Source organism: Methermicoccus shengliensis DSM 18856 (assembly GCF_000711905.1).
In the GTDB taxonomy this organism is placed as follows: Archaea; Halobacteriota; Methanosarcinia; order DSM-18856; family Methermicoccaceae; genus Methermicoccus; species Methermicoccus shengliensis.
In genome coordinates, this window is sequence record NZ_JONQ01000007.1 from 53,825 (window position 1) to 108,443 (window position 54,619).

Annotated in this window: 61 protein-coding genes and 2 tRNA genes; 34 read left to right on the forward strand and 29 right to left on the reverse strand. The window is 55.0% G+C overall.

All coding sequences use genetic code 11. The annotated features are described in order from the left end of the window. Positions 1–83: 83 nt before the first annotated feature. Genes pfkC through BP07_RS00630 form a run of 3 tightly spaced genes read right to left on the reverse strand, consistent with a single transcriptional unit; the run spans position 84 to position 2,370 of the window. Positions 84–1,559: an ADP-specific phosphofructokinase gene (gene pfkC / locus BP07_RS00620; protein ID WP_042684351.1), complete on the reverse strand. Its 1,476-nt coding sequence runs from the start codon at positions 1,557–1,559 to the stop codon at positions 84–86. After that, positions 1,556–2,023 carry a (Fe-S)-binding protein gene (locus BP07_RS00625; RefSeq protein ID WP_042684914.1) on the reverse strand — a complete coding sequence of 156 codons (468 nt, stop codon included), beginning with the start codon at positions 2,021–2,023 and terminating at the stop codon, positions 1,556–1,558. The genes pfkC and BP07_RS00625 overlap by 4 nt, the downstream gene beginning before the upstream one ends. A gap of 5 nt (positions 2,024–2,028) precedes the next feature. Next, positions 2,029–2,370 carry a ferredoxin-thioredoxin reductase catalytic domain-containing protein gene (locus tag BP07_RS00630; RefSeq protein ID WP_245597006.1) on the reverse strand — a complete coding sequence of 114 codons (342 nt, stop codon included), beginning with the start codon at positions 2,368–2,370 and terminating at the stop codon, positions 2,029–2,031. A 146-nt stretch (positions 2,371–2,516) separates the two neighbouring features. On the opposite strand from BP07_RS00630, the gene BP07_RS00635 reads away from it, so the two are divergent. Both BP07_RS00635 and BP07_RS00640 read left to right on the forward strand, forming a co-directional pair. Next, on the forward strand, positions 2,517–3,725 hold the full coding sequence (locus BP07_RS00635; RefSeq protein WP_042684353.1) for a TIGR00375 family protein: 1,209 nt from the start codon (positions 2,517–2,519) through the stop codon (positions 3,723–3,725). Between the two features lie 46 nt (positions 3,726–3,771). Beyond that, positions 3,772–4,893 (forward strand): pyridoxal phosphate-dependent aminotransferase, encoded by a 1,122-nt coding sequence (locus tag BP07_RS00640; RefSeq protein ID WP_042684355.1) that lies wholly within the window; start codon positions 3,772–3,774, stop codon positions 4,891–4,893. 239 nt (positions 4,894–5,132) lie between these two features. On the opposite strand, the gene BP07_RS00645 is transcribed toward BP07_RS00640, so the two are convergent. The 5 genes from BP07_RS00645 to BP07_RS00665 form a co-directional block, all read right to left on the reverse strand. Then, the gene (locus tag BP07_RS00645; RefSeq protein WP_042684356.1) at positions 5,133–6,536 is read right to left on the reverse strand and encodes a replication factor C large subunit; all 1,404 of its coding nucleotides are present in this window, start codon (positions 6,534–6,536) and stop codon (positions 5,133–5,135) included. Positions 6,537–6,566: 30 nt separating this feature from the next. Then, positions 6,567–7,733 carry an MFS transporter gene (locus BP07_RS00650; RefSeq protein WP_042684358.1) on the reverse strand — a complete coding sequence of 389 codons (1,167 nt, stop codon included), beginning with the start codon at positions 7,731–7,733 and terminating at the stop codon, positions 6,567–6,569. A 90-nt stretch (positions 7,734–7,823) separates the two neighbouring features. Then, positions 7,824–7,897: transfer RNA gene (locus tag BP07_RS00655), tRNA-Val, on the reverse strand. Between the two features lie 177 nt (positions 7,898–8,074). Beyond that, on the reverse strand, positions 8,075–8,416 hold the full coding sequence (locus tag BP07_RS00660; RefSeq protein ID WP_276623953.1) for a P-II family nitrogen regulator: 342 nt from the start codon (positions 8,414–8,416) through the stop codon (positions 8,075–8,077). Beyond that, the gene (locus BP07_RS00665) at positions 8,416–9,609 is read right to left on the reverse strand and encodes an ammonium transporter (RefSeq protein WP_338045879.1); all 1,194 of its coding nucleotides are present in this window, start codon (positions 9,607–9,609) and stop codon (positions 8,416–8,418) included. Before BP07_RS00665 ends, BP07_RS00660 begins: the two co-directional genes overlap by 1 nt. Before the next feature lie 292 nt (positions 9,610–9,901). Between BP07_RS00665 and BP07_RS00675 the strand changes: the two genes are divergently transcribed. Further along, positions 9,902–10,405, forward strand: coding sequence for an amino acid-binding protein (locus BP07_RS00675; protein ID WP_042684365.1), 504 nt, complete (start codon positions 9,902–9,904; stop codon positions 10,403–10,405). A gap of 18 nt (positions 10,406–10,423) precedes the next feature. Then, on the forward strand, positions 10,424–11,779 hold the full coding sequence (locus tag BP07_RS09195; RefSeq protein WP_084174051.1) for a prephenate dehydrogenase: 1,356 nt from the start codon (positions 10,424–10,426) through the stop codon (positions 11,777–11,779). On the opposite strand, the gene BP07_RS00690 is transcribed toward BP07_RS09195, so the two are convergent. The 4 genes from BP07_RS00690 to BP07_RS08705 all read right to left on the reverse strand — a co-directional run bounded on the left by BP07_RS00690 (position 11,741) and on the right by BP07_RS08705 (position 12,886). After that, positions 11,741–11,814, reverse strand: a tRNA-Lys gene (locus BP07_RS00690). The genes BP07_RS09195 and BP07_RS00690 overlap by 39 nt on opposite strands. Positions 11,815–11,904: 90 nt before the next feature. Then, positions 11,905–12,186 (reverse strand): hypothetical protein, encoded by a 282-nt coding sequence (locus tag BP07_RS00695; RefSeq protein ID WP_042684375.1) that lies wholly within the window; start codon positions 12,184–12,186, stop codon positions 11,905–11,907. An 8-nt stretch (positions 12,187–12,194) separates the two neighbouring features. Continuing rightward, positions 12,195–12,599 (reverse strand): pyridoxamine 5'-phosphate oxidase family protein, encoded by a 405-nt coding sequence (locus BP07_RS00700; protein ID WP_042684378.1) that lies wholly within the window; start codon positions 12,597–12,599, stop codon positions 12,195–12,197. Positions 12,600–12,745: 146 nt separating this feature from the next. Next, positions 12,746–12,886: a hypothetical protein gene (locus BP07_RS08705; protein ID WP_157203012.1), complete on the reverse strand. Its 141-nt coding sequence runs from the start codon at positions 12,884–12,886 to the stop codon at positions 12,746–12,748. A 141-nt stretch (positions 12,887–13,027) separates the two neighbouring features. On the opposite strand from BP07_RS08705, the gene BP07_RS00705 reads away from it, so the two are divergent. From BP07_RS00705 to hdrA2, 8 genes are all read left to right on the forward strand, one after another. Then, a complete protein-coding gene (locus BP07_RS00705; RefSeq protein WP_042684381.1) occupies positions 13,028–14,188 on the forward strand; it encodes an aconitase X in 1,161 nt (386 codons plus the stop codon). Position 14,189: 1 nt separating this feature from the next. After that, positions 14,190–14,600, forward strand: a complete 411-nt coding sequence (locus BP07_RS00710) for an aconitase X swivel domain-containing protein (protein ID WP_042684383.1) — start codon at positions 14,190–14,192, stop codon at positions 14,598–14,600. Next, positions 14,593–14,979, forward strand: a complete 387-nt coding sequence (locus tag BP07_RS00715) for a hypothetical protein (protein ID WP_042684385.1) — start codon at positions 14,593–14,595, stop codon at positions 14,977–14,979. The genes BP07_RS00710 and BP07_RS00715 overlap by 8 nt, the downstream gene beginning before the upstream one ends. A 3-nt stretch (positions 14,980–14,982) precedes the next feature. Next, a complete protein-coding gene (locus tag BP07_RS00720) occupies positions 14,983–15,819 on the forward strand; it encodes an SDH family Clp fold serine proteinase (protein ID WP_042684388.1) in 837 nt (278 codons plus the stop codon). A gap of 4 nt (positions 15,820–15,823) precedes the next feature. After that, positions 15,824–16,300: an acyltransferase gene (locus BP07_RS00725; RefSeq protein WP_042684390.1), complete on the forward strand. Its 477-nt coding sequence runs from the start codon at positions 15,824–15,826 to the stop codon at positions 16,298–16,300. Then, positions 16,266–16,904, forward strand: coding sequence for a DUF1405 domain-containing protein (locus tag BP07_RS08250; protein ID WP_052353052.1), 639 nt, complete (start codon positions 16,266–16,268; stop codon positions 16,902–16,904). The genes BP07_RS00725 and BP07_RS08250 overlap by 35 nt, the downstream gene beginning before the upstream one ends. Continuing rightward, on the forward strand, positions 16,888–17,577 hold the full coding sequence (locus tag BP07_RS00735) for a DUF1614 domain-containing protein (protein WP_052353053.1): 690 nt from the start codon (positions 16,888–16,890) through the stop codon (positions 17,575–17,577). Before BP07_RS08250 ends, BP07_RS00735 begins: the two co-directional genes overlap by 17 nt. A gap of 100 nt (positions 17,578–17,677) precedes the next feature. Then, complete coding sequence (hdrA2, locus tag BP07_RS00740; protein WP_042684393.1) at positions 17,678–20,059, forward strand: CoB-CoM heterodisulfide reductase HdrA2; 2,382 nt, start codon at positions 17,678–17,680, stop codon at positions 20,057–20,059. Between the two features lie 141 nt (positions 20,060–20,200). On the opposite strand, the gene nadC is transcribed toward hdrA2, so the two are convergent. The 9 genes from nadC to BP07_RS08930 form a co-directional block, all read right to left on the reverse strand. Continuing rightward, complete coding sequence (nadC, locus tag BP07_RS00745) at positions 20,201–21,022, reverse strand: carboxylating nicotinate-nucleotide diphosphorylase (RefSeq protein WP_042684395.1); 822 nt, start codon at positions 21,020–21,022, stop codon at positions 20,201–20,203. A 14-nt stretch (positions 21,023–21,036) separates the two neighbouring features. After that, positions 21,037–22,530, reverse strand: a complete 1,494-nt coding sequence (locus tag BP07_RS00750; protein ID WP_042684398.1) for a thiamine pyrophosphate-binding protein — start codon at positions 22,528–22,530, stop codon at positions 21,037–21,039. Between the two features lie 185 nt (positions 22,531–22,715). Then, entirely contained in the window at positions 22,716–23,135 is a 420-nt protein-coding gene (locus BP07_RS00755) for a ferritin-like domain-containing protein (protein WP_042684400.1), read from the reverse strand. A 33-nt stretch (positions 23,136–23,168) separates the two neighbouring features. Further along, the gene (locus BP07_RS00760) at positions 23,169–24,164 is read right to left on the reverse strand and encodes an ATP-grasp domain-containing protein (RefSeq protein ID WP_042684403.1); all 996 of its coding nucleotides are present in this window, start codon (positions 24,162–24,164) and stop codon (positions 23,169–23,171) included. Beyond that, positions 24,161–24,463 (reverse strand): MTH1187 family thiamine-binding protein, encoded by a 303-nt coding sequence (locus BP07_RS00765; protein WP_042684405.1) that lies wholly within the window; start codon positions 24,461–24,463, stop codon positions 24,161–24,163. Before BP07_RS00765 ends, BP07_RS00760 begins: the two co-directional genes overlap by 4 nt. Before the next feature lie 4 nt (positions 24,464–24,467). After that, positions 24,468–24,749: an acylphosphatase gene (locus BP07_RS00770; protein WP_084174019.1), complete on the reverse strand. Its 282-nt coding sequence runs from the start codon at positions 24,747–24,749 to the stop codon at positions 24,468–24,470. A gap of 2 nt (positions 24,750–24,751) precedes the next feature. Further along, entirely contained in the window at positions 24,752–27,211 is a 2,460-nt protein-coding gene (gene gyrA / locus BP07_RS00775; protein ID WP_042684408.1) for a DNA gyrase subunit A, read from the reverse strand. Position 27,212: 1 nt separating this feature from the next. Beyond that, the gene (locus BP07_RS00780) at positions 27,213–28,037 is read right to left on the reverse strand and encodes a CBS pair associated ParBc domain-containing protein (protein WP_211247028.1); all 825 of its coding nucleotides are present in this window, start codon (positions 28,035–28,037) and stop codon (positions 27,213–27,215) included. Between the two features lie 168 nt (positions 28,038–28,205). After that, on the reverse strand, positions 28,206–28,367 hold the full coding sequence (locus tag BP07_RS08930) for a hypothetical protein (protein WP_169736223.1): 162 nt from the start codon (positions 28,365–28,367) through the stop codon (positions 28,206–28,208). 164 nt (positions 28,368–28,531) lie between these two features. Between BP07_RS08930 and BP07_RS00785 the strand changes: the two genes are divergently transcribed. From BP07_RS00785 to BP07_RS00825, 9 genes are read left to right on the forward strand one after another with little or no spacing between them, the layout of a single operon-like run. Beyond that, positions 28,532–30,355 (forward strand): methyl-accepting chemotaxis protein, encoded by a 1,824-nt coding sequence (locus tag BP07_RS00785; RefSeq protein ID WP_052353055.1) that lies wholly within the window; start codon positions 28,532–28,534, stop codon positions 30,353–30,355. Between the two features lie 40 nt (positions 30,356–30,395). After that, the gene (locus tag BP07_RS00790; RefSeq protein ID WP_042684410.1) at positions 30,396–30,860 is read left to right on the forward strand and encodes a chemotaxis protein CheW; all 465 of its coding nucleotides are present in this window, start codon (positions 30,396–30,398) and stop codon (positions 30,858–30,860) included. A gap of 2 nt (positions 30,861–30,862) precedes the next feature. Then, positions 30,863–31,669, forward strand: coding sequence for a CheF family chemotaxis protein (locus tag BP07_RS00795; protein WP_042684414.1), 807 nt, complete (start codon positions 30,863–30,865; stop codon positions 31,667–31,669). A 4-nt stretch (positions 31,670–31,673) separates the two neighbouring features. Continuing rightward, positions 31,674–32,039 (forward strand): response regulator, encoded by a 366-nt coding sequence (locus BP07_RS00800; RefSeq protein ID WP_042684416.1) that lies wholly within the window; start codon positions 31,674–31,676, stop codon positions 32,037–32,039. A 1-nt stretch (position 32,040) separates the two neighbouring features. After that, positions 32,041–33,087, forward strand: a complete 1,047-nt coding sequence (locus BP07_RS00805) for a protein-glutamate methylesterase/protein-glutamine glutaminase (RefSeq protein WP_042684418.1) — start codon at positions 32,041–32,043, stop codon at positions 33,085–33,087. Further along, positions 33,080–35,047, forward strand: a complete 1,968-nt coding sequence (locus BP07_RS00810; RefSeq protein WP_042684420.1) for a chemotaxis protein CheA — start codon at positions 33,080–33,082, stop codon at positions 35,045–35,047. Before BP07_RS00805 ends, BP07_RS00810 begins: the two co-directional genes overlap by 8 nt. Next, complete coding sequence (locus BP07_RS00815) at positions 35,040–35,648, forward strand: chemotaxis protein CheC (RefSeq protein ID WP_245597008.1); 609 nt, start codon at positions 35,040–35,042, stop codon at positions 35,646–35,648. Before BP07_RS00810 ends, BP07_RS00815 begins: the two co-directional genes overlap by 8 nt. Next, the gene (locus BP07_RS00820) at positions 35,648–36,115 is read left to right on the forward strand and encodes a chemotaxis protein CheD (RefSeq protein WP_042684426.1); all 468 of its coding nucleotides are present in this window, start codon (positions 35,648–35,650) and stop codon (positions 36,113–36,115) included. The genes BP07_RS00815 and BP07_RS00820 overlap by 1 nt, the downstream gene beginning before the upstream one ends. Further along, positions 36,106–36,936 (forward strand): CheR family methyltransferase, encoded by an 831-nt coding sequence (locus BP07_RS00825; RefSeq protein WP_042684429.1) that lies wholly within the window; start codon positions 36,106–36,108, stop codon positions 36,934–36,936. The genes BP07_RS00820 and BP07_RS00825 overlap by 10 nt, the downstream gene beginning before the upstream one ends. A gap of 297 nt (positions 36,937–37,233) precedes the next feature. Here BP07_RS00825 and BP07_RS00835 read toward each other — a convergent pair whose 3' ends face one another. Further along, complete coding sequence (locus BP07_RS00835) at positions 37,234–38,889, reverse strand: PGF-CTERM sorting domain-containing protein (protein WP_157203013.1); 1,656 nt, start codon at positions 38,887–38,889, stop codon at positions 37,234–37,236. A 425-nt stretch (positions 38,890–39,314) separates the two neighbouring features. Between BP07_RS00835 and mptA the strand changes: the two genes are divergently transcribed. From mptA to BP07_RS00860, 5 genes are read left to right on the forward strand one after another with little or no spacing between them, the layout of a single operon-like run. Further along, positions 39,315–40,274 (forward strand): GTP cyclohydrolase MptA, encoded by a 960-nt coding sequence (gene mptA / locus BP07_RS00840; RefSeq protein WP_042684437.1) that lies wholly within the window; start codon positions 39,315–39,317, stop codon positions 40,272–40,274. A gap of 37 nt (positions 40,275–40,311) precedes the next feature. Further along, positions 40,312–40,497, forward strand: coding sequence for a methytransferase partner Trm112 (locus BP07_RS00845; protein ID WP_042684935.1), 186 nt, complete (start codon positions 40,312–40,314; stop codon positions 40,495–40,497). Between the two features lie 2 nt (positions 40,498–40,499). Beyond that, positions 40,500–42,086, forward strand: coding sequence for a glutamine hydrolyzing CTP synthase (gene pyrG / locus BP07_RS00850; RefSeq protein ID WP_042684938.1), 1,587 nt, complete (start codon positions 40,500–40,502; stop codon positions 42,084–42,086). Continuing rightward, positions 42,086–43,225: a CBS domain-containing protein gene (locus tag BP07_RS00855; protein WP_042684439.1), complete on the forward strand. Its 1,140-nt coding sequence runs from the start codon at positions 42,086–42,088 to the stop codon at positions 43,223–43,225. The genes pyrG and BP07_RS00855 overlap by 1 nt, the downstream gene beginning before the upstream one ends. A 1-nt stretch (position 43,226) precedes the next feature. Next, positions 43,227–43,793, forward strand: a complete 567-nt coding sequence (locus tag BP07_RS00860) for a FumA C-terminus/TtdB family hydratase beta subunit (protein ID WP_042684441.1) — start codon at positions 43,227–43,229, stop codon at positions 43,791–43,793. Here BP07_RS00860 and cofG read toward each other — a convergent pair. Next, positions 43,780–44,760 (reverse strand): 7,8-didemethyl-8-hydroxy-5-deazariboflavin synthase subunit CofG, encoded by a 981-nt coding sequence (gene cofG, locus BP07_RS00865; RefSeq protein WP_157203016.1) that lies wholly within the window; start codon positions 44,758–44,760, stop codon positions 43,780–43,782. The genes BP07_RS00860 and cofG overlap by 14 nt on opposite strands. A gap of 53 nt (positions 44,761–44,813) precedes the next feature. Between cofG and purB the strand changes: the two genes are divergently transcribed. The 3 genes from purB (at position 44,814) to pyrF (ending at position 48,065) form a co-directional block, all read left to right on the forward strand. After that, entirely contained in the window at positions 44,814–46,154 is a 1,341-nt protein-coding gene (gene purB / locus BP07_RS00870; protein WP_042684443.1) for an adenylosuccinate lyase, read from the forward strand. A gap of 61 nt (positions 46,155–46,215) precedes the next feature. Beyond that, positions 46,216–47,385 (forward strand): radical SAM/SPASM domain-containing protein, encoded by a 1,170-nt coding sequence (locus BP07_RS00875; protein ID WP_042684446.1) that lies wholly within the window; start codon positions 46,216–46,218, stop codon positions 47,383–47,385. Further along, positions 47,382–48,065: an orotidine-5'-phosphate decarboxylase gene (pyrF, locus tag BP07_RS00880; RefSeq protein WP_052353056.1), complete on the forward strand. Its 684-nt coding sequence runs from the start codon at positions 47,382–47,384 to the stop codon at positions 48,063–48,065. Before BP07_RS00875 ends, pyrF begins: the two co-directional genes overlap by 4 nt. On the opposite strand, the gene BP07_RS00885 is transcribed toward pyrF, so the two are convergent. Genes BP07_RS00885 through BP07_RS00900 form a run of 4 tightly spaced genes read right to left on the reverse strand, consistent with a single transcriptional unit; the run spans position 48,041 to position 51,681 of the window. Continuing rightward, a complete protein-coding gene (locus tag BP07_RS00885) occupies positions 48,041–49,084 on the reverse strand; it encodes an archaeosine biosynthesis radical SAM protein RaSEA (protein ID WP_052353057.1) in 1,044 nt (347 codons plus the stop codon). The genes pyrF and BP07_RS00885 overlap by 25 nt on opposite strands. Position 49,085: 1 nt before the next feature. Beyond that, complete coding sequence (gene aroD / locus BP07_RS00890) at positions 49,086–49,778, reverse strand: type I 3-dehydroquinate dehydratase (protein ID WP_042684448.1); 693 nt, start codon at positions 49,776–49,778, stop codon at positions 49,086–49,088. 12 nt (positions 49,779–49,790) lie between these two features. After that, positions 49,791–50,177, reverse strand: coding sequence for a 4Fe-4S binding protein (locus BP07_RS00895; protein WP_042684451.1), 387 nt, complete (start codon positions 50,175–50,177; stop codon positions 49,791–49,793). 4 nt (positions 50,178–50,181) lie between these two features. Continuing rightward, entirely contained in the window at positions 50,182–51,681 is a 1,500-nt protein-coding gene (locus tag BP07_RS00900; protein ID WP_042684453.1) for a homocysteine biosynthesis protein, read from the reverse strand. A 218-nt stretch (positions 51,682–51,899) separates the two neighbouring features. Here BP07_RS00900 and BP07_RS00905 point away from each other — a divergent pair, with 218 nt between their 5' ends. From BP07_RS00905 to BP07_RS00925, 5 genes are read left to right on the forward strand one after another with little or no spacing between them, the layout of a single operon-like run. After that, entirely contained in the window at positions 51,900–52,187 is a 288-nt protein-coding gene (locus BP07_RS00905) for a 50S ribosomal protein L37ae (RefSeq protein WP_042684455.1), read from the forward strand. Beyond that, a complete protein-coding gene (rpoP, locus tag BP07_RS00910) occupies positions 52,184–52,318 on the forward strand; it encodes an Rpo12/RPC10 RNA polymerase subunit family protein (RefSeq protein ID WP_245597009.1) in 135 nt (44 codons plus the stop codon). Before BP07_RS00905 ends, rpoP begins: the two co-directional genes overlap by 4 nt. 2 nt (positions 52,319–52,320) lie before the next feature. Continuing rightward, positions 52,321–52,836: a Brix domain-containing protein gene (locus BP07_RS08255; protein ID WP_052353058.1), complete on the forward strand. Its 516-nt coding sequence runs from the start codon at positions 52,321–52,323 to the stop codon at positions 52,834–52,836. Then, positions 52,820–53,068, forward strand: coding sequence for a KEOPS complex subunit Pcc1 (locus BP07_RS00920; protein WP_042684459.1), 249 nt, complete (start codon positions 52,820–52,822; stop codon positions 53,066–53,068). Before BP07_RS08255 ends, BP07_RS00920 begins: the two co-directional genes overlap by 17 nt. 46 nt (positions 53,069–53,114) lie before the next feature. Continuing rightward, positions 53,115–53,477: a prefoldin subunit beta gene (locus BP07_RS00925; RefSeq protein ID WP_042684463.1), complete on the forward strand. Its 363-nt coding sequence runs from the start codon at positions 53,115–53,117 to the stop codon at positions 53,475–53,477. Here the strand turns inward: BP07_RS00925 and paaI are convergent, their stop codons facing one another. Continuing rightward, a complete protein-coding gene (gene paaI, locus BP07_RS00930; protein WP_042684465.1) occupies positions 53,478–53,846 on the reverse strand; it encodes a hydroxyphenylacetyl-CoA thioesterase PaaI in 369 nt (122 codons plus the stop codon). Between the two features lie 73 nt (positions 53,847–53,919). Next, positions 53,920–54,546, reverse strand: coding sequence for an endonuclease III domain-containing protein (locus BP07_RS00935; RefSeq protein ID WP_042684467.1), 627 nt, complete (start codon positions 54,544–54,546; stop codon positions 53,920–53,922). Positions 54,547–54,619 lie beyond the last annotated feature (73 nt).

Genomic DNA, 54,619 nt, shown 5'->3' on the forward strand with positions numbered 1-54,619 from the left:
CTGTCGGTGCCTGTCGGTGCCTGTCGGTGCCTGTCGGTGCCTGTCGGTGCCGCCAAATGGAGTGCTCTCCTCCCTGACGGAACTCACTCCAGCCTGCAGAAGGGTGCCTTCCTGTGCTCGCCTGCGATGGATACCGCAAACGCTGCGGCAGAGATTGTGTCGCCCAGTCCCACTGTTGCCACGGGGACGTCCACCACCTTGGTGGGGATGCACACGCACGAAAACTCATCCCCCACTGCCAGCCCCTCGGTATGAAGCTCGCCACACGAGGTGCACCTCTTTAGATATGTGGACAGCCTTCTGACTTCTTTAAGCCCATGGCTCGAGATGGGCACCTTCAGACCCTCGTAGGCATCCTCCCTTGTATCTATCCTGCCCTTCATCGCCCTTGAGGCTGCAAGCGCCGAGGCGAACAGCAGGGCGGTGCGCTCCAGCTCGAGCCGTTGCCTCTCTGAGGTCTTGAGCACACATATGTACAGCCCGAGGGCGTGCACGTGTATTCTCTCGAGGTCGAGCTCGCTCTGCAGTATTCGTGCTCCCTCGAACAGGTGCTCTATGGACTCCCTCCGAAGCACGCTTGCGGCAAGCTCCTCATGGCCCAGCACGTTGAGGGCATTGGCAACCTCCACGGAGTCCAGCCCGAGGCTGTGCACATTTGCCTTTATGATGCGCCTCAGCAGGGTCTCCCTGACGTTCCTGTCCTGTATTGACGTGAACTCCACGTGCACCCTGAGCTGGGGCGATATGCGCTTTAGCTTCTCTATCACCTTCACGGACTGCTCCACATACTTCTCGTGGGTGGTGCCGTCCTCATACGTGCTCATCATCACCTGATACCCGGAGAGCAGCGCACCATCGATGTGGGCACACAGGTCCTCCAGCTTTGCGAACAGCTCCTCATCCATGTGGATGCGTATCCATGAGGGTCTAAACGACAGGATGAGCCTGTTGTCCCTCGGACACACGATTCTTCTTTTTCCGACATCGAGCGTGAGTCCCTTCTTGAACTCCAGTATCCAGTTGGTCTTGCCCACCTCATGCGTTGCCGCCTCGATGGGGGGCACGAGGGCTATCTTACCCTCCCTGAGCACGGGACACAGGATGTTCTGGTTGTCGTTTTCGAACAGCTCTGCCTCGCCTCTGGAGAGCCATGGCACATAGGTGATTACACTCGGTATGTTCAGCTTTGCGAGCACGTTGGTGATTATTCCCGCCTGCCCACCAATGCGCCGCTCATCTGCCCCGAGCTTTTCCTCGAGCCACTGCTGCATCTGCATGTTGTACACGGGCACCTCGGCAGCCTTGCCCTTCTCTATCGATATCAGCAGCCTTGCCACAAGGTCCATTGGCGTATCTGCAGCCCTCGGATACTCGTTCATCCTTCTCACAAGGGCACTGGGCTCGAACTCTGTGAGCATTCTCTCGATGTCCCTCTCGTCCAGAAACTTGATGGCATCCACGTTGGCATTGTATGCCACGAACACACCATACAGGCGGTCGAGTCTCGCACACGCCTCGTGCACCGCCTCCTCATACAGCCTCTCCCATTCCCCTGTCATATTCCCACGAACTCTATCGCCTTGTATGCACAGGTGTCTATGCACGCACTGCACAGTATCCTCTCGGGCCCAAACCGCCTGCACCGCCTGATATCCACGTCCACCACCACGCCATCCACCACCCTTATGATGGTGCGCTCATTCTTAGGTGCCCTGCCCCTCGCCGTGCCCTCTGGGTCCTCTGCCACGTTCACGGGACACGCCACCACACAGTTTCCACACCCAGAGCAGCGCTCCTTGTGAATCACAAATCCCGTCTCGAGCACGCCCTCCACGGGCGCTATCAGTGCGCGCAGCTTCTCGATGCTCTTGGCGTACCTGCTGTCCTCGAGGAGGGGAGGACACTCCTCGATTGTGTGCTTTCTTGCGAGCAGAGCGGTGGCGAACGCCATGCACGTGGGCTCGCCACAGCGCTTGCAGTTGGTCTTGGGAAGCAGCGCATACACCTCAAGCACGCTGACCACTCGCCTCACCCCTTCAGGTACAGCATGCAGTGGCACTGACCATCCCGCTCTATCTCCTCCTCATGATACACGCAGGGGCACACTATCTTCCTGTCCTCCTCCTCGTTGCCAGTCCTGAGCCTGCAGGGACAGTAGGGCTTTCCAAACCTCAGCCTGTTCTCCGTCATACCCTTTATCACAGTGCGCAGCACCTCTAAGTCGGGCTGGAGCAAAAATCCCCTCTTGTTGGCATACGCCCTCACGAAGCGGAGGGTCTTTTTCTCCTCATTGGTGAGGGTCTTTTCAAGCTCCAAGAGAGCATCGTCCTCCTCCATGCACGAGCACCTTGTGGCTATGTGCAAGTCCATGCGTAAAAAGCCTTTCATACATTTGATTGCAGAGTAATCAACCAACAGAAAACAGCTATAAGCAATGATATGCGACTTGTGGGCATGGGTGCCTGTGGGCTGGATGGCACATCTGGCACGCAAGCACCATGCAAAGGAGATATCCTATGCACATCAACTCTGACCTTCACATACACTCCAAGTACTCTGCAGCCACCTCAAGGCACATGGAGCTGAAAGCAATTGCCTCAGAGGCGAAGAAGAAGGGGATACAGCTCGTGGGCACGGGAGACTGCCTTCATCCCCGCTGGCTCGAGGAGGCAAAAGCCCATGGGGCATCGGATGGTGTGTTCGAGGTCGAGGGCACACACTTCGTGCTCACCGTGGAGGTGGAGGACAGGCACAGGGTGCACCACCTCATCATACTGCCAGATGCCGCCAAGGCAGAGGAGCTTCACGACCGATTACACCACTTCTCCCGGGACATCGATGCAGACGGAAGACCAAGGCTGCAGCTCAGTGGGGACGAGGTGGTTGAGCACGCCATCGAGGTAGATGGGCTCGTGGGCCCATGCCATGCGTTCACCCCATGGACGGCACTGTATGCCTACTTCGACTCCCTGAGGGAGTGCTACAAGGACATGGCAAAGCACGTTGCGTTTTTAGAGCTTGGCTTGAGCGCAGACTCTGACTATGCAGATACGATATCCGAGCTCTCAGAGCTAACGTTTCTGTCCAACTCCGATGCCCACTCCCCATGGCTCAACAAGTTCGCCCGCGAGTTCAACCGCTTTGAGGTCAGGGACATCACGTTCGACGAGCTCAAAAAGGCGATTCTGAGAAGGGGGGGCAGAAAGCCAGTGCTCAACGTGGGGTTCTTTCCAGAGGAGGGAAAATACAACCGCACGGCGTGCACAAGGTGCTACCGCCAGTATGCCCTCGATGAGGCGATTGGAAGGGGATGGAGGTGCGAGTGTGGAGGGCTCATAAAGAAGGGCGTTAGAGACAGGGTGAGGGAGCTTGCCACATACGATGTGCCCCATCACCCACCCCACAGACCTCCATACGTGCACACCATTCCGCTCGCAGAAGTTGTAAAGCTTGCCATTGGCAAGGGTGTGAACACTGCATCGGTGAGAGAGATTTGGCTCTCGCTGATAGAGCAGGCTGGCTCGGAGATTGCAGCCCTGATAGACGTGCCGCTCGACAGTCTCGAGGGGGTGGACGAGCGGGTGATAAGGGCGATTGGCCACTTTCGAGAGGGCAAGCTCATCATAGAGCCGGGAGGTGGGGGAAGGTATGGCGTGGTCTCCCTTCCAGAAGAGGATGGCTTCAATTCCGAAAGCACACCACAGCGAACGCTGCTCGACTTTTGAGTGCGCTGCTCAGAGGTGAGCACATGAAGAGCTCAGAGGTGAGCACATGAAGAGATATGCAAAACGCGTGATGGACACAGACATATCCGGGATACGGAGGATGTTCGAGGCTGCGGGCACGGATGCGATAAACCTCGGGCTGGGACAGCCAGACTTCGACACCCCACAGCACATCAAAAACGCCGCCATCGAGGCTCTGCGAGATGGACACACGGGCTACACCCATGGGCTTGGAATACCAGAGCTGAGAGATGCCGTGGCAAAAAAGCTCAGGGAGGACAACGGCATAGCAGCCAAGGCAGACGAGGTGATAATCACCAGCGGAGCAAGCGAGGCGCTGTGCCTTGCCATGCTGGCTCTGCTGGAGGAGGGGGACGAGGTGCTCGTGCCAGACCCGGGGTTCGTGTCCTACAGGGCGCTTGCCACATTTGCGGGAGCCGTGCCCGTGGGCGTGCCCCTGAGAGAGCTCAAGATGGACGCATCGGTGGTGGAGGAGCACATAACCGAAAGGACGAGGATGCTGGTGCTCAACTCCCCATCCAACCCCACGGGAAGGGTGCTCAAAAGAGGCGAGGTCAAAGCGCTGTGCGAGGTTGCGGAGGAGCACGACATCACGATACTCTCGGACGAGGTGTACGAGCACTTCCTCTACGAGGGTGAGCACATCTCTCCAGCAACGCTGTACGACAATGTGATTACCGTGAACGCCACCTCCAAGACATACGCGATGACTGGATGGCGCATAGGATATGCCCATGCCCCCAGTGAGACAATAGAGCAGATGCTCAAGCTTCACCAGTACATGCAGGCGTGCGCCCCTTCGATATCCCAGTGGGCAGCACTCGCAGCGCTCACTGGACCGCAGGAGTGCGTGGAACGCATGAGGGCGGAGTATGCGAGACGAAGGGAGGTGGTGCTCGAGGCACTCAAGAGAATGGGGCTGCGGTGCTTGCCCCCAGAGGGCGCCTTCTATGCGTTTCCCGACATGACCTCCCTTGGAATGGATGGCAATGAGGCTGCTGCGAAGCTGCTCGATGCCAAAGTGATCACCGTTCCCGGCTCTGCGTTCGGAAAATACGGCACCCCATACCTCAGGATATCGTATGCCACCTCCATCGACAGGCTGGAGAGGGGGCTGCACATAATGGAGAATGTACTCGCCACATAACTCAACAGCTTAACGAAGCTGGCACGTGAGTGGATTAATGGGCTACTTAGCAGTAGCCCTTAATGCGCTGTATGCCAGCTGGACGGCAGCTGCAGCTTAACGAAGCTGGCACGTGAGTGGATTAATGGGGGATGGCTGTGCCATCCCCCTTAATGCGCTGTTTTGCCGGCTTTTGTAAAAAGCCGCTTAATGCGCTGTTTTGCTGGCTTTTGTAAAAAGCCAAGCTGGACGACAGCTGCTTAGAACTCAAACAGCGACTTTTGCCCCTTGGGCTCATCGTCCCGCGAGAGCTTTCGCTCTGCCTTGGACACGGGTGTTTCCCCCTCCGGGGCGTGCTCTGCTGGCGCCATTCCCGCAAAGTACTCTATCACCTCCTCGGTGCGCTGCCTTCTTCTTCTCGTGGCCTCGGTGTACACCCGCTCTGCCCTCGATGCATCCCCATCTAGCAGATAGGTGGTCTCATCGAGTGTGAGCTCGAGCTGCTCGCACATCATCACAGCCATCCCATCGCTGGCGCACAGCAGCCTGAAAAACGGCAAAAGCTCACGCTTCACATAGCTGCCCGAGGTGTGGGTGTACCTTCCAATCTTGTGGGCAAGCCTGTCCCTCATCTCTCGCATCCTCTTCAGCCGTCCCAGCAATCTCCAGTAGGTGGGAGAGCGATACCGCTTGGGATGCGGGGGGCTCCGCTTTGCCACCATTACTCCGCCGAGCATGTCCACCGAGGCATAGCGCCACATCCCATAGTCCTGCCTTCTTCTGACCCTTCCGAGAAACACGTCCGCCCTCGAAAGCCAGCGATACGCCCTCGCAATTTCGTCTGGATGGGCATATGCATCTGGAAGGTTCTCGTCTATCCAGTGGATGAGGTCATCTGGGGACTGGTCAATCGTGAAGGCGGCATCCTGTGCAGCCCTCAGGTCACTGCCCTTGAACACGAGGTTGAGCACCTTGAACACATCGCTCTTTACGTCCCTCGTGCCCATGTGGAGGTCATCCAGCGTGATGGACTTCCTCCCCTCTGTCAATGCCTGAAGGTCGTTTATCGCACCCCTTATGTCGCCGTCTGCCGCCTCTGCAATCCTCTTTAGCACTTCCACGTCTGCCCGAATGCCCTCTGCGGCACACACCCTCCTCAGCACCTCGAGGACGGCTTTGGTGCTCGGCTTTTTGAACTGAATCCTGAGACACTGGCTCGATATCGAGGTGGGGACAGCCTGACAGTCGTTGGCAATCAGCGCTACGGGCTGAGCCGTCTCCCTTATGGCGCGGGCTATCGCACCAGCACCGCCAGCATCTGCCCTTCCATGCACGTTGTCTGCCTCATCGAGCACTATCAGCCTTCGCCCAAGCTTGGGGTCGAGGGTGGCGGTTCTGGATGCCAGCCCCACCACCCGCCTGATGACCTCTGCAGTGCGCTGGTCGCTGGCATTCAGCTCCACCACCTCCCAGCCCATCTCCGAAGCGAGGGAGAGGACGGCAGAGGTCTTGCCCACACCCGCCCTGCCACAGCACAGCACAGCCCTCGAGAGGGGTCTGCCCTGCTCCCACGACATTGCCCACTCGAGCAGATGCTTCTTTGCCGTTGGATTTCCAGCGACACTGGAGAGCGTGGTGGGGCGGTACTTCTCTGCCCAGTTCATGGTAAAGACTTGGCAGGGAGGTAGAAAAGCCTACTGCCCGCCACCATCCCTCACGAGCAACACGAGCGCGCATATCGCCGTGAAGGATGCGCACGCACCCCAGAGAAAGGTGGCGCTGTACGAGACGGCGTCCCACAGGAAGCCCGCCATCAGGCTCGCGGGCAGGGTGGCGAGCCCCACCGATGCGTGGAAGGTGCCAAGTGCGGTGCCCCTGAGCTCACTTCTGGCAAGGTCGGACACGTACGCCCTCTCTATTGGCTCTATGAACCCATACGAGAGCCCATAGAGCATGAAGAGAGGGACGAGCATCCATGCGCTGCTGAAAAGAGCAAAGCCCACGCACGTGAAGAAGAACAGTCCATATCCCACGAGCAGTCCCCGCTTTCTGCCTATCCTGTCCGAGAGAGAGCCCGCTGGGATGGTGCTCAGGGCATACACGATGTTGAACACGATGTAAAGGGCAATGGGCACGGCTATCGCCAGCCTCTCTGAGAACAGTGTGGATGCCCTGAGCACGAAGAACATGTAGGAGAAGTTTCCAAGCGCAAAGAGTGTGGTGGCGAGTATGAGCCTCTTGAGCTGAGGGGAAAGTCCCGCGAGGGCAAGCCTCGATGAGCCAGAGAGAGGGCTGGTCTTCACATCCTCCACAAAGTACAGGGGGAGGAGGGCAAAAAACCCGATGATGGCAGCCATGAGCAGTATCGTCCTCATGCTGAAGCCAAAAACCCAGATGAGCAACAGGGCGAGCACCGAGCCGAGCACTGCGCCCGTGGTGTCCATCGCCCGATGAATGCCAAAGCCCTTTCCCCGCGTGCTCTCGGTGCTGTACGCCGCCACCAGCGCGTCTCTCGGAGCGGTTCTAATCCCCTTGCCCATCCTCTCAAAAAAGCGAATTGCCACCACATCATATCCGCTCTGAGCAAGGGGAAACAACAGCTTGGCAACGGAGGACGAGAGGTATCCCAGCAACACGAGCAGCTTTCTTCTGCCAATCACGTCAGATATCCTGCCAGAGACCACCTTGAGCAGGCTGGAAAGGCTATCCCCAAGACCACCGGCAAGCCCGACCACCACACCTCCCCCACCCAGCGAGGCAATGAAGAGGGGAAGCAGGGGCATAATCATATCACTGGACAAGTCCGTGATGAGGCTGGTAGCCCCAAGAAGGAGTATATTGGTCATGCCTCTCCGAGCCATTCAGAGTTCTCTTTGAGAGGTATGTTAAAAGGCTTTTCCACCCCGGAGCATCACCGTCTGATGGCACAGAGCGGCCACCTGTTAAAATAATGGGCTCGTCCGGATTCGAACCGGAGACCTCTGCCGTGTGAGGGCAGTGTCATGACCAGCTAGACCACGAGCCCCTTTTCCAAAAACACATCACTCCGGTCTATCTGCCATTCTCTTATGTTATTTAGGGTTTTCGTATGGAGCCCGATGTGAGCGTCGAGCGTGGGGTGTGGGGATTGTTGATTACTCCGTAATCAGCAGTAAGCAACAGCACCATATGGATGCAAAAAAAGAGAGTGGGCAAAAATGCCCTACTCCTCCTTTTCGTCTCTCACCTTTACCGACCTCTCTACAGGGCTCACGAAGATTCTCCCATCTCCTGCCTTTCCTGTGTGCGCAGACCTCCTGATTGTATCTACCAGCGCATCCACGCTCTCATCGTCCACGAAGAGCTCTATCTTCACCTTGGGAAGAAGGTCAACCTCTATCGCCTTTCCCCTGTATTCCAGCACTATACCCCTCTGCTCACCTCTGCCCCTCACATCGATGACGGTCATGCCAGCACACCCCACCTCATCGAGGGCACTCTTCACCTCATCGAGCTTCTCTGGGCGTATGTATGCCTCTATCTTCTTCATTCCATCACCTTCCATCAGACCTTCTCACCATGCTGGGAGATGTCCAGACCGACGTACTCCTCGACCTCCGACACCCTAAGGCCAATGGTGACATCGAGCACCTTTGCGATGACGTACGTGGCTCCAAAGGCGTACACAAGTGCCGCTCCAGCACCCAGTGCCTGAGCGATGAACTGACTCACGTTGCCATATATCAGCCCATCGTACCCACCAATGGCAGGCACGGCGAATATGCCCGTTGCGAGCGCCCCCCACAGGCCACCCACACCGTGCACAGCCCACGCATCGAGGCTCTCGTCGAGCCCCTTGCTGATTCTGAACAGCATGGCTCTGTAGCATATCAGCCCAGCGACCGCCCCTATCACAATCGAGGACAAAACGTCCACAAAGCCCGCCGCTGGGGTTATTGCCACGAGGCCAGCTATTGCGCCGCTCACAAACCCAACGGAGCTTGGTCTTCCAGAGACCCAGCTTGCAAACATCCATGCAAGGGCGCCTGCGGCAGCGGCGGTGTTGGTCACCACGAAGGCGTTGGCTGCAAGCCCGTTGGCAGCGAGTGCGCTGCCAGCGTTGAACCCGAACCAGCCGAACCACAGCAGTGCTGCACCCAGCAGCGTCATGGGTATGTTGTTTGGCTCGATGATGTGGCTGCCAAACCCTATTCTCCTGCCGACCACCAGCGCAAGGGCGAGCGCCGAGAAGCCAGAGCTGATGTGCACAACCGTTCCGCCCGCAAAGTCCAGTGTGCCCAGTGCCGCCGTCCAGCCACCGCCCCATACCCAGTGTGCCAGCGGGTCGTACACGATGGTGGTCCAGAGCACACCGAATATTATGAACGAGCTGACCTTCACTCTCTCAGCCACCGCAGACGTGAGGATTGCCAGCGTTATTGCAGCAAATACCAGCTGAAATACCATGAACAGCAGGGATGGTATCGTTCCACTCCCAGCATCCATGCCCACGCCGCTGAGCCCTAAAAACTCCAGACCTCCCACAAACCCCGCAATGTCGGGGCCGAAGGACAGGGTGTATCCGAGGAGCACCCACTGAATGCTCACCAGCGCAAAGGCTATGAACGACAGGGCTATCATCGAGATTACGTTCTTTCTCCTGACCAATCCGCCATAGAACAGCCCAACGCCAGGCGTCATCAGCATCACAAGGGCCGTGGCGGCCAGTATCCATGCCGTATCTCCACTATCCAACACTATACCTCACCTCTCATGCTCCATATCATGCTCAATCCTCCAACCCTCATGTCCCACGATGGGGACTGCCAGTGTATGCCTCTGTATGGCATGGAAGCTTACTTCCATGTTGTTATATTTATAGTTTATGGAAATGAACTTCTTATATGTCATATTTATAGATTGCCGATAGCCCCATATTTTCAGGTAATGCCACACACCTGAGGGTGCTACCCAAAACCAGCGGCCAACACCACAGGGCTGCCCATCCTTTTAATACCCGTTGCGAGAAACATACTCACGGGATAGGGACATGTGGAGACGCATACTCGAGAAGTTCAGCCGCTTTCCAGCCCAAGAGCGGGTTGTGATGCTGCTGCTGGAGCGGGGCTTTCAGGTGAGCCCTCATGGAAAGGTGGTCTCCGGCGGCATCGAGATTCCCCACACCCACATCGCCCGGGAGGTGGGAGTGGACCGCCGGGTGGTGGATGCCGCAGCCAGCACGATTGCCAGAGACGATGAGCTAAGGCAGATATTTCAGAACCTTCAGTCCATACTGTTCTTAAAAAGTGTGGCACCTCTGCTGGGGCTTGGCGTGGTCATCATCACCCCAACCGATGCTTCCAAGGTGGGCATCGTGAAGGATGTTACCGGGGTGATTGCAGCCCATGGCATAAGCATAAGGCAGGTGGTCACCGACGACCCAGAGTTCACGGAGTCCCCCAAGCTCACAGTAATCACCGAGTGCAAGCTCCCCGGGGATGCGGTGGACGAGCTGCTTGAGCTCGAGAGCGTGAAAGAAGTCACCGTGTACTGAGGTGAGACGTTGAGCAGGATGAGAATACTCATCGTGGGCGGCACTGGAAAGTTCGGTGCATGGTTCGTGCCCTTCTTCAAAAGGCACGGTTTTGAGGTACTCGTGAGCGGCAAGAGTGGAAAGGTGGACGTGGCACGGCAGCTGGGCTGTGAGTACGTGTTTCTGGAGCGCCTGCCCAGTGTGGTGCCCACGTGCGACTGGGTGATGCTCTCGGTGCCCATCGATGCGATTGAGAGAGTTGCCTCGCAGGTGGCTCCCCACATGAAGGAGGGTTCGATGCTCTTCGATGTGTGTTCCCTAAAGCAAGGGCCCCTCGATGCAATGCTCAAGGTGGCTCCAGAGGGCGTCGAGGTGGTGGGAACGCACCCCATGTTCGGACCCACCATCCCACATCTGGAAGGTCAGACGGTGATAATGGTGAGCACCTCCCGCTCTGGCTCTGGCTTTGAGAGACTAAGGCAGATGCTCGAGGAAGAGGGGGCACACGTGCAGCAGATGAGTGCTCGGGAGCATGACATGGCGATGGCAGTGGTGCAGGGGCTCACCCACTTTGCCTACATCACCATAGGCAGCACCCTTCGAAGGCTGGAGTTCGATGTGGGCGCCTCCAGGACATACATGAGTCCCGTATACGAGGTGATGGTGGACTTTGTGGGCAGGATTCTCGCCCAAAACCCATACCTGTACGCTCTGATTCAGACAAACCCCGCTGCCTCAGAGGTGCGAAGGGCATTCGTGGAGGAGGCAAAAAGGCTCGCCTCACTCATAGATGGCGGTGATGTGGAGGGGTTCGTTGCCAGCATGAGGGCAGCGGCAAGCCACTTTGGCAACACCGAGGCAGCGCTCAGGCGCTCGGACAAGCTGATAAACTGGTCTATAGCCGAGCTCGAGCGCCTGCAGTCCATGGTGGGAAAGGAGGTGGTGCTCGAGCACCTCTACACCTCCAAATACCACAGGGGGGTTCTGAAGAGCGCAGATAAGCAGGAGGTGGTGCTCGGCACTGGAAAAAGGCAGGTGAAGCTGAAGCTGGAGAACGTCAGGATGCTCGAGGGCGAGGAGCTTTCCGCATGGAGGGCGGAGCACGTACCCACCAGAAGGAGGGACATATCGGTGCTGCTGTGCGAGGGTGCAAGGGAGGACGTGCTCGTCCATCTCCTCTCATCGCTCGAGCACGTGGCAAGGGCAGAGGTGATAGACGTGTACGAGCTCAAAGGAAAGAGGAGTGCCACGTTCAGGCTGCACATCTTCTCCGATGCACATATCTCACAGGTGGAGAAGAGGGCAGTGGAGATGCTCGTGGGTCTGGGATGCACACCACGTGGCAGCGATAAAAAGCGGGCTGAGAGGGATTTGAACCCCCGGCCTGCTGGTTAAGAGCCAGCCGCTCTGCCTGGCTAAGCTATCAGCCCGCAGCGCACCCATTCGCATCCCCCATATTTAAGGTTTTAGGCACGCCGCTGCTGGGCCAGCCCACAAAAAAGGGCAGGCTCTGGAGCATGTTATTCGCTCTGCTCAGAGACGTACTTCTCGAGCTGCTCCCTGACGAAGGGAGCAACCCGCTCCAGCAGCTCGCGGCTTCCCCTGAACGCAAGAAGCCTCTCGACCTCCCTGCCAGAGCTGTCCACGGGCACATCCCTCTCCACGAGCTCGAGCCCCTCGAACCGCCTTGCAGCCTCCACTATGATGCTCTGGGGAAGCCCAGGTGGAAGCACGAGGTCAAACTTGGGCTCCTCCTCACCATGGTACAGCTTTCTTCCAAACACGTCATCGAGCGTCTTCATGTCGCCTCTCACGCTATGCGCTCGCCCGCGTGCTCTCCATACATCGAGTTATACACTTCGATGGGCTTTAGCACCAGCATGGAGTGCACGGGGAACTTGGGATGCTTCTCCTTAATCTCGGCCCTGAACTGCTCGAATAGCTCGCCGCTGTCCACGACCTCGACCGCAAACTTCACCTGATAGGACTCGCCACTCTTGGGGTCCCACACCACGACGGCTGCCACGGGATTCTGCTCGATGTTGGCGATGGTCTTTTTCATGAAGTTGTTGGCCACGAGCAGCGTCTCATCATCCAGTAGCTTGAGAGCACCAACGTACGCCACGTTGGGCACACCCTCCTTGCTGCACGTGGCAAGGGGAAACGGCTTGCACCTGCTCAGGGCATCCATCACATTCTGTGGCAATCTCACCATGCGCACACCCCTCGTATTTTCTCTAACCACTATGATAAGAAGTTTGTTGTCCTCGTGAGTGAGAGGAGTTTGAGCGCCTCGAGCGCCTCGAGCGCCTCGAGCCTTTCAGTGAAGTCTTCGGCAGAATCACCCGCCAAGGTGTATCCTCAGCAGCCCCCTCCCCAGCCCACCTCCTCCATCCTGTCATTGCAGTATGGGCACTCCTCTGGAGTACCCTCGTGCTCGTGGGTCTCAACCTCGTGTCCACAGCCCACACATTTCCACTTGCGCTTTTTTCCCTCCTCCATGTACTCACCTTTCAGTTTTGTTTTTGTTCGTACTCCTATAAAGTATTTTACAATACCCCACCAATCCCTCACATAATACCACTTAGGCACCAGATATTGAGCCATGGAAAGTGTTTTCTATGTGCCCTCCAACCTCTCTACATGCACCTCACACCCCAAGAGCAGGCCATGCTGGATGGCGAGGAGGGGGGGAGTGTTCAGGAGTGCATGGAAATACTGGTGGCGCTTGGCAAGGTATTTGGAGCAGAGAGGCTCGTGAGGGTAAGGAGTGCTCAAATTGCGGGCGTGTCGTATGCCACCATTGGTGAGGGCGGGCTGCACTGGCTCGAGCACCTCGACGCCAAGGTCAGAATTCCCGCATGGATGAATCCAGCGGGCATGGACATCAAAAGATGGCGCGACATGGGCATAGACGAGCAGTTTGCGCAAAGGCAGATGAGGGTGATGAGCGCCTACATGCGGCTTGGGGTGGAGCCAGCATGCACGTGCACTCCCTACTACGTGCATCCCCCCAAGATGGGGGAGCATGTGGCATGGAGCGAGTCCTCTGCAGTGGTGTTTGCCAACTCGGTGTGCGGAGCGCGCACCAACCGCGAGGGAGGACCCAGCGCGCTGTGTGCTGCCATCACCGGGAGAACACCCTGCTATGGGATGCACCTCGAGCACGAGAGGGCACCTCGCGTGCACGTGGTGGTGGAGGACGTGCTAAAGGGCCATGAGTACGGCGCTCTGGGGCTCCTGATGGGAGAGCGGCTTGGCTCCACAATACCGCTGTTTACGATGCGCTCTGTGCCCACCCGCGACGAGCTGAAGGCACTTGGAGCGGCAATGGCAGCCTCTGGCTCAGTGCCCATGTTCCACGTGGCAAACATCACTCCAGAGGCGCAAAAGTACATGCAAATGCTACCCGAGCTCGAGCGCATCACCATCGGCAGGGAAGAGCTGCTGGATACAGTCCAGATGGAGCCAGAGGCGGTGGCGCTGGGCTGCCCCCACTGCTCTGCTGCCGAGCTAAAAACAGTCGAGCAGATGCTTAGGGGAAAGAGTGTGAGGCGACCCCTGTGGGTGTTCACATCGAGGGCGGTGGCGGACGCCAACGCCTCAATCGTGCGCAGCATCGAGAGGGCTGGGGCAAAGGTGCTGTGTGATACGTGCATGGTGGTCTCTCCAGCCACCCGCCAGTTTTCGTGCGTGATGGTGAACTCTGGCAAGGCTTACAGATACCTAAGAACACTTCAGGGCATACAGGCTGTGCTCGCATCCACACGTCAATGCATCGAGTGGGCATGTGGGGGTCGATGAGATGAGGATTGGGGTGCGCTCAATTTCACGCGGATGTGCGCATGGTCATGCAGTAAAGAGCCAAAAGCCCATCTCATTTCTCGGAGATGTTGACCCCACGACAGGAAGAATCTCGGACCCGAACAATGCGCTGTTTGGCACCAGCATCGCTGGAAGGGTGTTCGTGTTTCCAGAGGCGCGTGGCTCCACCGTGGGCTCATACGTGCTGTACGACATGGCGCGGCGTGGCACCGCCCCGGCAGCTCTCGTTGCCCATCGTGCAGAGACCATCGTGGCGGTGGGCGCCATAATCTCCAAAATCCCACTGGTGGATGGGGTGAGTCTATCAGAGATGGAGAGAATCCATGACGGAGATTTTATAACGGTGAACGCAGATGAGGAATACATCGAGGTGAGGTGTGTGCATGAGTGAACTCCTCAGGGCGCTTGTGCTCCTGCTGGTGGGGTGTGCGACGCTGAGCACGGGGTGTGTGCAGCCTCAGGAGCCCACCTACCTGAACGAGAGCCTACGCATCGCCGAGCAGTTCATACGCACCGCCCCCACCTTTGCATACGATGGTGACGAGAGCACGCTTACGCTGGTGGACTCAAACCAGCTTTCTCCATCCTCGTGGGAGTTCACGTTCACCTTCCAAAGCCGCACGGCGGGCTATGGCAACCGCGCTGGAATGATGGTGGCACAGGTACTCACGAACCACACCGCCGTCATCAGGGTGGAGGATGGCGATGTGGTGTATGCGGTGTACGATGGCGTGTGGGACGAGCTAAACCAGAGGATGATAGAGGAATGAGAGATGTACGACCCCACATCGCTCCTGTGGTTGGTGCTGCTGTTCTACCTCATCCTCTCCCCCCAGCTAAGGTTTCGGCAGCTTCAGGCAGCGCGCTCGAGCCTCATGAAGTCCATCGCCAAGAAGAGGGGTAGCGCTGTCATAACCCTCATCCACAGGCAGGAGAGCCTCGGGCTGTTCGGCATTCCCTTCTACAGGTTCATCGACATCGAGGACTCTGAGGAGGTGTTGAGGGCAATCAGGACGGTGCCCAGCAACAAGCCCATCGACCTCATAGTGCACACACCTGGGGGGCTCGTGCTCGCAGCCACCCAGATTGCCAAGGCGCTAAAGGAGCACGAGGGCGAGGTCAGGGTAATCGTTCCCCACTATGCGATGAGCGGGGGAACACTGATTGCGCTGGCGGCAGACACCATAATCATGAGCCCCAATGCAGTGCTCGGACCTGTTGACCCTCAAATCAAGAGCTACCCTGCCCCCAGCATACTGAACGCCGTGGAGAAGAAGGATAACAACGAACTGGATGACGAGACGCTGATACTGGCAGACGTGGCAGAAAAGTCCATCAGGCAGGTAAGGGCGTTCGTGTACTCTCTGCTCAGGGATACGCACGGAGAGGAGCGGGCACGGGAGCTATCCGAGGTGCTCACCGAGGGCAGGTGGACACATGACTTCCCCATCACTGTGGAGGTTGCCCGCTCCCTTGGGCTGAACGTGAGCACCGATGTCCCAGAGGAGGTGTATCACCTCATGGAGCACTACCCCCAGCCATTGAGGCAGCGAATATCGAGCGTGGAGTTCATACCCGCACCCCCCTCACGGGAGGGAAAGCCAAAGTGATAGGATGAGGAGGCTGAGCACGTATCCTGTGAGGGGCGAGCACAACAGCCTGTGGTACTGGAGCAGGGTGCGCTCCCCCCTGCGAGTGGCGCTGAACTACTTACTGATGAGGCTTGCGAGCGTGTGCCCCTCGCTTCGGCTCAAGGCATGGATATACCGCAGAATGGGCATGAGGGTAGGAAGCCACGTCTCGGTGGCATTCGGGGTGGTGGTAGACATCTTCTTTCCAGAGCTCATAGAGATAGACGATGAGGCAATCGTGGGGTATGGGACGACCATCCTCGCCCACGAGTTCCTACAGCACGAGCTGAGATGCGGCAGGGTGAGGATTGGCAAGAGGGCGCTCATAGGGGCAAACTGCACGATACTCGCTGGGGTGGAGGTGGCAGATGGATGTGTGGTCTCGGCATGCTCCCTCGTGAACAGGGATGTGGAGGGGTTCGTTGGTGGCGTTCCAGCAGCACCCATCGAGCACGATTGAGTGGTTTTCCAGTTTCAGGAGGAGGGCAGCGAGAAGAAGGCTTCTCGTGGGTGCGTGCTGTATGGGGGCTCTGTATGGGTACTGGTACTATGTCCCTCAGCTTCTCATAACGCCCATCCACCTGTGGCTCCTCGTTCCAGACTGCCCCCTGTTCGTGAGCCTCTTCGTGGTCGTGCTCCTGCTGTGCGAGCTGGATGTGAGGGTGGAAGTGCTGGATGGGTTCGTGCTGTTTGGACTCGTCAAGTATGGCGCATGGACACTGTTTGTGATGCTGCTGTACTTCGATGTGTACCTCTCTGCACTCTCCTCAACCAAGCTCTTTCTGTTTGCTGGGCACATAGGGATGGTGCTCTGTGCCCTCACCCTCGTGAAGGGGCTTCGAGAGGGGCTTGCCCAATGGCATCCCCTTGTGTTCACGCTGGGCTTTCTCGTGCTGGACGTGATGGACTACTTGGTGGGCACCCATCCCCTGATACCCCTACAGCACATCCAGCTCGTGGCACTGTTCTCGGTGTGCACCACCCTCGCCATCGGTGCCATACTGTATGCTTTTATACGTGGTGATAGCACTGCCATTAGGGTTGACGATGTCGAGGGAGGATGACCGAATACTGATATACACACCCCTCTCCCTGCTCCTTCTGGGTGTGCTACTGCTGCTGCTGTTGCCACTGCTGGCATTGCTGTTCGTGGGTGCGGTGGGAAGCTCCTTTGTGAGGCTTGGCTTCTCTCCAATGCAGGCATTTGGCGTGCTCATTGCCTCTCTTCTCGGGAGCTTTGTCAACATCCCCCTGCTCAGAAGAGAGGTGGTGGTGAGAGAGCTGCCAGCGGGCGGGTTCTTCAGGCTCTTTGGAATCTTCGAGTACCCAAGGCTGGTGGTAAAAAAGCAGGTGCTGTGCATCAACCTCGGGGGTGCACTCATACCTCTGCTCGTGGCTGCCTATCTGCTTCCAAGGCTGCCCCTATATCCGGTGGTGCTCACATTCCTGCTGGTGTGCATCGTGTGCTATGTGCTCGCAAGGCCCGTGGAGGGCGTGGGCATCGTGCTTCCTGCATTCGTTCCACCCATCATCTCGGCGCTCTTGGCTCTCACGCTGTACCCAGAGGGGGCGGCTGGGGTGGCATTCTGTGCAGGGGTGCTCGGAACGCTCGTTGGAGCCGACGTGCTGCACCTGCCAAGGCTGCTGCGCATGGGCGCTGGGGTGATGAGCATTGGCGGAGCTGGTGTGTTCGACGGGATATTCCTCACTGGGGTGCTCGCAGCGATGCTGTCTTAGACATGTTGATTACCGTAATCAACAGTTGCTTACTTTGTAAGCAACTCAATCAAACCCTTTAAATTATAGCTGTAAACGGTGTACTCCCGGAAGGTGTAGCATGAGAATAGGAGTGTTCGTGTGCCACTGCGGACAGAACATCGCTGGAGCGCTCGACACCTCAAGGGTGCTGGAGTGTGCCCTCTCAGAGGAGGGGGTGGCGCACGCAGAGGAGCTTCAGTTTGCATGCTCACAGGAGGGACAGAGGGCAATCCAGAGCGCCATCGTGGAGCACAAGCTCGACAGGATAGTGGTGGCTGCATGCTCCCCCCACCTTCACGAGCCCACGTTTCGAAGGGCTGTCGAGGGACTCATAAACCCTTACCTCGTGGAGTGCACCAACATCCGAGAGCAGTGCTCATGGGTGCACACCGACCGTGCGAGGGCAACCCGCAAGGCGTGCGACCTCGTGAGGATGGGGATAGCGAGGGCGAGGCATCTCGAGCCCCTAAAGCCAAGGCGGATAGTGGTAAACAGGGACGTGCTCGTGATAGGGGGAGGGGTGGCGGGCATCACCGCAGCCCTCGAGCTTGCCAATGCGGACTTCCACGTGCATCTCGTGGAGCGCAACTCAAGCCTTGGGGGCAAGATGGCGCTGCTGGACAAGGTGTTCCCCACTGGCGACTGCTCGATATGCGTGTTTGCCCCCAAGATGAGCGAGGCGTATGCTCATCCCAACATCACGGTGCACACATACACAGAGGTGGAGGACATCTCTGGGCACGTGGGAAGCTTTCGGATTAAGCTCAGACACAAGCCCAGATACATAAACGAGTACTGCAAGGGATGCATAGAGCTGTGCTCCTCCGTGTGCCCGGTGGAGGTGCCCAACGAGTTCGACTTTCACCTCTCCAAGCGCAAGGCGATATACAAGCCCTTTGCTCAGGCGGTGCCAGAGTATGCGGTGATAGACCCAGAGGCGTGTGTGGGATGTGGGCTGTGCAGGCTGGCATGCCCCCTCGATGCCGTGGACTATGAGCAAAAGGAGAGCACAGAGGAGGTGGAGGTGGGCGCCATCATCGTTGCCACAGGCTACTCCACCTTCGACCCAGCACGAAAGCCCCACTACCACTTTTCGGAAGGGAAGGATGTTATTACCTCTGCCCAGCTCGAGCGCATGCTCAGCGCCTCTGGTCCCACGGGTGGAACGCTCGTTCAGCCCTCCTCGATGAGCGTGCCCAAGAGCGTGGCATTCGTCCAGTGCGTGGGCTCGAGGGACGAGCAGGTGGGCAACGCCTACTGCTCCAGAGTGTGCTGCATGTCGGCGATAAAGAACGCCCTTCAGATAAAAGAGCGCCACCCAGAGGTGGAGGTGAGCGTGCACTACCTCGACGTCAGGGCATGCGGCGAGGGCTATGAGGAGATGTACCTCAGGGCACAGAAGGCGGGTGTGAGGTTCATACGGGGGCTTCCCGGGGAGATAATACCCGCCGAGCTCGAGGGGCGTGATGGGGGTGCGGACGTGCTCTACGAGGACACGCTGGCGGGCAGGCTGATGCGCACCCACTACGACCTCGTGGTGCTCTCTGTGGGCATGGAGAGTCCAGAGGAAGCAGAGCCAATCGCGAGGATGCTGAACCTCCGCAGGAGGGACGACCGCTTTTTGGCAGTGGCACACCCCAAGATGAGACCAGCAGAGAGCGTGTACAGGGGGATTTTTCTTGCTGGCTGCGCCACGGGTCCCAAGGAGATACAGCTCTCCATAACGCAGGCTGGAGAGGCGGCCTCGAGGGCAATGTCGCTGCTGTCCAAGGGCGTGATAGAGGCGGATGCGTACACTGCTGTGGTGGATGCCGAGAAGTGCATAGGGTGCGGGATATGCGAGAGCGTGTGCCCCTCGGCGAGCATACAGCTCGGCGGAAACCCCAAGAGGGCACGTGTGGATGGAAGCACGTGCATCGCGTGCGGCACGTGCATTGCCTCGTGTCCAGCAGACGCCATAGACCAGAAAAACTTCACAGACAGCCAGATTCTCTCGCAGATACGCGCCATTGACCCTGAGAGCGAGTATCCTCTGATAGTGGCTTTCCTGTGCAACTGGTGTGCCTACGGGGCTGCAGACCTTGCGGGAATATCCAAGCTCAAGTACCCACCCAACGTGCGAATAATCAGGGTGATGTGCTCTGGAAGGGTGGACCCGCAGATGGTGCTCGAGGCGTTGAAGTGCGGAGCAGATGGCGTGCTCATTGGAGGATGCCGCATGGGCGAGTGCCACTATCAGACTGGAAACTGCCACTGTGAGGCGAGGATGGAGGCGCTAAGGGAGATGCTCGCCGAGCAGGGCATATCGCCAGACAGGATAGCCACAGTATGGGTGTCTGCCAACGAAAGCCAGACGCTCATTGAGGCGCTGGAGACACTCATCGAGAGGGTGGAGCAGCTGGGGCCAGTGGGGAAGGAGATGGATGGTGGATGGGAGATGGATGGGAGAGTGCCTAAGTGAGTGGCAGTGTGCACAGCTGCCGTCCAGCTTGGCTTTTTACAAAAGCCAGCAAAACAGCGCATTAAGGGGTGTGGCTAAGCCACACCCCATTAATCCACTCACGTGCCAGCTTCGTTAAGCTGTGGCGGGGCGCTGTGAGGGCTATACTACCTCGAGCCTGACGTCAAAGAAGGGCGCAGAGTGCACGATTTGTCCCACCGACACGAAGTCCAGCCCTATGTGAGCATAACTCGTGATGTTCTCGCATGTGATGCCGCCCGATGCTTCGAGCAGCACGCCGTCCCTCAGCCCCAGCCTCTGCAGCGTGTGCACCCCCTTCTGTATCTGCTCTGGGCTCATGTTGTCGAACATGATAACATCGGCTCCAGCCCTCGCAGCCCTTACGGCATCCTCTATACTCTCCACCTCCACCTCCACCTTTCGCATCACTCCCGCAAGAGCCCTTGCCCTTCTCACCCCCTCTTCGATTGTTATCAGCTTGAGGTGGTTGTCCTTTAGCATGATGGCATCCGAGAGGTCGAACCTGTGGGCATCGCCCCCACCGAGCACCACCGCCCGCTTCTCAAATTTCCTAAAGCCGGGAGTGGTCTTTCTGGTGCATGCCACCCGCACACGAGAGCCTGCCTGCCTTAGGGCATCCACACACCTGCGGGTCATGGTGGCAATGCCCGACATCCTGCCAATGAAGTTGAGGGCGAGCCGCTCTGCCCTGAGAAGGCTGCTCGCACTGCCCCTCACACGCATGAGTGCATCCCCCTCCCTCACTGAGCTTCCATCCACCACCAGCAGCTCCACATCCAGCCCAAAGTACTCGAACACCTCATGTGCCTCCTCAAGGCCCGCCACCACACCCTCCTGCCCAGCATACACCACGCCAATGCACTCCCCATCCACTATGTCGAATAGCTCACCTGCCCAGCCAACGTCCTCCTCTATGAACCTCTCGAGCTCGCATCTCAGCATGCGCACACCCCCATTTAGCCCTCTGGGCACACGCCCTCTGCAATCACCATCCTTAAGCCATGGCCCTCCAAGAGCGTAGAGAGAAGCTCGTGCCACCCATCCCTATCGAGCGCACTGCAGCTTACCACCCTCACCTCCGGACAGATGCCCCTCACCACATCATCGAGAAGCTCCAGCTCTGGCAACCACTGACCCCCCGTGATGGCGGCCACGGAGTTTTTAAGCACCACCACGAGAACGTCGATGCTCCATGCACGTGCGTGCACCAGCGATGGCAGTGCTGAGTGCAGCAGCGCAAAGTCCCCAATCACCGCTATGCCCCCCTCTGGAAAGCCGCTTGCCACCCCCACGGCAGAGCCCAGAGCCAGTGCCACATCCACCGCAGCCATGGGCTCTGGAGCACTCCTGATGACACAGCCCACATCGCCTGCCACTGGCACATCCAGCTCTGAGAGCGCCTCGAGAAGCGGAAGGAACGGACAGTTATCGCATATGTAGTGCCTGTAGCCCCGCATGTCGAGGCTCTGGGGAACGTACTCTGGCTCGAGCTTTTCTGTATCGAGCCTTTCAAGCGCCCACAGCACGTCCTCCTCCCCTATCCCAGTGCTCGTGATGTGCCCGGTGGTCCTCCCCCTGACGTGCTCATGGGTGGCGATGTGGTGCTCTATGAAGGGATACGGCTCCTCCACCACGAGCACCCTTCTGTATGAGAGAGCCCTCGAGAGCAGCGAGAGAGGGAGGGGGTTCACGAGGGAGAGCGAGAGATGGCTCACATCGAGTCCCCCAGCCTCAAGTGCCCGCTCCACCACGTATGAGGCATATCCAGAGGATATCACCACATCCTCGCCCCTGTGCACGAGCCTGTTTAGAGAGGTGTGCTCTGCCTCCTGCCTCATCAGGGGATGGGCGTCCCTGTAAAAGCGCTGGTGCTTTCCATGAAGCGTGAGGCTCCACACACCATGGTCATAGCTGGAGAGCGGCTCCCTCGGGATAGAGAGGGACTCCAGTGCGCACTCTGCTTCAAGCAACCTCGATGTCAGCCTGATGATGGCTGGCGCCCGCGTGCGCTCTGAGAGCATGTATGCGCTGGCAACGCAGCCCATGAGATTGTGCGGGTTGGGGTCAAACACTGGCACCTCGGCGAGCAGCCCGTAGTACCTCGAGTCCTGCTCGTTCTGGGAGCCCAATGCCAGAGGGTCATCTCCCGTGATGACCACCAGCCCTGCCCCAATGGTGTGGGTGGCGCTGGTGATGAGGGGGTCTGAGAGCACGTTGAGCCCCACGTGCTTTGTGATTACACACGTCCTCCTGCCACTCACGGAGCCCCCGAACGCCATCTCGAACGCGCTCTTTTCGCTTATCACCCACCTCGCACGGGGGCGCATGTGCTCGATTACGTGCTCAGCCAGCTCGGTGATGGGGTAGCCCGGCACCGCATACACACTCTGCACGCCAGCAGCACGCAGGGCACACACCAGCGCCTCTATCCCGTTCATCACACTATTCACTTAGTAGCCCCACATATACCACTTTCGAATTCGAGAATGAGTTAATTGGCTTCATGACGACCATGACAAGCTCGTTTTTTGTCCTCATGAAAGCCCCATATCGGTTTGTTGTCGTTCTTGTCACCCTGTGGGAAGTATGAGTGCAAGGGGACAACGGGAGCAATCACTATATAAAAAAGAGGGGCTCACTTTGAGCCGAGAACAGTCCTGAACTGGTCGGCGTGCATCTCCTCATCTGCAAGGATTTCCTCGAGCATCCTGCGGGTGGTGGTGTCTCCCTCCTGGTCAGCGAGCTTTATGTGCTTCCTGTAGTTCTCTATCGCCCTGCTCTCTGCTGCAAGGTCATCCTCCATCATCTTCCTGAGGTCCCCACCCCTGTGAATCTCAGAGGGCGTCTGGGTGGGAGTGCCCCCCAGCATCACGATGCGCTCAGCGAGCATCTCAGCATGTCTCATCTCGTCGATGGCTATCTGCCTCACCATGTCCATGATGGGAAGGGCCTCCATACCCTCTGCCTCGTAGTGATGTCCCATGTACTGGATTATAGCCGCCAGCTCGTCCGCCCTATCGCTGTTGAGCGCATCTATCAGCTCCTGCCTGCTCAATCCGATGCCTCCTTTCTCTATATGGGCTTTCTTCTATTTAAAATTATATGTGAAGCCCAATCTCTGCAATAGCAGCGGAATATCCTCCTTGGAAAACGCCATCTGCCCATTCACATCCACACGCTCTGGAAGCTCTCCAAAACACTCTGGAAGCTTCGCGCTCAGTATTAACCGTCCGACCGAGGGCGTGCACACGACATCAAGCCCGAGGATAGAGGTGGTGGGCCTTGGGTTAACATCCACGATGTATGGCTCGTCTGCGAGCACCACGTCCATGCCCACGTAGCCCTCGCAGCCCAGTATCCCGTATGCCTCTCGCACTACCTGAGCCACATCTTCCTCCATCGGTGAGGGATGGGGCACCACATTGCCCCCGTACTCTATCCTGACCACATTTCCCCTCTCGGCATGCTCGAGGGCGGCATCGATGTCAGAGAGACCCAGCCCATCACACACGTAGTGAATCCTCTGAAGGGTGAGAGGGAGAGTGAGCACCCCGTGCCGTGAGCCCACCACCCCCATGCTCACGCTCTTTCCCCTGAGGGGCTTCCACCTCTCCCCACGTACCCGTCTTCCTCCCAGCACCACATCCTCTGAGGCGCATCCGAACCTTGGCTTGCTCACCCATGGGCCTTCGCCCTCCCATGGCTCACAGGTGGGCACCCTTCCCTTAAGTGCCTCGAACACCTCGAGCTTATCGGCGCACGTGCCAACACACGCCGAGGGACACCCGAGATTCAAACACTCCTCCTCCACCACCCGTGTGAGGGGAGCCAGCAGCTCATCTGGAGCTATCACGAGTGCGGCATCCACCTCTCTGCACCGCTCCCTCAGCATCTGCTCGAAGCGCCCATCATCGCACCGGATGGGGGTGCCCCAGCGAAGCGTTGTGCCCCGAGTGAGGTAGCTCACCTCACACCCGCTCTCCACAAATCCCCTCACGAGCACGCTCAGCATGGCGAGCCCCTCGTACCGTATCGGGGGCTCAAGCCCACTCGCCACCGCGTACTCGGCCACCAGCACCTTCATGGCTCGAGCTTGCTCTTGACCGAGTTCACCTTCTCACGCATGCCCCTCTGCACATCCCTGCGGTCGTCTATCCTTATGGTGCTCACCACCCTTTGAGCGCCCATGAGGAACGGTACCTCGTGCACTCGTTTTAGCAGCTCGAGCACCTGCCCCAGCTCCCCCTCCACAACAGTGCCCATGGGTGTGAGCTCGTATGCCAGCCCGCTCTGCTCGATGAGCTTGACCGCCTCTGCCACGTATTTAGACACGCTTGGGCTATTCGTGCCCAAGGGCACTATCGAAATCTCGGCTATTACCATATCATCATCTCCTTATCACGAACCCATGGAACCTCCCGGTGGGAGGATTGTACCTCACCTCCACGGAAACCACTTTGGCAAGCGGTGGTCCTTCCCAGAGGGCTGCCTCGAGCTGCTCGAGCTGCTGGAACGGTCCTTCTGCCACCACCTCCACCCTGCCATCTGGAAGATTGCGCACAAACCCCGTGAGCCTGAGCTCCAACGCCCTCTGCTGCACAAAGCTTCTGAACCACACCCCCTGCACTTTTCCAGACACGAAGGCATGCATGCACACCCTATCTTCCATGCTCACCTCCTCTCGGTCTCGGCATCCTTGGGCACGATGGAAAAGCTCACAACCCTATCATTCTCGCTCACGTCCATCACCCTGACCCCACGGGCAGACCTGCCATACTGCGCAATCTGGGAGGTGCCCATTCTTATCACCGCTCCATTCTCAGTGCTCAGCACGACCTCATCCTCAGGATGCACCTCTCTCACGCCCATGAGGTATCCAGTCTGTGACGTGATTTTCGTGGTGATTACGCCCTTTGCGCCCCGTCGCATTCCCCTCTTTATGCTCCTGAGCTCCTCGGGACTCATGCGCTTACCATACCCTCTCTCGGTGATGGAGAGCAGCTGCACGCCCTCTGTGAGCACAGCGAGGCTCACCACCTCATCTCCCTCCCTCAGAGTGATGCCCCTAACACCTCTCGCAGTCCTGCCCATCTGTCTCACCTCATCCTCGGAAAACACCAGAGAGTAGCCAAGCTTTGTGCTGAGCACCACATCGCTGTGCCCATCGGTGAGCCGCACTCCCACGAGCTCATCGCCCTCGACCAGCCCAATCGCCCTAACACCCCTCCTTCCAGCATGGGCAAGCTCGTTTAGCGAGAGCCGCTTCACGAACCCTTTTCTCGTCGCCATGGTGAGGTAGCGTCCCTCGCTCACATCCCTCACGGGAATCATTGCAGTTATGCGCTCACCCTTGGTGAGGGAAAGGAAGTTCACCACGGGCTTGCCCATGGCATGCCTTTCCCCCTCTGGGAGCTCGTACACCCTCAGCCTGTACGCCACCCCCCTGTTGGTGAAGAAGAGCATGTGGTCGTGGGTCGAAGCGATGTGAAAGTTCTCCACATGATCGCTATCCTTGGTGTCCATGCCCTTCACGCCCTTGCCCCCACGCCTCTGGGTGCGATACGCCCTTAGGGGTGTGCGTTTCAGATAACCCCCATGGGTAAGGCTCACCACCACTTCCTCGTCTGCTATGAGATCCTCGGCATCCATCTCCACGATGTCGCCCTCTATGCGAGTGCGCCGCTCATCCCCATACATCTCTCGAAGCTCCATGACCTCTCTCTTTATCTCAGCCATGATGAGGGAGTCATCGGCAAGAAGCGCCCTCAGGTGCTCTGCCCTCTTCTTGAGCTGTGCATGCTCCTCGTCCAGCTTTTCTCTCTCGAGGGCGGTGAGCCTTCTCAGCGGCATCTCCAGTATCTTCTGAGCCTGCAGCTCACTCATCTTAAATCGAGCGATGAGCTCCTGCTGCGCATCCCTCGGGGTCTTGGCAGCCCTTATGAGTGGCACCACCTCGTCGAGGTTGTCGAGGGCAAGCTTGAGACCTTCGAGCACGTGTATCCTCTGCTCTGCCTGATGGAGCTCGAAGCTTGAGCGTCTGCGGATTACGTCTCTTCGATGCTCCACAAAGAGCCAGAGCATCTGCTTTAGGGACAGCTCTCTGGGCTCGCCATCCACGAGCGCGAGGTTGATGATGCCAAACGAGAGCTCGCACTTGGTGTGCCTGTACAGCCTGTTGAGCACCACACTGGAGTTTGTACCCCGCTTGAGCTCGATGACCACCCTGATGCCCTCCTTGTCAGACTCGTCCCGTATGTTGGAGATGCCCGATAGCACCCCCTCTCTCACGAGCCTTGCAATGTGCTCTATGAGCTGTGCCTTGTTCACCTGATAGGGCAGCTCGGTGATCACGATTGCCTCTCTGCCACCCCTCAGTGGCTCGATGCTGGCAACCGCCCTGATTTTGATTGTGCCCCTGCCACTCTCATATGCACTGCGTATGCCGTCCACGCCAAAGATTACCGCGCCCGTGGGAAAGTCTGGTCCCTTTATGTGGCGCATCAACCCATCCACATCGATGTCAGGGTCATCTATCAGCGCAACGATGGCATCGCACACCTCCGAGAGGTTGTGGGGGGGGATGTTGGTGGCCATGCCCACCGCTATGCCAGACGAGCCGTTCACCAGAAGGTTGGGCAGCCTCGATGGGAGCACAACGGGCTCCTTGAGGGAGGAATCGTAGTTGGGCACAAAGTCCACGGTGTCCTTCTCGATATCGGCGAGCATCTCCTCGGCGATTTTCTCAAGCCTCACCTCGGTGTATCGCATCGCAGCAGCCTCATCCCCATCGATGGAGCCAAAGTTGCCCTGCCCATCTATGAGGGGATAGCGAAGGGAGAAGTCCTGTGCCATGCGCACCAAAGCGTCGTACACGGCAGCATCCCCATGGGGATGATACTTACCCAGCACATCGCCCACCACACGGGCAGACTTCTTGTATGGTCTGTCATGGGTGAGCTTTGACTCCCACATCGAGTACAGAATCCTGCGATGCACGGGCTTGAGCCCATCTCTGACATCGGGAAGCGCCCTCCCCACAATCACGCTCATCGCATAGTCGATGTAGGAGCGCTTCATCTCTTCCTCGATGAGCACTGGAACTACCCTCTCACCGCCGTGTGCAACCTCCATACTATCCCCACACATACCTGCTGTTCTTGTCGCTTACCACCTTCTGCGTGATTTCGCTCAGGGGATGCTTCACGTAATCCATCACCTTGATGTCGTCCAGACTCTTCAACCCAGCATGCTCTGCAGTGCGCTCCATGCCCAGCGGCACGTCCTCGTCCACCACGAGTATGTATGCATCGAGCCTTTCGATGCCCATGCTTTTCGCTGCCATCACCCTGTGATGCCCGTCGGCGAGTATCAGCTTATCGCCCTTCTCTATCACGATGATGGGTTCTGTGAGCCCGAGCTTGAGCTCGTACATCCTTCCCTGAAGCTCGTCCGCGTATATCTTTGGCTGGGTGGGTATGAGCCTGTCGATGCTGATACAACCCCTCTTCACCCTGACCTTGGTGTCATGCACCACCTCGAGCGTTCTCTTGAGCTTCCATACCTTCTTGGGTGTGGTGCGCTCTATGTGGGAGCGGATGATGTCGGTGTTGGTGAGGATACCCACGAGACGGTTTTTTTCATCCACTACCGGAAGCTTGCTCTTTCCAGTCCTGAACATCACTCTTGCCGCATCAGAGATGTTCATATCCTCACAGGCGCTCACCACGTCCCTGTTCATCGCCTCCCTCACGTGCGCATTTTTGGGAAAGAACAGCATGTCCTTGGACGATATGTAGCCGATGACCTTGCCATTTTCCACCACCGGGAATCCATCGTGTCCAGTCTGCTCTATGAGGGCGATGACGTCCTCTATGGTGTCCTCTGGGTGGGCGACCGCCACGTTGGTGGTCATGTACTCCCTCACCCTCACCTGCTCGACATCACTCATCTCTCCCATGCGGGGCTCCCCTTCTCTTTCTTCTCACCGCTCCTATAAATCTGTCGCTAAGAGGACAACCGTTGAGGGTGTGGTAAACTCAGGGGAGTGGGTGGGTATTCTCAGTGTATACCCACACCCAACCCCCAGAGGGGTGGAAGCTCCCTGCGTGAGCAGGGAAGGGGGTCACTACTGTTTCCTTAATATTAAAGTCACTATAGCGAAAACAAACATTCCAGCGTAAAAAATCACAGTATAATCAACGTTGTTGTATACCGAGAGCCACTCATAGGTAAGCATAACTGCTGAAAATACTGCAAGAACAGCAAACCCAATATCTATAGATTTCATGGAATTAATCTTTCCAAAAAGAATTAAAAAAGTTTTTTCCTTCTATTTTTATAATTTAAGTATTGTAATTTCACTTTTGAATTTACTCAGCTGTGATTTTTTCCTAATGAAAAATTTTTATATCATAAGTGGGGGCTTTAATATAACGAGAAGGGGGTAGGTATATGTACATACCAGATGGGCTTCTTTCCACCCCAGTGTGGGTGGCTATGTTGCTTATCGCGCTCGTGGTATTTGAACAAACTCTGAAGCGGGGTAAGGTTATGGCTGCTACTGAACTTAAAAATGGGGGAGAAACGGTGGCTAATCCTGAGTTAAATGAACTCCTTTCTACCTTAGAGGAAAAAGAAGCGGAAGTGGGAAGGCTGAAAGCTTTGCTGGATATAGCAGAGAAAAAAGGTGGAGAAGTTGACAAATTGGAGAAAGAAGTTGAAGAGCTAAGACAAAAGCTCGTAGAAAAGGAAAAAGAGTTTGAAAGAGCCAAAAAGTTTGTCAGAGAACTTGTAAGGCGGATTCCTAAACCAGTATTTATTCTTTTTGTAAACAAAGACGGAGTAGTGGAGTACATAAACGAGTATGCTGCTAAGGTATTTGGTGCTGATAGCATTGATGATGCAATAGGAAAAAGGCCCTCTGAACTTGCTACAAATGTTGCAGCAGGAGGGAGGACTTTCATAGAGCTTGCTCTCGAGAATAGAACAACAATTGAGGGTAAAGAAGGACGTCTTAAGATTGCGACAGGAGAGACAATACCGATTCTGTCTTCGTGTGCTCCTGTTTACATCGCCGACGAATTTGGAGGTGTAGTGTGCTCCTTCGTGGATATAAGTGAGCAGAAGCAGAAGGAGAGGCAGATACAGGAAATATTCGACTACACCAACACGTGCCTTAACATGCTCAGCAGTGGCATCAGAGAGCTGCAGACAGGAAACCTCAACGTCAGGCTTGAGAAGATAAAGGATGACGAATTTGGCAAGACCATCGACGTCTTTAACGAGTTTGCTGAAAGATTATCGAACATCATAAAGAACCTTGCAGACAATATGAGAGGAACAACAGAACAGATAAAGGAAGCAAATGAAGCAGTCAGCCAGATGAATGCTGGAATGCAGCAGATAAGCTCGGCTTCACAGCAAATTGCAACGGGAAGTGAAAATCTGTCGCGCCTTGCAAATGCATCTGTTGCTGACTTAAAAGCTGCGGAAGAGACATTCAAGAAGCTGGGTGCTGATGCAGAGCAGTCGACCAAATTTACAGAAGCTGCATCAAAGAACGCTGGAGAGTCCAAAGAAGAAAGCGAAAAAGCTTTACAGACTCTTGGCATAGTAGTAGAGAATATAGAAAAGACCGCATCCATCGTAGAAAAACTTGAAGTTGCTGTCAGAAGCATTGGCAAGGTTACAGAAAAGATCAAGTCCATAGCAGACCAAACCAACTTACTCGCACTGAATGCGGCAATTGAAGCTGCAAGGGCAGGAGAGTATGGTAGAGGGTTTGCAGTAGTTGCAGATGAGATCAGGAAACTGGCAGAGGAGTCGAGAAGGAGTACAGAGGAGATAGGCGAAATAGTCAAAGGAGTTCAGGAAGAGACGAGAAAGGTAATAGATGCGATAATGAAGGTTAAGGCTGACTCTGCAGAAGGGGGCAAGGGTATTGAGGCCGCTTTGAACAAGGCCGGTGAAATCGCTGAGGCAGTAAACAGAATAAATGAGATGCTCAGAAACGTGTCAAAAGGGACAGAAGAGGGGTTGGCAAAGATAGAGCAGCTTGCCAGAAACTTTGAGGAGGTTGCATCAACTGCTGAAGAGAACGCTGCCAGCGGTGAGGAGACTTCAGCGGCAATAGAAGAGCAGACAGCAGCAGTCCAGCAGGTCAGCATAGCGATGGAGAAAGTTAACGAAATAGCCAACAAGACCACACAGATGGTTCTTGAGAACTTCAAGATATTTGAAGAAGGCGTGGATGTATCGACTACGCGGCGACAATGACCAATGGGGGTAAAAAATCAGTTTTTAGGAGGTGGAGGGCATGCAGACGATTAAGAGCAACGACACAGCCCAGGTTATAGTTTTCAATCTTGGAGATGAGAGGTATGGCGTAGATATATCTCAAGTCAGAGAAATCATCAGACCAACCCAGATTACGAGAATACCAAACGCCCCAGACTTTGTTGAAGGGGTTATCAACCTTCGTGGACAGATAACCACAATAATTAACCTCAGAAAGCGTTTTGGAATGCAGCCTAAGGAAATCGACAACGACACCCGCATAATCGTTGTTGAGAATGAAAATGCTGTTATAGGGATGATGGTCGACACGGTTAACGAGGTCAAGTATCTGTCCTCAGCTGACATTGAGGCTTTGCCAAACATGATTACTGCAAGAAATGAGGCGAAATTCCTTAAGGGAGTTGGTAAGTTTCCAGATGGCTTGCTGATTTTAATTGATTTGAACAAGGTGTTGAGTGAGGATGAAATGGAAAAACTGAGGTAGTTATGAGCGAAAGAGTTCTGCTTAAAACTCCTGCAGAAATCTTTGACAATGGTTGGAAAAGCACAGAAGTTGTCATCACTGAGAGTGACATTACTTTCGCCAATACAAAAATCCAGTCCAGAGAAATACAGGATCTTGAAAAACTTGAATATGCGGGTAAAGAAGCTGTTAGAATAAAGAAGGACCGGAATTATTACTTGAATTTCGGAAGCAGACAGCAGCAGATTTTCAGGTATCTTGCTTTTAACCTCAAGTCCGACAGATTCGCTGTTTACTTTCTCTCTCCAGCAACAAGAGGTGGGGTGGTGGTAAAAGATTCTAAGTGGGAAAAAGGCTACCTCAGCATAACCGACGAGGCTATATGGTTTTTATCTCCCTCAAAGCAGCTCAGAATTTCACTTAACAGTCTTGGGTCTGTAGGAAAGGATGTCAGGACGATAGGCGGGAAGCAGAGAGTGGTGCTTGTGGTTACTCATGTGGAGAAGGGAGAGGTAATCACAAGTTTTGTTCTCTGCCCTGAAACAACTCTGGAAATGCTTCAGAATTATCTTCAGCAGCTCATAGATATGCATAAGCCAAAAGAAAAGCTGTCAGATGCTGAGGAGCAGATATTGACAATGGTTTACACAGGTGTGGATTCGGTCAGCATAGAGTCGATTCTTGGTGTATCTACTGATGAGCTCAACAGGTATTTTGACAGATTCGTTGATCTTGGTTTGGCAAAGGTTGTTAAGATTAGGAAGGAAGTAGAGCTCACACCGAAAGGTGCGGCTCTGGTTAGCGAGATTATGAAGAAGGCTGCGAGGTGATTTTATGGCGAAGGTCTTGATAGTTGATGATACAGCATTTATGAGGAAACTTTTGAGGAACATCCTTTTTTCTGGTGGCTTTGACATAGTTGGTGAAGCAGAAAATGGAAAACAGGCTGTTGAGTTATACAAACAGCTGAAGCCGGATGTTATGACAATGGATATTGTTATGCCTGAGATGAACGGTATTGAGGCTCTGAAAGAGATCAGAAAGTTAGATCCAAATGCGAAGGTTGTGATGTGTACAGCAGTTGGTCAGGAACAGATGGTGAAAGCAGCGATAAAGCTCGGAGCTAAGGGATATATTGTTAAACCATTTCAGGCTCCGAAGGTTATAGAGGAGCTCAAGAGGATTACAGGCATGAGCTGATATGAGAGCCCTTGTTGTAGATGATTCAGCTCTAATTCGAATGGCGGTTGTTGACATACTTACAAAAGCGGGTATAGAGGTAGTTGATGCTGCGAAGAATGGGAGAGAGGCTGTTGAAAAGACGATAAAACTGAAGCCTGATGTGATAACGCTTGACATCAACATGCCAGTTATGGACGGGCTGACCGCTTTAAAGCTCATCATGGAGAGGCAGCCAACTCCAGTGGTTATGCTCAGCTCGTTGACGCAGGAAGGGGCGAGAGAAACTTTTGAAGCTCTCAAGCTTGGAGCAGTCGATTTTATACCAAAACCGCACGGAGTATTTGCAGATCTAAATACAATTGCGATGGAAATTGTTCAGAAAGTGAAGACTGCAGCAACAACAGCTCCAAATTTGCTGAGGCTTCAGAATCTGAAGAAGTTTAAAGGAGATGTTGTTAGGGGTAGGTGGAAAAGAACAGATAAGGAAGTTTGTGTCCTCATTGGCTCGTCAACAGGCGGTCCCTCAGCTCTGGAATTAATTATTCCTCGCCTGCCAGCAGATATACCCTCGCCGGTTTTTATTGTTCAGCACATGCCACCCCATTTCACCCAACAGCTTGCTGAAAGGCTGAACGACATGTCTGAGATTGAAGTTAAGGAGGCCGAGGACAATGAGAGGGTCAAGAAGGGTACTGCCTACATAGCTCCTGGCGGATTGCACATGAAGGTCAGAAGGGCGGCAAGCGTTGTGAGGATAAAGAACGTCGATGGAAAGCCTGTAAACGCTGTAAAGCCATCAGTTGATGTTACTGCTGAGGCAGTTGTCAGTACTTACGGTGGTAATGTTGTGGGAGCCATTCTGACCGGCATGGGAAATGACGGTGCCTATGGAATGAAGAGGATAAAGGGTGCTGGTGGCCTGACGATTGCAAGCAGTGAAGACACCTGCGTTGTTTTTGGCATGCCAAAAGCGGCGATTGAGATGGGAGCGATAACCTCAGTTAAGCCAGTTTATGAGATTGCTGAGGAGATTGTCAGTTTTCTGGCGGTGAAGCTCAATGGATGACATGCAGGAGTACAAGCAGGAGTTCATTCAGGAGGCGAGAGAGTATCTCGATATAATGAATCAGAACTTCATAAAAGTTGAAAGTGGTGATATTGACGCTATAAATGAGATTTTCAGAGTTGCACATACAATTAAAGGCATGGCTGGCTTTATGGGGTATAAGAATCTCGAGGAGTTATGCCATAAACTTGAGAGTGCGATGGGAAAAATCAGGGATGGGAAACTTGATGTGCACAGCGAAATCATCGATGTGATGCTTAAAGCCGTTGATGCAATTGAGGAAATGCTCAACAGGATTGAAGACGAAGATAAAGATGATTTTGACATTTCTGGAATTGTTTCAGCTCTTCAGCCTCTCACAGGTGAAGAGAAAGAGAAAGTGGAGATAGAGAAAACTACTGTTCAAGATGTTGAGAGAGGCGACGCAGACGTAAGAGTTGACGTGGTTTTGAGCGAAGATTGTATAATGAAGGGCGTCAGGGCTGCCTTGGTTATTGAAGCTCTCGGTGAGGTCGCCGAGGTAGTTAAAACAATCCCTGATGAGAATGTAATGGACAGTGCAGATTTTGATGGTAAATTCAGCGTCTTTCTGAGAGGTGAAGCCGATAAAATAGATGATGTGATGTCAAGAATTGCAGAAGTCGAAAAATTTGAAGTTATCGAGCTTGAAGGTAAATCTGCGGAAAAGAAAAGTGCAGAGAAAGCTAAAGTTGTCGAGAAGAAACCAGAAAAAATTGTAAATGTTGATTCCGTAGGAATCAACAGTTGCTTACGAAGTAAGCAACTAAAGGAAGAAAGAAAATCTGAAAGCATTAGAGTAAACACCTCGCAGCTTGATACAATTATGAACCTTGTCGGGGAGCTTGTGATAGGCAGGAGCAGGCTGCTGCAGATAGCAACTGAATACGATATTCCTGAGCTGAGAGAAGCTGTTACAATTATGGACAAATCAATTGCGAGTCTTCAGGATGAGATAATGCGAATAAGAATGGTAAAGATCGAAAAGGTATTCAGTAAATTTCCAAGGATGGTCAGGGATCTGGCAAGAAAACTCGGCAAGAAAGTTGAATTTGTTATGGAAGGCCTTGATACAGAACTCGACAGGACTGTTCTAGATGAGATGAGTGATCCTCTTGTTCATCTTGTGAGGAATGCTGTGGACCATGGAATAGAAAAACCTGAAGAAAGAAAAGCTGCAGGAAAGAGTGAAATTGGAAAAATAAGATTATCAGCGTGGAGAGAGAAAAATAACATCATAATTGAAATAGAAGATGATGGGAAGGGATTAGATATTGAAAAAATTAAACAAAAAGCTATAGAAAAGGGAGTAATTACGCCAGACAAGGCTGAATCGATGAGTGACGATGAATTAAAGATGTTGATTTTTGCTCCAGGCCTTTCAACCAGAGAAGAGGAGGCAAACGAAATTTCGGGCAGGGGTGTTGGAATGGACGTTGTGAAAACAACGGTGGAGAGACTTGGAGGCAGTGTAAAACTGATTTCAGAGAAGGGAAGGGGAACAAAGATGAGAATTCATCTCCCACCAACGGTAGCAATAATAAAATCTCTGTTTGTTAAAGTCGGAAATGAGATGTATGCAATCCCGATTTCAAGTGTCGTTGAGGCTTTATACGTAACTGCGGAGAACTGGAAAGTGATACACGGGAATCCCTTCCTCTTCGTTAGAGGAAAGCTGATCCCTGCCTTCAGGCTGAGAGACGTCTTTAACGTGAAAAAGGGTAGAGCTGAAAGAGAGGTTGGGATAATTGTTGAAAAGGAGGGTGATAGATATGCTCTTATAGCTGATACGATTTCAGATCAGCAGGAAATAGTTATTAAACCACTTAGTGGCTTTCTCTCAAAAATCAAAGGATTTAGTGGTGTTACAATTGTAGGTGATGGTAGGGTTATACCAATAATAGACGTTTCCAGTCTTTTGGGAGGTGAGAGGCTTGCATAGTATTGGCGATTTAGGAGAGATTGAGCTTGACGCCCTCAAAGAGCTTGGTAATATAGGCGTTGGACATGCTGCTACATCTCTTTCTCGAATGCTTGGCAGACTGGTTGTCATGAGCGTGCCAAATGTCAGAGTTGTCAAAATTTCTGAACTTCATGAAGTTATTGAAACTGAGAAAATCGTTGCAGGAGTGGTCACAGCACTAGAAGACATGGAAAATGGGCAAGCAGGTTTTCTTTATGTCACATTTCCTGAAAGCTCTTCCGAAAAGGTAGTAAGGATTTTACTTGGGGATAGCAGTGATGAAGAGTTGATGGATTCAGCAATAATGGAAATTGGTAACATTTTATCTTCTTCGTTCTGCGATGCAACTGCTGAGATGCTTGGAATTGTTTTGATGCCGACACCACCCAGTTTTGCGAAAGATTACTCCATAGCTGTCGTCGATGCAGTGGTTTCGCAGCTTGCAGATAAAAGTGACCACATAGTAATTTTTGAGACAGAGTTGAGGGAGAGGGAGGATGCGATAGAAATTCTCGTTATGCTCATGCCTAGCGAGACGTTTGTTAACTATATTCTCAAGATGCTCAGCATGGTGGAATAATGGAGATACTCGTTGGCATCGGCGAGTTCAGAGTTGCCAAGGGGGCTGTACTTAAAACAGTGGGGCTGGGTTCATGTGTTGGTATAGCGCTATATGATCCTTCAGTAAGAGTTGGCGGCTTAGCTCATGTTATGTTGCCCCATTCTTCCAATGGAACCGCAAGGAGTGCAAAGTATGCCGACCATGCCGTAGAAATGATGCTTGAAGCAATGGAAAGAGCGGGTAGTGGAGGAGAGGGTATTGTTGCAAAAATTGCTGGTGGGGCACAGATATTTAAGCACATGACCCTCGATGTATTTAAGATAGGGGAAAGGAATGTCGAGGCAATAAAAGAAAATCTTGAAAATTTTGGAATACGGCTTGTTTCAGAAGATGTGGGGGGAACACAGGGAAGGACAATTTCTTTTTTTACTCAAGATGGAAGAATGCTGATTAAATACACCAATGGTGGGGAGTCATGGATTTAGCCTTTAAAAGTCTTGTAAACTATGCAAGCAGAAAATCTGGCGTAAATCTTACCCAGTACAGAGAGAATTATTTAAGGAGGAGAATAGAGTTCAGAATGAAAATTCTTGGTGTTACAAGCTTCGATGCGTATCTCAAGATGCTGCAAAATGACGGTAAGGAGATTGACAAGCTCCTCAACACCATAACAATAAACGTTACAGAGTTTATGAGGGATAAGACACCTTTTGAGTTCTTTATGAACCATGTGCTGCCCGATATAGCCAGAAGAAAAGAAAAGGTGAAGGGCAATCTCTTGCGTTTCTGGAGTGCTGCATGCTCCTTTGGTGAGGAGCCTTACACCATAGCTATTTGCGTATTCGAAGCCCTTGGCAGCAAATGGTCCGTTTCGATATATGCCACGGATATAGATGATGAGTGCCTCAGGGTGGCTAAGGATGGTTTTTACAGACCCACTCAGCTAAAAAATCTTGGCAAAGATCTGCTTGAGAAATATTTTGAGAAAGAAGAGGATGGATACCGGGTTAAAAGTTTTCTGAGAAGGTGTGTCAAGTTTAAAAAACACGATTTGACAACTCAGGAGCCAGTATCGAGATACCTCGATGCTGTATTCTGCAGGAATGTCATGATTTATTTCAGTGAGCAGCAGAAGATCAAGGTTGTGAATGACTTCTATGAGGCACTTGTTGATGGTGGATATCTCGTCATTGGAAAGAGTGAGACCCTTCCGGCTGGATTTAAGGATAAGTTCGAATGTATTAATTTGAGAGAGAAGGTTTATCGCAAGTTTTCGAATTTGGCTAACAGTTGTGAGGAAGAATGATAATGCCGTTAAGATTAGATTAAGAGACCAAGAAAGCATTAATTTATAGAGTGTCTCCTTCCATGGGTAAACATAAGAGATGTGGCTTTTCAAAAGACGAATTTATAAAACTACTTAATTTAGCTAAAGAACTGAAGTCTCTTCAAAAGAAAACAAGAAATAAGACTAAAACAAACATAGAACACTTAATTTCAAACTTTGTGAACCCACCGAACTCCCAGATGAAGTCTTGGCGAGAAGCCAGGATGGAACGGGAGAAGCCCCCTCTGTAAGGACTGGGCAGTTCACGTGCTTTACTTAGCCACGCCTTCTGAGGAACAGAGCGGCGAGAACAGAACACATACTTATTAGTGCCCCAAACCCGGGAAGAGACGTGTCATTGGTTTCCGATGCAGATGTATCAGTGCCATTGGTTTCCGATGCAGCATGCCCCTCAGAGAGCATATCTTGTTCCCGGGAGGTATTCTGTTCCTCTATGCCCGGCTCTCTCACGCTAACCTCCACGGGCGAGGAGAACACAGTGGCTCTGTAGTTCTGGAGATTCTCAAAGCTAACATAGGCTGGGGGAAGGATGTATGTTCCAGGCTTCTCAAAGCGGATTACATAAGTCAGGGTGCGGATCTCGTTTCTTTGCATGATGGCGTGGTCGGTGAGGTTGCCGCTCACAAGCACTGCCCCATCGGGAATCGAGTCCATAACGTCCACTTTCGCTCTCATGTCCCACAGTACCTTCGTGCTAACGTCCACAAGCACGTTCTCGCCCACCAATGGCTCAGTGGTGTTCACACTCTTTACCACGCTCACGTTCGGGGCATACACACTCAGAGAGGGCTCATCAGAGGTGATGGAGTAGTTGGTGCCGCAAAGCACAAAGCTCGCTGTTGCTGGTGGCAGGGTGATGGATATCTTAGAGGAGGACTCGTCGCCAGCAAGCCACGACCCATACACCACTCTCAGACGGTATGAGAATTCTGCGCGCTCTCCAGGTGCAATGCTCACATTCCAGCTCAGATTCTCGGACGGGTCGAGCATCTCAAGCCCGGCTGGTGGCGTATCCACGATGCGAACGTCGTGGAGTGCATATATCCCATCGTTTTCGATGTACAACTTCACACCCACCGTGTCGTTCACCCTCGCCCACGTAGGATAGCACCTCTTCATGAACCTTATGTCCTCCGTGCTCCACATGGGTAAAACCTCGATGGTGTGAGTGGTGCTCGCGCTGTATCGCTCACCCTTTATATCCTTCCCCTCCACACTCACGTTTATGGCAAAGTAGCGGGTGATGAGCGACTCCTTCATCGTCTTTGGGTATGGAAGCTCAAACACGAGGGTGTGGCTCACCTCGCCGTCCTTTGGTAGCTCTCCGACGTGTATGCACGTCCGGCCGGTGAGAAGCTTCAGCTCTCCAATATCCACATTTACCTCGCATTCGTAGAGGTCGGCCGAGCCATCGTTCTTGACCTTCAGGGTGAACTCAATTCGCTTTTTCTGCTCTGGTGCGGGCCCTCTCGGAGGGGTGTAGCTATGCCTGTCGGTGGATGTGGTGATCGTGATGGCTGGACGACCCCTGACCTCAGTCCTTATAATGGCATAGGGGTCGTACACATCTGTCTCGAACGTCTTATTTGGTGCGTGAATGCTCTCTGCCGTGATCCTCAGCTCGTCCTCGTACTCGTAGGACTCGCCCTCCCTCAGGACGATAGTGCGAACGAGCGTGCCATTCGCGTATAGCTCGAGCCCGACGAACTTTCCGCTCACCTTCCCCCTCTCGTCGAGCTTGGGCAGGTTAACGCACACGATTTCATATGTACCTCGAGAGTAGGAATCCCCCCAGTGCAGTGTTGCAGTCTGAGGGTCGCTCCACTGGACGCAGCGCTCGTCCGCGATGCATACGGGGAGGAGGGCAGATAGCATGAGCGCCAACAGAATAAGACGCCCTATAAGGGTCATGGCATTTAGTTTGAGGACAATCAGATAAGTTTTTTTGGGTTACTTCCAGCCACACCATTTTGAAAGTGCTGCCAATTTTTCTTGGATGAGGGAGCTACTCACCTGCGTATAGGTGAGCTCTCAGCACGCCACCACGGCCGGGGTCGGGCCGTTCACGAGCCCCCCCGATGCCACATGCCACGTGCCACATGCCACTCCTCTCAATCATGGCTTTTGACGGGTGGCGCACATTTTCTTTCAAGCTCTGCACACAAGGACACAGAGAACACCTGTGCAGCTGTCACGGGGATAGTTGTTAAATTAAAGATACCCACCCTCCAATTCACCACAAATTCACCACACCCTCAACGGTTGTCCTCTCAGCGACAGCTTATAGACCTCGTGGACAATAACAGATAAATACATCCCAGTGCACACAGGTGCACATGCCAGCTAAACTACCCACCTGCGAGCTTCCAGACGTGCAGGCAAACCACCCGGAGATTCCCATAAACCTCACGAGGGTGGGGGTGACCAACGTCAAAAAGCTCGTTGAGGTGGCAAGGGAGAAAAAACGCCCCATTATCCTGATATCCAAGTTCGATATCTTTGTTGACCTTCCATCCAGCCGAAAGGGTGCGAATCTTTCGAGAAACTCCGAGGTAATCAACGAGGTGCTGGAGGAGGCGCTAAGCTCGCCTGTATACGAGATAGAAGACCTGTGCGAGGCCGTGGCGACTAAGCTGCTTGAAAGGCACGAGTATGCCTCCAGAGCCGAGGTCAGGATGGTGAGTGAGTACAACGTGAAGCGCACGTCTCCAGACACCCACACCGAGTGTCAGGAGATGGTGGAGATTTTCGCAGAGGCTGTGGCTATGCGCTCTCCAGAGGAGCGCACCATCAAGATGGTGGGTGCAGAGGTGGTGGGCATGACCGCATGCCCATGTGCTCAGGGAATCATGAAGGAAAAGGCAATCCACGAGCTCAGGGCACTTGACATACCAGAGGACAAGATAGAAAAGTTTTTAGAGCGCATGCCCATGCCCACACACAACCAGAGGGGGAGGGGTAGAATTTCAATACAGGTGCACAATAACGAGAAGGTCTCGCTCAACAAAATAATACACATCATAGAGGACTCCATGAGCAGCAGGGTGTATGAGATACTAAAGCGGGACGATGAGGCGGTCGTGGTGTACGAGGCACACAAAAACCCCAAGTTCGTGGAGGACTGCGTGCGCACGATGGCTCAGAGGGTGCTGGAGGAGTTCCCCAACCTCTCTGATGATGCGGTGGTGTCGCTGGTCCAGATCAACGAAGAGAGCATACACAACCACAACGCCTTTGCCGAGAGGGTGGCAACCATCGGCGAGCTCAGGGATGAGCTCTCTTGGAGAAGGGGGTAAGAAAAAACGTTATAAGTCCCGTTTTCGAGTGGGATACATGAAGCGATGGCTGATGGATGTTCTCGCATGCCCCCTGTGTAAGTGCGAGCTTGTGCTCGATGTGGTGCGTGAGGAGGGTGAGGAAATACTGGAGGGCACCCTCACGTGCAGGCAGTGTGGTGAGGTATATCCCATCGAAGAAGGCATACCCAACATGCTTCCTCCAGAGCTGAGGAAGGGATGAGCGTGAAGTACATCGTGGTCACGGGCGGCGTGATGAGCGGGCTCGGCAAGGGAATCACCACAGCCTCCATCGGAAGGCTGCTCAAGAACAGGGGCTACTCGGTCAGCGCCATAAAGATTGATCCCTACATCAACGTGGATGCGGGTACGATGAGTCCCTACCAGCACGGTGAGGTGTTCGTGCTCGGGGACGGAGGTGAGGTGGACCTCGACCTTGGCAACTACGAGCGCTTCTTGGATGTGGAACTCACGCGAGAGCATAACATCACCACGGGCAAGGTGTACCAGAGTGTGATAGCCAAGGAGCGAAGGGGAGACTACCTTGGAAAGACTGTCCAGATAATACCTCACATCACCGACGAGATAAAGAGCCAGATACGGCAGGTGGCAAAGAGAAGCGGTGCCGAGGTGTGCCTCATCGAGATTGGTGGGACGGTAGGGGATATAGAGAGCATGCCCTTCCTCGAGGCAATCAGGCAGATGAAGATGGAGGAGAGAAAAGAGGATATGCTGCTCGTGCATGTCACGCTGGTGCCCACCGATGCCCAAGGAGAACAGAAGACCAAGCCCACACAGCACTCTGTAAAGGAGCTGAGGGAGCTGGGACTGCATGCCGACCTGATAGTCGCGAGGTGTCATCAGCCCCTCAAGGAGGAGACCAAGAAAAAGATTGCCCTGTTCTGCAACGTGCCCCAAAAGGCAGTTATCAGTGCTGTGGACGTGGACGACGTGTACAGGGTGCCATCTGTGCTCGAGCAGGAGGGTATGTTCGATTGCCTTAGAACACTGCTTGGCCTGAAACCAAGGGATGTGAAGGACACCTCGTGGGACGGGGTGATAGCCGAGCTGGATGCCCTCAAGAGCAATGGGCGGCTAAAGCAGCCACGAATAGCCATTGTGGGAAAATACACCCACTTCGTGGATACCTACATCAGCATCAGGGAGGCCATCAAGCATGCTGCGATGGCATGCAAGTGCGTTCCCCACTTAAGCTGGATAGAGGCCGAGAGTCTCGAAAATGGGGATGTCGATGTCCTCCGGGGTTACGACGGCATTCTCGTGCCGGGCGGGTTTGGGAGCAGGGGAACGGAGGGCAAGATAAGGGCGATACAGTATGCGAGGGAGCATGACATTCCCTATCTCGGGCTGTGCCTTGGAATGCAGCTGGCAGTGGTGGAGTTTGCAAGAAACGTGGTGGGATGGAAGGATGCGGCGAGCAGCGAGTGGGGAGAGAGTGCCCACCCCGTCATAGACCTGTTGCCAGAGCAGAAGAATGCAGAGGGGCTCGGGGGCACAATGAGGCTTGGAAACTATGAGATCGAGATTGCCGAGGGCACGCTTGCCCACAGGATATATGGGACAAAAAAAATAGTGGAAAGGCACAGGCATCGCTACGAGGTAAACCCCAAGTACATCCCCATCCTAAGGGAAAAGGGAATTGTGTTCTCTGGATGGCATCATAACCGCATGGAGCTCATGGAGCTGCCCCAGAACAGGTTTTTCATAGCCTCCCAGTTCCATCCCGAGTTCAGGTCAAGACCCGGGAAGCCGGCACCCATGTTCAGGGCGTTTCTGGAGGCGATGCTCTGATGTGGTCATACGAGATAGCGAGAATCTGGGGCATCCCGATTCGCATCCACGTGACGTTCTTGCTGGTGCTGCCCCTGTTTGTCTTAGTGTTCGCAGTGGAGCCCACGTTTGGCTTTGGGGCGTTTCCCTCCAAAGCCCTGAGCTACCTGTTTGGTGCGATGGCGGCAGTGATGCTGTTCGTCTCGGTGCTGCTGCACGAGCTTGGACACTCCCTTGTGGCAATGCACTATGGCTCCAGGATCTCCGATATCACGCTGTTTCTGTTTGGCGGGGTGTCCCAGATAGAGGAGGTCCCCAAGGACCCAGAAAAAGAAGCGAGAATGGCATTCGTTGGGCCCCTCGTGAGCTTCGTTCTTGGTGTGTTGTTCCTGATGGCGTATGCGGGAGCAAAGCTCGTGTTCGCACCTGCCGATGTCGAGAATAGCTCGCTCTCCTCGGCATTCACGAGGCTGCTGTTCCTGCTCGGATACCTCAACGTGCTGCTCGGGGCGTTCAACCTCATACCTGCCTTTCCCATGGATGGAGGGCGCATCCTCAGGGCATACTTCGCAAAGCACACCTCATACGTGGAGGCCACCAGAAGGGCAGCGAGTGTCGGAAAGCTGCTCGCACTGCTCATGGGCATCGTGGGGTTCTTTGTGAACATATGGCTCGTGCTCATCGCATTCTTCGTGTACATAGGTGCGAGCGAGGAGGAAGCTGCCACCCAGCTCTCGAGCATGCTGGAGGACGTGAGAGTGAAAGATGTCATGAGTGAGGGGGTGGTGTACGTGAGCCCAGAAGCCACGGTGGGCCAGCTGCTAGACCTGATGTTCGAAACAAAGCACATGGGATATCCCGTGAGCGTCGAGGGCGTCGAGAGCGGCAAAGGTGTGCCCCTCTCACGGGTGGTGGGGATGGTAACGTTCAACGATGTGCGCAAGATACCTCCACATGATAGAGAGGCGCTGCTCGTGAGGGACATAATGACGCCAGAGTTGATTACGATACCCAAAGATGCACACGCCATAGAGGCGCTAAAGAGCATGCGAAAAAACGGGATTGGCAGGCTGCTCGTGGTGGACGGCGATGAGGTCGTGGGGATACTATCGAGGAGCGACCTCATGCGCTCTGTGGACATCCTGTCCTTAAGGAGGTAGCATGCACCTTACCACCCCCCTCGGTGAGGAGGTGCTCACGCTCAAAGTGGGCGATGTGGTGTACCTGAACGGCAAGGTCTTCACGGCAAGGGACGAGGCGCACCTCGCCATAATTGAACACCTGAGAGAGGGAATAGAGCTGCCCTTTGAGATGGAGGGTGCCGTGATATATCACTGCGGGCCCCTTGTGCGCCCTGCAGCAGGAGGATGGAGGGTAATATCGGCAGGCCCCACCACCAGCGAGCGGATGGCAACGCTCACAGAGCCCCTGCTCAAGGCGTTCGATGTCCGCGCCCTGATAGGAAAGGGGGGGATGAGCACTGCGAGCAGGCTGCTTAAAGGGCGGGGGGTATATCTGGCGTTCTGTGGTGGGTGTGCTGCCCTTGCCGCAAGCCACATCACCAAGGCAGAGCCCCACTGGCTGGAAGAGCTCGGCATGGCGGAGGCAGTGTGGGAGCTTGAGGTCAGCAACTTCGGACCTCTGCTCGTGGCAGTGGACTCGCATGGCAGAGACCTCTATGCACGTGTGAGGGAGCGCTCATATAGGGCACTCTCTACACTCTTCTGAAGCCCTCGGTATCGGAGAGCCTCCTGATGAGGTGGGCGGTGGCACTTCCATACCATCCCCTCAGCACATATCTCGGATACACCGATAGCCTCTCCCTGAGCACATACCCCCTCAGAGTCTCCTGCAGCCTTTTGGGGCTGGGCCATGCGTCCTCTGGGTTTATGTGATCCACCGTGATGGACGAGATTCCCCCAAGGTCATTTGCCCCAGCCTCCACCATGCTTTTTACATCCACGAGGTTGGGGGGGACCTGCACAGCCACATCATCTGGCAGTATCTGCCTTGCCATGCGCACGGTGTGAGCCATCTCCTCGAGGCTGGGCGGAGGGTGATGCTCCATTGGTGTGCCCCTCTTGGGAGAAAAGTTCTGCACTATGACCTCCTGTATGTGGCCATGGCGCTCGTGCAGGCGGGCTATGGCCCTGAGTGCTCTCTCTCTATCCCTTTCACTCTCCCCAATTCCCACGAGAATTCCCGTGGTGAACGGAATGCCCAGCCTTCCCGCCTCTTTGAGCATCCGTATCCGCCTTCTTGGCTCCTTCGATGGGCTGTGCCTGTGAGCAGACAGGCGAGCCGTGGTCTCGAGCATGAGCCCCATGCTGGCGTTAAAGGGTGCAAGATACTCCAGCTCCTTTCTCGTGAGCACGCCAGCGTTGGTGTGGGGAAGCAAACCATATGCAATCGCAAGCCTGCACATACGCCTGATATAGGCAGTAAAGCTAACATAACCAAACGCATCGAGCATCTCGGAAAAGCCCTCCACGCACTGGGGTCTATCTCCGAATGTGAAGAGGGCTTCTGTTGCTCTTCCAGACGCCCTCGAGAGCAGCTCTCTTACCTCGCTCTCGCTCATCAGATGCGCTCCAGCCCCAATGTCCCTCCTAAACCCGCAGTACCCACACGCATTGGAGCACACGTTTGTCAGGGGAATGAACACGTTGGTGCAGTAGGTGATGTATCGGCTCACACCCACACTGGAGGCTAAATGGGTTTTTAAAGCTTCGGCTCATACACATCCGCATGGCGATTCATCCCATAGAGTACAGGTACGGACATCCCCAGATGAAGGCTGTGTGGAGCGAGGAGGCAAGGCTGAGGTATGTGCTTCGTGTGGAGGCGGCACTGGCGCTGGCGGAGGCAGAGGTGGGAATCATTCCAAAAGAGGCAGCAGCAGCCATCTCTGAGGGCATTGAGAAGGTGAGGCTCGAGCGTGTGAAGGAGATAGAGGAGGAGATACAGCACGATATGATGGCTGTGGTGCTCGCCCTCTCAGAGCAGTGTGGCGAGGCTGGTGGGTATGTGCACTATGGTGCCACCTCCAACGACATTCTGGATACCGCCACCGCCCTGCAGCTAAAGGATGCATGCTCAATACTCGATGAGCAGCTCAGGGTGCTTCTGGGGGTGCTGCTCGAAAGGGCACAGGAGCACATCCACACCGTGTGTGCCGGCAGAACTCATGGGCAGATTGGTGTGCCCACCACCTACGGGCTGAGGTTTGCCGTGTGGGCTCACGAGGTGTACCGTCACATCGAGCGCCTGAGGGAGCTCAAAAAGCGGCTGCTCGTGGGAAAGCTCGGGGGTGCAGTGGGTACTGGAGCAGCGCTGGGAAGGCATGGCCTTGAAGTAAGGAGGAAAATGTGCGAGCTATTGGGGCTGGGAGAGGTGCTCGTGTGCACACAGGTGATACAGCGGGACAGGCACGCGGAGTTCGTGATGTGGATGGCAAACGTTGCCACCACGCTGGACAAGATAGGAACTGAAATCAGGACGCTGCAGCGCACTGAGATTGCCGAGGTGCACGAGGCATTTGGCGAGAGACAGGTGGGCTCCTCCACCATGCCCCACAAGCGCAACCCCATAAAGTCAGAGCAGATGTGCGGGCTTGCTCGCATCGTCCGCTCGTTCGTGGAGCCAGAGCTGCTGAACAACACCCTGTGGGACGAGCGAGACCTCACGAACTCGGCACCAGAGCGCATAATCTTTCCAGAGGCCACCGTGCTCACAGACCACATCATACGCCTGTGCATCCGCATCATGAGAGGGCTCGTGTTCGACATGGAAAACATAGAGCGCAACGTGAGCGTTCATGGAGGCGTGAACCTCGCCGAGTCCGTGATGATGCTGCTCGCCAAGAAGGGCATGGGAAGGCAGGACGCCCATGAGCTTGTGCGAGGGTGCGCAATGCGGGCATATGCAGGGGAGGGGGACTTTCTGGAGCTTCTGAAGGATAGCGTGGGAGGGCTGGTATCCGAGCAGGAGCTCAAAGAGGCGCTGGACCCCCACCAGTACATAGGCACTGCAGTGGAGCAGGTGGAGAGGGTGATAGCACTGCTAAAGCCAGAGGCGGTGTTCGAGTGATGAATTAGGTCAAGCGAGAACAATCAAAAAGCTCTTAACGTATGTGGGGGAACCCGTGTTTATGCTCGTGTACGAGAGCAGGCTGGTGAGGGTGGAGGCAGAGTGCGAAAAGGGTGTTAGGCTGAGGGCATCTGGATTGCTGGCACCCGCCCTGTTTCCAATCCTCTCGAAGGTCAACGGCATATTCGCCCACGAAAGGCCCGTGGCGATTGAGGGCGACCACATGATATTCTCCACGTGGATTCCGCCAATACCCTCGCCAGCCTTTGAGAGGCTGCTCAAGGCACAGGTGCTCTCGATGCTCTCCCGCCCCATTCCAGACCAGCTCTCGATATCCATCACCATGAGATGTCCCAACAGATGTGCCCACTGTGGGGCATACGGCATGAGCGCCTCCCCAGAGCTCACACTACAGGAGGTGGAGAAAGCGATAACAGAAGCCCTCTCCATGGGCACCTACCTCATCTCGTTCGATGGGGGGGAGCCCATGCTGAGGCAGGATCTGGAGCGCATGGTTCGAGCAGTGGACAACAAGAGGGCGATTGCCACCACATTCACATCTGGCTATGGGCTCGATGTCGACAGGGCAGAGGCGCTAAAGGCTGCCGGGCTGTACGCTGTGAGGGTGAGTCTCGACTTTCCCGAGCAGGAGCAGCACGATGCCTTTCGAGGGCGGGTGGGTGCGTTCGAGGATGCAAAGAGGGCGATAGAGAGTGCCCTCTCTGCCGGGCTGCTCGTGGACATGTTCGTGGTGGTCTCGCCCCACAACATCGACATGCTCGATGAGTTCTACGCCCTCGCATGCGACTGGGGTGTACACGAGCTCTCCCTCTACGAGATAGTGGCGGTGGGCAGGTGGGCACAGCACGCAGACGAGGTGCTCTCCGACGCAGATGTGAGAAGGCTTGCGAGCTTCCACAAGCACAAAAACGCCAGCGGAGATGTCAGGGTTACGGCATTTCCGTATTTCATGGGACCAGAACTCTTTGGATGCTTTGCTGCAAGGCGCTGGGCACACATAACCGCAGGGGGAGAGGTGCTTCCCTGTGCATACATGCCCCTGTCCTTTGGGAGCATCAGAGAGCAGCCCCTCTCAAAGATATGGAAAAGGATGCGCAGCTTTGAGGGATTCAGAGGATGTGCACAACGCTGCAGGATGCGAGATTCCGCCTTCAGGGCGCGCTTTATAGAGGGTCTTTCAGAGGTGCCCCACAGGGTGGATGAGGCATGAGCACTCTGACAAAGGGTCCGGGGGTGATGGTGGCACTGGACGTGCCAGACATAGATAGGGCTCTCGAGCTGTGCGATGTGCTCGAGAGGGCCAGCGGCACGTTTTGCATAAAGGTGGGAAGACCACTCGAGATGGTGGGGGGAGCTGCCACCCTGAGGGAAGTGTGTGAGGGCACGCGCCTTCCCGTGGTATACGATGGAAAGATAGCGGACGTGCCTCACGTGGCATCCCAAATCGCACATGCCGCCTTCGCAGCTGGTGCAGATGGGGTGATAGTGCATGGCTTCTGCGGCTCGGATGTGCTCAAGAGCCTGATGGAGCTTTCGATGGGAGATGTAATATGTGTGGTGGAGATGTCCCATCAGGGCGCCACCGAGTTCTACAGAGGAGTCTCAGAGGACATAGCCAAGATGGCTGGAAGGCTGGGTGTCCATGGAGTGGTGCTCCCAGCAACCCATCCAGAGAGAATACGTACACTCTCCCCTCATCTATCACCCCACACCTACATAATCTCCCCGGGCGTGGGAGCCCAAGGGGCCGTGGCTGGTATGGCCATTGCCAACGGCGCCCACTGGGAGGTGGTGGGAAGGGCAATCACGATGTCGGATGACCCGTTGAGGAGTGCAGAGGAGCACTACAGGGCATGTATTGCAGCTCACAGAAATGCTGGAGTGCCATAGCCTCTGTGGTCAAGGGCGAGCACGCGCCTCCATATCCCATAACACTCACACTCCTCCCTGACCTCCTCAAGATATGATACGTCCTGCGTTTCTGAGAACGACCTGATGGCGTTCGCCACCGCTCTGTCGCATCTGCCACAGTTGTGGGGACCTCTCGCAGACCCTGCCCCCACGGGGTCACACATTATCACGTGGTTCCCATGTGCTCGCTTCGCCTCCAAGAGAATCTCCACTGCGCTCGCAAGCCATGGAGGTCTGTACTCCCCCCTTCTCCACAGCCTCTCCACCAGCGTTCCCCTCTGCACATTGCACAGGTTCACCGATATCCGCCTCGACAGGGGCGCCACCTTCTCGATTGAGCTCAGCACATCCTGCATCGCCTCCCCCTCTGAGAGGAACGGGGGCTTTAGCAGAAGATACGTCTTTGTGGGAATTCCCAGGGCAGATGCCCGCATGACCGCAGCCTCATAATCTGAAAAGGTGGTGCCCTTGCCTATGCACTCCCCCCTCACTGCGTCGCTTGCACTCTCAAGCCCGATGGCAATCTCCAGCCTTGGCATGATGGATGCCGCCTCCTCAAGCACGTTTTTTGTGGCAAGCTCGCATCTGGTCTCCACCACCAGCCTTTCCACCCGCTCATGGGCACACATCCTGAGAATTGTGCGCCTTGCCTCCTCGGGCACCTCAGTGGGGTCAAAGAAGCTTCCCGACGTGTACAGCTTGAGCACGAACGCTCCTGAGGGTGCTTTTGAGAGGGCACGCTCCATCTGGCGCACCAGCTCTGAGGACGTGGGAGGAGTGGTGGCACAGTCCCGTATGTAGCCACACATGGTGCATGCCCTGCCCTCCCTCGCTCTATAACATCCCACTGTCCTGAGTATCACGGTCAGGCTATCCATGGGACCATCATAGAAGTCCCGTCCCCTCACCACTGCGATTGGCACATCTGGCCTTCGTGCACCGCCCCTGCCGCCCCTGCCCCTGCCCCTGCCCATGTCCATGTCCATGCCCATGCCCATGTCAACCCCTCAGTGCACCGAGCATGTCCATCCCCCTTCGTAGAGTACCCACCGAGAGCTGGCCTGGCGCCACCGTGCTGTTGAGAGAGCCATAGGTGAGTGCAGAGCCATAGAGAGGGGCAAGAAGGCGCGTGGGCTTTCCCAACTCCCCCATGGAGATACCGCACACATCGCCGCTCGCGCCACGCATCGCGTACACCGCCTCGAGCAGCACGAGAGTATCTCCCATGTCGTTGGGCATCACCGCCACCTTGGCAATATCTGCCCCACTTTCAAGCTCAGAGGTGAACACCTCCAGCATCCGAGAGAGGGAAGGGGTGCCCAGAAAGTCGTGATGAGAGAGTATCACCTTTAGCCCAAGCTCCCGTGCACACCTCACCACCCCCTCCCTTATTTCGTGCGCCGCAAGCTCCACATCCACCATGTCCACGTGCTCCATTGCCTCACACAGCAGCCTCTCACGCTCCCGCTCCGTGCCCGAAAAACCCCCTCCCTCCATGGAAGCCCTACACGTGGCTATGAGGGGTTTTTGGAAGGTGGAAACGGCATCGAACACCTCCTTCAACGGCATGGAGAGAAGGTCGAGCCTTATCTCGAGTATGTCTGCAAGCTCCACATCCTCACTGCTCAGGTCGTCTGGGCTTGCGACCACTCCCACGATGGAGCACCTGTGCCCGAGAGTCGAGTGCGCCATGGTATCCTCAGGTCATGATATCCTCAGGGCTCTCACCGGACACATCGCAACACATGTGCCACACATTATACACTCGTCCTCGTCTGTCACCACGCTCATGTCCTCTGCAAACGAGAACACGTCCGTGGGGCACACCGAGATGCACGCTCCACAGTGGATGCACGCACCCTCATCCCTCGCGACTGGGTGCACTATTGTACGCACGTGTACATTTCGGCTGCGAAATGCCTGCTTGACCCTCTCCACGTCCACGGCTGGCACATTGAGCACCACCTCACCACTCTCAGAGTCAATCTTTGCCCTCTCGATGTTCAGCTTGGAGCCAGTCTCGAGTATTACCTCGGCGATGATGGGCTTGTTCAGCACGTCTCTCCCTATCTCTATCATCAGCTTCTTCATGTGCTCACCTTCCAGCCACCAGCCTGCTTATGTCCTCACTCGTTATCATGCCTATCACCCGCCTCTCGCTGTCCAGCACGGGAAGCGCCGATATGTTATGGGCGTGCAGCCTGTGGGCTGCGCTCTCCACTGGCTCATCCTCACTCGAGCTTATCACCTTCCTCGTCATCACATCTGCCACCTTCCCGTTGCTCGCACCGTTCGCCACAGCCTTGGATACATCCCATGAGGTTATGATGCCAACGAGCCTTCCACCCTCGTCCACCACGGGCAGATGGTTGAAGTCTCCCCTGATGAGCTTGGTGGCCGCATCTGCCACTCCGTCATCGGGGTGCACAGTTATGATGTTCCTCGTCATCACCTCCCTCACCAATGTCTTCCTCTCTATCTGGCTCATCGGCTTGGCACTTCCCTTGAGGGTGAGGGGTGCGACGGGCTGGGTCAGCAGAAACTCCCCTCTCTCTATCTGCTCCTTTAGCAGATGTGCTATCTCGATGGACTTTTTGAAGCTGGATAGCGGCGATGTTTTGATTTCCCTTCCCATCACCTCAATGGTCCCTGACCTCAGCTGCTCATAGCTCACCTGTGCGAGCACGGGCCGCTTTCGTCTGGGCACCCCATAGTCCAGCACATTGGTGATGATGTCGCTGTCCCTGACCGCACATGAGGCAGCTACCCGCTCATTGATGATGGGTATGGGCACCCCTATACCCACATACATCGAGACGCCGTATTTCTCGAAGGTGGCAGCCCTCATGAACTCTGGGCTCATCTCCTTCAGGTTTCCCTTCACCATCAGAGTGGCAAACCCGTTCTCTGGGTCGTGCTGTGTACCCTCCCCTATGATATAGCCCTGTGCACCGCACAGGAATATCCTCGTGCCAACACCAATAGTCTGGAAGGTGGGATCGTTGCACAGGGGAGAGAGCACACCAGAACCAGAGAACGTGGCGTTGCCATAGTTGGGGAGCAATGTGCCCATGTAGGTGTATATCGTGCTGTCCGTGGAGTTGGTGGCAACATTGTAGCGCTGGTAGGCGTTTCTTGGATTGAGCAGCACCGCCTGATTCAAATCGTCGAGAGTGATGGTGGTTTCCACCTCCTTCGCGGGATAGCAATCGGTGCCAAACCCGCGCGCTCTAAGGTGCACGCTCTTTCCGCTCACGAGGTCATATATCACGTGTGCCCCGCCATAGGAGAGCCCCGCCGTCTCGGAGAGCTGAGTTGCGCCTATGTACCCATCCACGGCAGCGAGTCCGGCATACGCCTCAACATCGTTCAGCCACATCCTCGATATCTTGATGGGCGGGTCGGAGTGTCCGAGGTTGAAGAACGCGCCAGAGGAGCACATTGCCCCAAATGTGGCCGTGGTGACCACGTCCACCTCCTTAGCTGCGCCCTCTGCGCCCAGCTCCTCCACGATGTCGCACATCTCTATGGCGTCCACCACGTGCACACTTCCATCCACGATTCTCTCGTTGATCTCCCCTACCGTCTTTTCCATTCTCTCAGCCTTCCACATCTCTATGTCTGTTAGTAATATTTTCTATGATTTCAATTAGTTATTATAATCCCTTATTAACCTATGCATGTGGGCATTTCATGACGCTGCTTACACAGTAGGCAGCAGTTGATTACAGCGTAAGCAACTGTGTGCACCCAAAAGCTTTAAATTTAAGCATGACGATGGGGGGCAAAGAGTGCTCATTGGGGAGTTCATTCATGGTAATAAAGTACACCAGAAAAGGTAGGAAGGTAAGGTCTGCGGGAAGGTTTGGCCCCAGATATGGTACAAAGATTAGAAAGCTGGTGGTGGAGGTAGAGGAGAAGATGCGCGCTCCCCACAAGTGCGCATCGTGTGGGCAGCTCACCGTGAGGAGGGTGGGCACAGGGATATGGCAGTGCAGAAAGTGTGGATACACGTTTGCTGGCGGAACATATGTACCGCAGACACCCTCCGCCGAGGCACTGCTCAGAGCAATCCGAAGGAGCAGTGAGCAAGAGGGATGAGCATGGGATACAGGTGCGCACGGTGCAGGAGAATAGTGGACATAAATGAGTTCCGCATTCAGTGTGAGTGTGGCCATCCAATCCTCGTCAAGGAGAGGCCCACGATAATCAAGAAGGTGAAGGCAGAGTAAATATGCTCGTTAGCACCTCCAGAAAACCCTCGAGAAGGACAAGAGCGTTCTCAAGAGCACTGGCAGCATATCTTGGGGTCCATCACCTCAACAGGGGAAAGCGTAGCCTCACTGAGCTGTTCGAGCTGGCATCAGAAGATGATGGAAGGCTCGTGATGGTGGGGGAGAGGATGGGAAATCCCACGAAGCTCACCTTCTACAGGGAGAGTGTGCCCCTGTTCTGGATCGCATTCACATCACCCCCCATAAGAAAGGAAGACGTGGATGTGAGGATACTCCCCATCGAGGTGGAGGGCAACGGAGAGCTGTGTGAATCCCTGCGAAGCTTCTTCGAGGAAGAGTGGCACCCGCAGGGCGGAGCAAGAAAGAGAAAGACCCTGAAGGTGAGCGCAAACGAGCTCGAGCTGTACACATGTGGGGAGAATGTGCTCACCTTAAAGCTCAGGGGCTTTGGGAGAGTGGAGCATGCAGGGAGGGGGGAGCATGCAGGGAGGGGGGAGCATGCACATACACTGTGATGTCAGAGTGGCCTGTCCAGATGAGGCTGTTTACAGGGCACTCGAGGTGGAGGCGCGCTCCGTTCCCACCGACAGAGGTACCGTCAGCCTTACACTGGACGCGGGTGCGCTGGTTCTTGAAATCAGCACGAGGGATGCGGCCTCCCTCAGGGCATCCCTCAACACGTGGCTGAGGCTCATCGATGAGGCCATTGGCGTGGCACGCATTGCCTCGAGGGGCGAACATATTTAAGGGTTGAGCACACAGCCCTCACTCCAATCGTAATCAGGGTGATGCTATGGCTTCAGAATTACCACCGCAGGTTCAAAACCAAATCGCTCAGCTTCAGCAGGTTCAGCAGCAGGCACAGGCATTGAGCTCCCAGAAGGCACAGGTTGAGCTCATGCTCAGAGAGGTGGAGGCTGCCCTCGAAGAGCTGTCCAAGCTTCCCGAGGATGCCGTGGTGTACAAGAGTGCGGGCGAACTTCTGCTTAGGGTGGACAAGCCCACCTCCGAAAGTGAGCTCAAGGAGCGAAAGGAGACGCTGGAGCTTCGTATAAAGACGATAGACAGACAGCTCGAGAGAGTGGAAAAGCGCTTTAAGGAGCTGCAAGAACAGATAAAGAGGGCCCTCGGGTCCAAGAGGCCCGTGGCAGAGTAGCTACTCCTTTATGAACGATGTGGACTGAAAGGCTGCAATCAGCCTTTCACCCTTTCTGACCTCCACCCTGCAGAAAGAGAGTCTTCTCGTCCTCTTTACCTCGTGCGCCTCCGCCGTCAGTACATCTCCCGCAACTGCAGGTGCCATATATTGGACAGAGACCTCAATCGCCACTGCCTGCCTTCCACCGTAGTTGCAGCACATGGCAAATGCGCTGTCCGCAAGCGAGAATATGAGCCCACCATGGGCAAATCCGTGGGAGTTCAAATGCTCCTCTTCAACCCGCATCTCCACCTTCGCATAGCCCTCTCTTTTCTCGATTAGTCTCATCCCAAGAAGGTCTGCATAAGGGCTTCCCAATGAGTGCATAGAGTGTGGTGTACTGGTTGCAGTATAATAAGTTTGCGAGAACTGGATTGAAGCTTTAAAAGGTATTGATTTGTCAATGATGGGTCGAGGAGGGGCACATGCTCTCAACTGGGCACACGCCACATCTCGGTCTTGTGGGTCTGCATATCGTCTGGCCAAAGCGCACGAACACGATGTTGTAGCATCTCCAGTACCGCCTTTGCACCCTCTCCATGAGCTGTCCTTCGGTCTGCTCTGGTGTGCTGGAGTGCACGATGCCCAGCCTGTTGGATATTCTGTGCACATGAGTGTCCACTGCAATGACGTCCCGTCCAAAGCCATAGGCGAGCACGCAGTTGGCGGTCTTTCTGCCAACACCCGGAAGGGACAGCAGCCCCTCCTCGCTATCTGGCACCTTCCCTCCGTACTCGGACACCAGTATGTGGGCCACCTCTATCAGCCTTCTCGCCTTGATGCGAAACATCCCAGCAGCCCTTATCAGCTCCTCCACGTGTGCCACATCCGCCATGGCAAGCTCATGAGCAGAGGGGTACTCAGAGAGCAGCCTTTTCGTGGCAGCATGGGTGTTGGCATCGGTGGTTCGCTGAGAGAGGATTGTGCTCACAAGCACCCTGAAGGGCTCATCGGTGAAGCACTCGTGGACGTATCGCTCAAACAATATGTCCAGCACCTTATTCACCCTTTCCAGCTCTGCAAGCATTCTTCCACCATGCCACTGTGGATGGCATGCATAGCACAAAAGGATTATATAGATTGGGGGTTAGGATGAGCCG

Excerpts from the sequence above, each read along its gene's own strand:
- pfkC (WP_042684351.1), bottom strand. The coding sequence starts at position 1,559 with ATGACAGGGGAATGGGAGAGGCTGTATGAGGAGGCGGTGCACGAGGCG.
- BP07_RS00630 (WP_245597006.1), bottom strand. The coding sequence starts at position 2,370 with ATGGACTTGCACATAGCCACAAGGTGCTCGTGCATGGAGGAGGACGAT.
- BP07_RS00635 (WP_042684353.1), top strand. The coding sequence starts at position 2,517 with ATGCACATCAACTCTGACCTTCACATACACTCCAAGTACTCTGCAGCC.
- BP07_RS00640 (WP_042684355.1), top strand. The coding sequence starts at position 3,772 with ATGAAGAGATATGCAAAACGCGTGATGGACACAGACATATCCGGGATA.
- BP07_RS00645 (WP_042684356.1), bottom strand. The coding sequence starts at position 6,536 with ATGAACTGGGCAGAGAAGTACCGCCCCACCACGCTCTCCAGTGTCGCT.
- BP07_RS00650 (WP_042684358.1), bottom strand. The coding sequence starts at position 7,733 with ATGGCTCGGAGAGGCATGACCAATATACTCCTTCTTGGGGCTACCAGC.
- BP07_RS00660 (WP_276623953.1), bottom strand. The coding sequence starts at position 8,416 with ATGGAAGGTGATGGAATGAAGAAGATAGAGGCATACATACGCCCAGAG.
- BP07_RS00675 (WP_042684365.1), top strand. The coding sequence starts at position 9,902 with ATGTGGAGACGCATACTCGAGAAGTTCAGCCGCTTTCCAGCCCAAGAG.
- BP07_RS09195 (WP_084174051.1), top strand. The coding sequence starts at position 10,424 with ATGAGAATACTCATCGTGGGCGGCACTGGAAAGTTCGGTGCATGGTTC.
- BP07_RS00695 (WP_042684375.1), bottom strand. The coding sequence starts at position 12,186 with ATGAAGACGCTCGATGACGTGTTTGGAAGAAAGCTGTACCATGGTGAG.
- BP07_RS00700 (WP_042684378.1), bottom strand. The coding sequence starts at position 12,599 with ATGGTGAGATTGCCACAGAATGTGATGGATGCCCTGAGCAGGTGCAAG.
- BP07_RS08705 (WP_157203012.1), bottom strand. The coding sequence starts at position 12,886 with ATGGAGGAGGGAAAAAAGCGCAAGTGGAAATGTGTGGGCTGTGGACAC.
- BP07_RS00705 (WP_042684381.1), top strand. The coding sequence starts at position 13,028 with ATGCACCTCACACCCCAAGAGCAGGCCATGCTGGATGGCGAGGAGGGG.
- BP07_RS00710 (WP_042684383.1), top strand. The coding sequence starts at position 14,190 with ATGAGGATTGGGGTGCGCTCAATTTCACGCGGATGTGCGCATGGTCAT.
- BP07_RS00715 (WP_042684385.1), top strand. The coding sequence starts at position 14,593 with ATGAGTGAACTCCTCAGGGCGCTTGTGCTCCTGCTGGTGGGGTGTGCG.
- BP07_RS00720 (WP_042684388.1), top strand. The coding sequence starts at position 14,983 with ATGTACGACCCCACATCGCTCCTGTGGTTGGTGCTGCTGTTCTACCTC.
- BP07_RS00725 (WP_042684390.1), top strand. The coding sequence starts at position 15,824 with ATGAGGAGGCTGAGCACGTATCCTGTGAGGGGCGAGCACAACAGCCTG.
- BP07_RS00735 (WP_052353053.1), top strand. The coding sequence starts at position 16,888 with ATGTCGAGGGAGGATGACCGAATACTGATATACACACCCCTCTCCCTG.
- hdrA2 (WP_042684393.1), top strand. The coding sequence starts at position 17,678 with ATGAGAATAGGAGTGTTCGTGTGCCACTGCGGACAGAACATCGCTGGA.
- nadC (WP_042684395.1), bottom strand. The coding sequence starts at position 21,022 with ATGCTGAGATGCGAGCTCGAGAGGTTCATAGAGGAGGACGTTGGCTGG.
- BP07_RS00760 (WP_042684403.1), bottom strand. The coding sequence starts at position 24,164 with ATGAAGGTGCTGGTGGCCGAGTACGCGGTGGCGAGTGGGCTTGAGCCC.
- BP07_RS00765 (WP_042684405.1), bottom strand. The coding sequence starts at position 24,463 with ATGGTAATAGCCGAGATTTCGATAGTGCCCTTGGGCACGAATAGCCCA.
- BP07_RS00770 (WP_084174019.1), bottom strand. The coding sequence starts at position 24,749 with ATGGAAGATAGGGTGTGCATGCATGCCTTCGTGTCTGGAAAAGTGCAG.
- gyrA (WP_042684408.1), bottom strand. The coding sequence starts at position 27,211 with ATGGAGGTTGCACACGGCGGTGAGAGGGTAGTTCCAGTGCTCATCGAG.
- BP07_RS00780 (WP_211247028.1), bottom strand. The coding sequence starts at position 28,037 with ATGGGAGAGATGAGTGATGTCGAGCAGGTGAGGGTGAGGGAGTACATG.
- BP07_RS08930 (WP_169736223.1), bottom strand. The coding sequence starts at position 28,367 with ATGAAATCTATAGATATTGGGTTTGCTGTTCTTGCAGTATTTTCAGCA.
- BP07_RS00785 (WP_052353055.1), top strand. The coding sequence starts at position 28,532 with ATGTACATACCAGATGGGCTTCTTTCCACCCCAGTGTGGGTGGCTATG.
- BP07_RS00790 (WP_042684410.1), top strand. The coding sequence starts at position 30,396 with ATGCAGACGATTAAGAGCAACGACACAGCCCAGGTTATAGTTTTCAAT.
- BP07_RS00795 (WP_042684414.1), top strand. The coding sequence starts at position 30,863 with ATGAGCGAAAGAGTTCTGCTTAAAACTCCTGCAGAAATCTTTGACAAT.
- BP07_RS00800 (WP_042684416.1), top strand. The coding sequence starts at position 31,674 with ATGGCGAAGGTCTTGATAGTTGATGATACAGCATTTATGAGGAAACTT.
- BP07_RS00805 (WP_042684418.1), top strand. The coding sequence starts at position 32,041 with ATGAGAGCCCTTGTTGTAGATGATTCAGCTCTAATTCGAATGGCGGTT.
- BP07_RS00810 (WP_042684420.1), top strand. The coding sequence starts at position 33,080 with ATGGATGACATGCAGGAGTACAAGCAGGAGTTCATTCAGGAGGCGAGA.
- BP07_RS00820 (WP_042684426.1), top strand. The coding sequence starts at position 35,648 with ATGGAGATACTCGTTGGCATCGGCGAGTTCAGAGTTGCCAAGGGGGCT.
- BP07_RS00825 (WP_042684429.1), top strand. The coding sequence starts at position 36,106 with ATGGATTTAGCCTTTAAAAGTCTTGTAAACTATGCAAGCAGAAAATCT.
- BP07_RS00835 (WP_157203013.1), bottom strand. The coding sequence starts at position 38,889 with ATGACCCTTATAGGGCGTCTTATTCTGTTGGCGCTCATGCTATCTGCC.
- mptA (WP_042684437.1), top strand. The coding sequence starts at position 39,315 with ATGCCAGCTAAACTACCCACCTGCGAGCTTCCAGACGTGCAGGCAAAC.
- BP07_RS00845 (WP_042684935.1), top strand. The coding sequence starts at position 40,312 with ATGAAGCGATGGCTGATGGATGTTCTCGCATGCCCCCTGTGTAAGTGC.
- BP07_RS00855 (WP_042684439.1), top strand. The coding sequence starts at position 42,086 with ATGTGGTCATACGAGATAGCGAGAATCTGGGGCATCCCGATTCGCATC.
- BP07_RS00860 (WP_042684441.1), top strand. The coding sequence starts at position 43,227 with ATGCACCTTACCACCCCCCTCGGTGAGGAGGTGCTCACGCTCAAAGTG.
- purB (WP_042684443.1), top strand. The coding sequence starts at position 44,814 with ATGGCGATTCATCCCATAGAGTACAGGTACGGACATCCCCAGATGAAG.
- BP07_RS00875 (WP_042684446.1), top strand. The coding sequence starts at position 46,216 with ATGCTCGTGTACGAGAGCAGGCTGGTGAGGGTGGAGGCAGAGTGCGAA.
- pyrF (WP_052353056.1), top strand. The coding sequence starts at position 47,382 with ATGAGCACTCTGACAAAGGGTCCGGGGGTGATGGTGGCACTGGACGTG.
- BP07_RS00885 (WP_052353057.1), bottom strand. The coding sequence starts at position 49,084 with ATGGGCATGGGCATGGACATGGACATGGGCAGGGGCAGGGGCAGGGGC.
- aroD (WP_042684448.1), bottom strand. The coding sequence starts at position 49,778 with ATGGCGCACTCGACTCTCGGGCACAGGTGCTCCATCGTGGGAGTGGTC.
- BP07_RS00895 (WP_042684451.1), bottom strand. The coding sequence starts at position 50,177 with ATGAAGAAGCTGATGATAGAGATAGGGAGAGACGTGCTGAACAAGCCC.
- BP07_RS00900 (WP_042684453.1), bottom strand. The coding sequence starts at position 51,681 with ATGGAAAAGACGGTAGGGGAGATCAACGAGAGAATCGTGGATGGAAGT.
- BP07_RS00905 (WP_042684455.1), top strand. The coding sequence starts at position 51,900 with ATGGTAATAAAGTACACCAGAAAAGGTAGGAAGGTAAGGTCTGCGGGA.
- rpoP (WP_245597009.1), top strand. The coding sequence starts at position 52,184 with ATGAGCATGGGATACAGGTGCGCACGGTGCAGGAGAATAGTGGACATA.
- BP07_RS08255 (WP_052353058.1), top strand. The coding sequence starts at position 52,321 with ATGCTCGTTAGCACCTCCAGAAAACCCTCGAGAAGGACAAGAGCGTTC.
- BP07_RS00920 (WP_042684459.1), top strand. The coding sequence starts at position 52,820 with ATGCACATACACTGTGATGTCAGAGTGGCCTGTCCAGATGAGGCTGTT.
- BP07_RS00925 (WP_042684463.1), top strand. The coding sequence starts at position 53,115 with ATGGCTTCAGAATTACCACCGCAGGTTCAAAACCAAATCGCTCAGCTT.
- paaI (WP_042684465.1), bottom strand. The coding sequence starts at position 53,846 with ATGCACTCATTGGGAAGCCCTTATGCAGACCTTCTTGGGATGAGACTA.
- BP07_RS00935 (WP_042684467.1), bottom strand. The coding sequence starts at position 54,546 with ATGCTTGCAGAGCTGGAAAGGGTGAATAAGGTGCTGGACATATTGTTT.